At 59.8% G+C, this 57,671-nt stretch carries 41 protein-coding genes, 3 pseudogenes and 1 riboswitch (1 of these 45 running past the window's edge); of the genes and pseudogenes, 31 read left to right on the top strand and 13 right to left on the bottom strand.

The features are described from left to right. Positions 1 to 336: pseudogene (locus tag AO277_RS10635) on the top strand (transporter substrate-binding domain-containing protein); its annotated part reaches 177 nt to the left of the window's first position; the annotation flags it as partial. On the opposite strand, the gene yccS reads toward AO277_RS10635, so the two are convergent. From yccS to aceE, 5 genes are all read right to left on the bottom strand, one after another. Next, positions 299 to 2,497: a YccS family putative transporter gene (gene yccS, locus AO277_RS10630; RefSeq protein WP_099258964.1), complete on the bottom strand. Its 2,199-nt coding sequence runs from the start codon at positions 2,495 to 2,497 to the stop codon at positions 299 to 301. The pseudogene AO277_RS10635 and the gene yccS sit on opposite strands and share 38 nt — an antisense overlap. Positions 2,498 to 2,633: 136 nt before the next feature. Next, positions 2,634 to 3,812: a BaiN/RdsA family NAD(P)/FAD-dependent oxidoreductase gene (locus AO277_RS10625; protein ID WP_044318011.1), complete on the bottom strand. Its 1,179-nt coding sequence runs from the start codon at positions 3,810 to 3,812 to the stop codon at positions 2,634 to 2,636. A gap of 296 nt (positions 3,813 to 4,108) precedes the next feature. Next, a complete protein-coding gene (dbpA, locus tag AO277_RS10620) occupies positions 4,109 to 5,488 on the bottom strand; it encodes an ATP-dependent RNA helicase DbpA (RefSeq protein ID WP_080899182.1) in 1,380 nt (459 codons plus the stop codon). Positions 5,489 to 5,787: 299 nt separating this feature from the next. After that, on the bottom strand, positions 5,788 to 7,434 hold the full coding sequence (gene aceF, locus AO277_RS10615; RefSeq protein ID WP_044318010.1) for a dihydrolipoyllysine-residue acetyltransferase: 1,647 nt from the start codon (positions 7,432 to 7,434) through the stop codon (positions 5,788 to 5,790). Positions 7,435 to 7,576: 142 nt separating this feature from the next. Continuing rightward, positions 7,577 to 10,222 carry a pyruvate dehydrogenase (acetyl-transferring), homodimeric type gene (gene aceE, locus AO277_RS10610; protein ID WP_044318009.1) on the bottom strand — a complete coding sequence of 882 codons (2,646 nt, stop codon included), beginning with the start codon at positions 10,220 to 10,222 and terminating at the stop codon, positions 7,577 to 7,579. A 384-nt stretch (positions 10,223 to 10,606) separates the two neighbouring features. On the opposite strand from aceE, the gene glnE reads away from it, so the two are divergent. The 8 genes from glnE (at position 10,607) to AO277_RS10570 (ending at position 20,677) form a co-directional block, all read left to right on the top strand. Beyond that, entirely contained in the window at positions 10,607 to 13,564 is a 2,958-nt protein-coding gene (gene glnE / locus AO277_RS10605) for a bifunctional [glutamate--ammonia ligase]-adenylyl-L-tyrosine phosphorylase/[glutamate--ammonia-ligase] adenylyltransferase (RefSeq protein WP_044318008.1), read from the top strand. A 129-nt stretch (positions 13,565 to 13,693) separates the two neighbouring features. Beyond that, complete coding sequence (gene waaF / locus AO277_RS10600; RefSeq protein WP_044318007.1) at positions 13,694 to 14,728, top strand: lipopolysaccharide heptosyltransferase II; 1,035 nt, start codon at positions 13,694 to 13,696, stop codon at positions 14,726 to 14,728. Positions 14,729 to 14,730: 2 nt separating this feature from the next. Further along, positions 14,731 to 15,795 (top strand): lipopolysaccharide heptosyltransferase I, encoded by a 1,065-nt coding sequence (gene waaC, locus AO277_RS10595; RefSeq protein WP_044318006.1) that lies wholly within the window; start codon positions 14,731 to 14,733, stop codon positions 15,793 to 15,795. Continuing rightward, a complete protein-coding gene (locus tag AO277_RS10590; protein WP_002551770.1) occupies positions 15,795 to 16,916 on the top strand; it encodes a glycosyltransferase family 4 protein in 1,122 nt (373 codons plus the stop codon). Before waaC ends, AO277_RS10590 begins: the two co-directional genes overlap by 1 nt. Beyond that, a complete protein-coding gene (gene rfaP / locus AO277_RS10585) occupies positions 16,916 to 17,722 on the top strand; it encodes a lipopolysaccharide core heptose(I) kinase RfaP (protein ID WP_005731084.1) in 807 nt (268 codons plus the stop codon). Before AO277_RS10590 ends, rfaP begins: the two co-directional genes overlap by 1 nt. Further along, on the top strand, positions 17,722 to 18,456 hold the full coding sequence (locus AO277_RS10580; RefSeq protein ID WP_044318005.1) for a lipopolysaccharide kinase InaA family protein: 735 nt from the start codon (positions 17,722 to 17,724) through the stop codon (positions 18,454 to 18,456). Before rfaP ends, AO277_RS10580 begins: the two co-directional genes overlap by 1 nt. After that, on the top strand, positions 18,453 to 19,232 hold the full coding sequence (locus AO277_RS10575) for a lipopolysaccharide kinase InaA family protein (RefSeq protein ID WP_044318004.1): 780 nt from the start codon (positions 18,453 to 18,455) through the stop codon (positions 19,230 to 19,232). Before AO277_RS10580 ends, AO277_RS10575 begins: the two co-directional genes overlap by 4 nt. Then, entirely contained in the window at positions 19,232 to 20,677 is a 1,446-nt protein-coding gene (locus tag AO277_RS10570) for a lipopolysaccharide kinase InaA family protein (protein WP_044318003.1), read from the top strand. Before AO277_RS10575 ends, AO277_RS10570 begins: the two co-directional genes overlap by 1 nt. A 10-nt stretch (positions 20,678 to 20,687) precedes the next feature. Here AO277_RS10570 and AO277_RS10565 read toward each other — a convergent pair. Then, positions 20,688 to 22,566 (bottom strand): annotated as a pseudogene (locus tag AO277_RS10565) (membrane-targeted effector domain-containing toxin); the annotation flags it as partial. Between the two features lie 1,169 nt (positions 22,567 to 23,735). Between AO277_RS10565 and AO277_RS10560 the strand changes: the two are divergent. From AO277_RS10560 to AO277_RS10530, 7 genes are read left to right on the top strand one after another with little or no spacing between them, the layout of a single operon-like run. Beyond that, the gene (locus AO277_RS10560; RefSeq protein WP_002551776.1) at positions 23,736 to 25,493 is read left to right on the top strand and encodes a carbamoyltransferase family protein; all 1,758 of its coding nucleotides are present in this window, start codon (positions 23,736 to 23,738) and stop codon (positions 25,491 to 25,493) included. Continuing rightward, positions 25,477 to 26,607 (top strand): glycosyltransferase, encoded by a 1,131-nt coding sequence (locus AO277_RS10555; RefSeq protein WP_044318002.1) that lies wholly within the window; start codon positions 25,477 to 25,479, stop codon positions 26,605 to 26,607. Before AO277_RS10560 ends, AO277_RS10555 begins: the two co-directional genes overlap by 17 nt. Continuing rightward, positions 26,607 to 27,503 (top strand): antimicrobial resistance protein Mig-14, encoded by an 897-nt coding sequence (locus AO277_RS10550; RefSeq protein WP_044318001.1) that lies wholly within the window; start codon positions 26,607 to 26,609, stop codon positions 27,501 to 27,503. Before AO277_RS10555 ends, AO277_RS10550 begins: the two co-directional genes overlap by 1 nt. Beyond that, the gene (locus AO277_RS10545; RefSeq protein ID WP_044318000.1) at positions 27,500 to 28,909 is read left to right on the top strand and encodes a PIG-L family deacetylase; all 1,410 of its coding nucleotides are present in this window, start codon (positions 27,500 to 27,502) and stop codon (positions 28,907 to 28,909) included. Before AO277_RS10550 ends, AO277_RS10545 begins: the two co-directional genes overlap by 4 nt. Before the next feature lie 30 nt (positions 28,910 to 28,939). Then, positions 28,940 to 29,896 carry a glycosyltransferase family protein gene (locus tag AO277_RS10540; protein ID WP_099258962.1) on the top strand — a complete coding sequence of 319 codons (957 nt, stop codon included), beginning with the start codon at positions 28,940 to 28,942 and terminating at the stop codon, positions 29,894 to 29,896. Between the two features lie 31 nt (positions 29,897 to 29,927). Further along, positions 29,928 to 30,701 (top strand): glycosyltransferase family 2 protein, encoded by a 774-nt coding sequence (locus AO277_RS10535; protein WP_005743024.1) that lies wholly within the window; start codon positions 29,928 to 29,930, stop codon positions 30,699 to 30,701. Next, positions 30,691 to 31,860: an O-antigen ligase family protein gene (locus AO277_RS10530; protein WP_044317998.1), complete on the top strand. Its 1,170-nt coding sequence runs from the start codon at positions 30,691 to 30,693 to the stop codon at positions 31,858 to 31,860. The genes AO277_RS10535 and AO277_RS10530 overlap by 11 nt, the downstream gene beginning before the upstream one ends. A gap of 47 nt (positions 31,861 to 31,907) precedes the next feature. On the opposite strand, the gene AO277_RS10525 is transcribed toward AO277_RS10530, so the two are convergent. Then, positions 31,908 to 32,546, bottom strand: coding sequence for a BUD32 family EKC/KEOPS complex subunit (locus AO277_RS10525; protein ID WP_002551783.1), 639 nt, complete (start codon positions 32,544 to 32,546; stop codon positions 31,908 to 31,910). Positions 32,547 to 32,724: 178 nt separating this feature from the next. Between AO277_RS10525 and msbA the strand changes: the two genes are divergently transcribed. Further along, positions 32,725 to 34,527: a lipid A export permease/ATP-binding protein MsbA gene (gene msbA, locus AO277_RS10520; RefSeq protein ID WP_044317997.1), complete on the top strand. Its 1,803-nt coding sequence runs from the start codon at positions 32,725 to 32,727 to the stop codon at positions 34,525 to 34,527. Between the two features lie 127 nt (positions 34,528 to 34,654). Beyond that, positions 34,655 to 36,079 (top strand): bifunctional D-glycero-beta-D-manno-heptose-7-phosphate kinase/D-glycero-beta-D-manno-heptose 1-phosphate adenylyltransferase HldE, encoded by a 1,425-nt coding sequence (hldE, locus tag AO277_RS10515; RefSeq protein ID WP_044317996.1) that lies wholly within the window; start codon positions 34,655 to 34,657, stop codon positions 36,077 to 36,079. A 47-nt stretch (positions 36,080 to 36,126) separates the two neighbouring features. Here hldE and AO277_RS10510 read toward each other — a convergent pair whose 3' ends face one another. Genes AO277_RS10510 through AO277_RS10495 form a run of 4 tightly spaced genes read right to left on the bottom strand, consistent with a single transcriptional unit; the run spans position 36,127 to position 39,488 of the window. Further along, on the bottom strand, positions 36,127 to 37,083 hold the full coding sequence (locus tag AO277_RS10510; RefSeq protein WP_002551786.1) for a hypothetical protein: 957 nt from the start codon (positions 37,081 to 37,083) through the stop codon (positions 36,127 to 36,129). 36 nt (positions 37,084 to 37,119) lie between these two features. After that, entirely contained in the window at positions 37,120 to 37,935 is an 816-nt protein-coding gene (locus AO277_RS10505; protein WP_044317995.1) for an aldo/keto reductase, read from the bottom strand. Continuing rightward, positions 37,932 to 39,107 (bottom strand): NAD(P)/FAD-dependent oxidoreductase, encoded by a 1,176-nt coding sequence (locus AO277_RS10500; RefSeq protein WP_044317994.1) that lies wholly within the window; start codon positions 39,105 to 39,107, stop codon positions 37,932 to 37,934. Before AO277_RS10500 ends, AO277_RS10505 begins: the two co-directional genes overlap by 4 nt. 48 nt (positions 39,108 to 39,155) lie before the next feature. Then, complete coding sequence (locus tag AO277_RS10495; protein ID WP_002551789.1) at positions 39,156 to 39,488, bottom strand: SMR family transporter; 333 nt, start codon at positions 39,486 to 39,488, stop codon at positions 39,156 to 39,158. Between the two features lie 69 nt (positions 39,489 to 39,557). Between AO277_RS10495 and waaA the strand changes: the two genes are divergently transcribed. Then, positions 39,558 to 40,838, top strand: coding sequence for a lipid IV(A) 3-deoxy-D-manno-octulosonic acid transferase (gene waaA / locus AO277_RS10490; RefSeq protein WP_044317993.1), 1,281 nt, complete (start codon positions 39,558 to 39,560; stop codon positions 40,836 to 40,838). A 191-nt stretch (positions 40,839 to 41,029) separates the two neighbouring features. On the opposite strand, the gene AO277_RS10485 is transcribed toward waaA, so the two are convergent. After that, complete coding sequence (locus AO277_RS10485; RefSeq protein WP_044317992.1) at positions 41,030 to 42,469, bottom strand: TolC family outer membrane protein; 1,440 nt, start codon at positions 42,467 to 42,469, stop codon at positions 41,030 to 41,032. A 161-nt stretch (positions 42,470 to 42,630) separates the two neighbouring features. Continuing rightward, a riboswitch (TPP riboswitch) is annotated at positions 42,631 to 42,735 on the top strand. Positions 42,736 to 42,891: 156 nt separating this feature from the next. On the opposite strand from AO277_RS10485, the gene thiC reads away from it, so the two are divergent. Further along, the gene (thiC, locus tag AO277_RS10480) at positions 42,892 to 44,781 is read left to right on the top strand and encodes a phosphomethylpyrimidine synthase ThiC (protein WP_044317991.1); all 1,890 of its coding nucleotides are present in this window, start codon (positions 42,892 to 42,894) and stop codon (positions 44,779 to 44,781) included. Between the two features lie 295 nt (positions 44,782 to 45,076). Beyond that, the gene (gene cytX / locus AO277_RS10470; RefSeq protein WP_044317990.1) at positions 45,077 to 46,366 is read left to right on the top strand and encodes a putative hydroxymethylpyrimidine transporter CytX; all 1,290 of its coding nucleotides are present in this window, start codon (positions 45,077 to 45,079) and stop codon (positions 46,364 to 46,366) included. Here cytX and AO277_RS10465 read toward each other — a convergent pair. After that, positions 46,335 to 47,081: an RsiV family protein gene (locus AO277_RS10465; RefSeq protein ID WP_005731102.1), complete on the bottom strand. Its 747-nt coding sequence runs from the start codon at positions 47,079 to 47,081 to the stop codon at positions 46,335 to 46,337. The genes cytX and AO277_RS10465 overlap by 32 nt on opposite strands. Positions 47,082 to 47,288: 207 nt before the next feature. On the opposite strand from AO277_RS10465, the gene AO277_RS10460 reads away from it, so the two are divergent. The 10 genes and pseudogenes from AO277_RS10460 (at position 47,289) to AO277_RS10415 (ending at position 57,155) form a co-directional block, all read left to right on the top strand. After that, positions 47,289 to 47,906 carry an NUDIX domain-containing protein gene (locus AO277_RS10460; protein ID WP_044317989.1) on the top strand — a complete coding sequence of 206 codons (618 nt, stop codon included), beginning with the start codon at positions 47,289 to 47,291 and terminating at the stop codon, positions 47,904 to 47,906. After that, positions 47,897 to 48,349: a DUF1249 domain-containing protein gene (locus tag AO277_RS10455; RefSeq protein WP_002551796.1), complete on the top strand. Its 453-nt coding sequence runs from the start codon at positions 47,897 to 47,899 to the stop codon at positions 48,347 to 48,349. The genes AO277_RS10460 and AO277_RS10455 overlap by 10 nt, the downstream gene beginning before the upstream one ends. 197 nt (positions 48,350 to 48,546) lie before the next feature. Then, positions 48,547 to 48,925 (top strand): annotated as a pseudogene (locus AO277_RS10450) (hypothetical protein). A gap of 87 nt (positions 48,926 to 49,012) precedes the next feature. Beyond that, entirely contained in the window at positions 49,013 to 49,819 is an 807-nt protein-coding gene (gene cpdA, locus AO277_RS10445; protein ID WP_080899181.1) for a 3',5'-cyclic-AMP phosphodiesterase, read from the top strand. A gap of 88 nt (positions 49,820 to 49,907) precedes the next feature. After that, positions 49,908 to 50,525: a YqiA/YcfP family alpha/beta fold hydrolase gene (locus tag AO277_RS10440; RefSeq protein WP_044317987.1), complete on the top strand. Its 618-nt coding sequence runs from the start codon at positions 49,908 to 49,910 to the stop codon at positions 50,523 to 50,525. Between the two features lie 76 nt (positions 50,526 to 50,601). Continuing rightward, the gene (gene parE / locus AO277_RS10435; RefSeq protein ID WP_002551799.1) at positions 50,602 to 52,506 is read left to right on the top strand and encodes a DNA topoisomerase IV subunit B; all 1,905 of its coding nucleotides are present in this window, start codon (positions 50,602 to 50,604) and stop codon (positions 52,504 to 52,506) included. After that, positions 52,503 to 53,480, top strand: coding sequence for an esterase-like activity of phytase family protein (locus AO277_RS10430; protein ID WP_005731106.1), 978 nt, complete (start codon positions 52,503 to 52,505; stop codon positions 53,478 to 53,480). The genes parE and AO277_RS10430 overlap by 4 nt, the downstream gene beginning before the upstream one ends. Then, positions 53,477 to 54,010: a retropepsin-like aspartic protease family protein gene (locus AO277_RS10425; RefSeq protein WP_011167552.1), complete on the top strand. Its 534-nt coding sequence runs from the start codon at positions 53,477 to 53,479 to the stop codon at positions 54,008 to 54,010. The genes AO277_RS10430 and AO277_RS10425 overlap by 4 nt, the downstream gene beginning before the upstream one ends. 10 nt (positions 54,011 to 54,020) lie before the next feature. Beyond that, the gene (gene parC / locus AO277_RS10420) at positions 54,021 to 56,276 is read left to right on the top strand and encodes a DNA topoisomerase IV subunit A (RefSeq protein WP_044317986.1); all 2,256 of its coding nucleotides are present in this window, start codon (positions 54,021 to 54,023) and stop codon (positions 56,274 to 56,276) included. Positions 56,277 to 56,459: 183 nt separating this feature from the next. Next, positions 56,460 to 57,155, top strand: a complete 696-nt coding sequence (locus tag AO277_RS10415; protein WP_044317985.1) for a PqiC family protein — start codon at positions 56,460 to 56,462, stop codon at positions 57,153 to 57,155. Positions 57,156 to 57,671: the final 516 nt, after the last annotated feature.

Below are 57,671 nucleotides of genomic sequence, written 5' to 3'. Positions count from 1 at the left end.
GCGTTTGACAGCGACAGTCTGCTCAAGAAGGTTCCCGTACAAAACTTCTCCACAGCCGTACGCATGCTCGCTGCCGAACGTGTGGACCTGACACTGGAGGACGAATACGTCGCTCGCTATAACCTGGCGATGGAGCCCGACGAGGTTCGCGACCGTGTCGAGTTTCTACCCGGCTCGTTGAGCGAGAACAGTCTGCATATTCTGGTCAGCCTGAAAAACCCTCAGCACGCAAAAATCGTCGCCGATTTTGATCGTGAAATTGCCGCCATGAAGGCCGACGGCACCTACGACGAGCTGTTCAGACTGCATGGGCTGCAACAGCCTCCGGAGCTTTGATCAGGTGGGCGGCAAGGGTGCGTAGCGGTGCCAGCTGGCGGCAGATCAAGGCTAGCTGAGCCTGTACCAGACGCTGGCTTTCGTCCATCTCTTCCGGTAGCTGTTCCAGTTGCGCGGCCAGTGCTTCCTCTGCGTCACTCTGTACGGCGACAGGTTTCTTCTCGGCCAGCCCTGCGGCGATTTCGTCGATACTGGCTGCCAGCGTAGCGCCGACGTTATCGATCAGGTGTTCGCGGACATCGCCAGGCAACTGTGTATCACGGTGCGCGCCGAGGCCGGAAAGGTAGCTCAGCAGCGTATGTGACAGGACCAGAAAGCGGAAACCGACATCGGCCTCCTTGCGGAAGTGACCGGGCTCCATAAGCATGTTTGCCAATGTGGTCGACAGCGCAGCGTCGGCATTGTGTGCGTTGCGTCGCGCCAGTCGATAGGCAAGGTCGTCACTCTTGCCCTTGGCGTACTGCTGCATGATCTGCCGCAGGTAAATGCTGTTGCAGGTCAGGGTGTTGGCCAGCACCTTGTTCAGGCGTCGTCCTTGCCAGTCCGGCAGGAACAGGAACACCGCGAGCCCGGCGATCAAGCTGCCCAGCAGCGTATCGAACAGCCGTGGCAGGAACAGCCCGTAACCGTCGCCGACCTGATTGAAACAGAACAGCACCATGACTGTGATGGCGGCGGTCGACAGGGTGTAGCGCGTGGTGCGATTGACGAAGAACACCAAACCGGCCAACACCGCGCACATCGATTGCAGAATCGGACTGGTAACCAGATCGAACAGTACCCAGCCGACCGTCAGACCTATTGCCGTACCAATGATCCGCTGGCCGAGTTTGCGCCGGGTGGCGCCGTAGCTCGGCTGGCAGACAAACACCGTGGTCAGGATGATCCAGTAGCCCTGTGACGGGTGAATCAGGTGCACCATCGCATAACCGATGGTCAGCGCCAGCGGCAGGCGCAGGGCGTGGCGGAACAGCAGTGAGGTCGGGGTCATCTGCAGGCGCAGGCGGGTCCAGACATCCTTGAGGTTGCGCGGCGAGCGGTCCAGCAGGCTGCTGTCGGTGGCATCGGCCACGGCGTCCGGGTTGCTGGCGTCGCTGATCAGGCGATCCAGTGTGCCGAGGTTGGCAGCCAGCGCACGCAGCGAACGCAACAGGCCACGCCACGCAGGGTTGCTCTGGATGCGCAGGTGTTCCAGAGAGGCGTGCAGGTCTTCCATGGCTTCGGCGAAGCTGGGGTCATACACGAACGGCTGCCGCAGCTGGATGGATTCTGACAGCGCCTGGCAGGCAACGCCCTGTTGACGCAGCAGGCGCTGGCAGCGGAACAGCACATCGCTGTGGAAAAAGGCGTCGGCCAGTGAGTTGTAGGGGGAGTGCGACGAGCTGGCGCGCTCGTGGATGTCCTGGGCGATGAAATACAGCTTCAGGTAGCGGCTGACTTTCGAACCGGGGCGGCCGCTGCCAACGCGGTGCAGGATGATTTCCTTGGTGGAGTTCAGCGCGGCGACCACTTTGCCATTCTGCTGCGCCAGTTCCAGACGACGGGCCTCTACATTGAGTGTGCGGATCGGCTCAAACAGCGTCGACTTGAGTTTCAGGTACTGCCCCAGCTCACGGAACAGCCGGGCCAGCACCTGTTGCACCGGCTGGTTGGAAAACAGCATCTGCCACAGCACTGACAGCAGGCCATACCAGGCTGCACCCGCCACCAGCAGCATCGGCTCATGCCAGAAGTCCAGTACCTCACCGCCGCGCTGATCGACGCCGATCATGGTGTAGACCGAGAGGATCAGCGTGCCGTAGGCGATTGCGCCATACCGCTCACCCAGCGCGCCGAGCATGGTCAGGCAGAAGCTGGCCAGCGCCAGCGAGCAGACAAACAGGATGGGGTAGGGGAAGAGCAATTCGACGGCGAGGGCGGCGATGCTGAAACACACCAGTGTCACGGCCAGGGCATTGAGTCGGCCTTGCCAGCTATCGTCAGTCTCTGCCAGTGCGCAGGCAATAATCCCCAGAAACAGCGGGATCAGCAATGCCATCTCGTTTTGGTACCAGCACAGCGCCATGCTGCCGGTCAGTGCGATAAAGACTCGAACGCTATAGCTGAATTTATCCAGCGCCCACAATCGACGGAATGTATGACGGAGAGATTTCGATGCCATGGGTAAGCTTACGGCCCTGTTCGCAATTGATCAATTCTGCAGGAGGATATGTACAGACCAAACGACTGGCTGTACATCCGCTTGGCAAAATTTATACCGGTTTGCAGTGTCGTGATGTTACGCCACGCGCACTACGTCACACGTACTGCGCCGCTGCGTAGGCCGAGGCCCACGCCCACTGAAAGTTGAAGCCGCCCAGATGACCGCTCACGTCGAGTACTTCGCCGACGAAATAGAGGCCAGGGGATTTCAGCGACTCCATGGTCTTGGACGACACTTCACGGGTATCGATACCGCCCAGCGTCACTTCAGCGGTGCGATAACCCTCGGTGCCTGCCGGGACCACCTTCCAGCTCGCCAGTTTTTCGGCGATGTCGGACAGTTCGGCGTGGGTGTACTGCTTCATGGGCTTGGACACGAACCAGTGTTCGGCGATCAGGTTGGCCATCTTTTTGGTGAAAATCTCGCCCAGCAGGGTTTTCAACTCGCTGTTGGGACGCTCGGCCTGTTGCTGACTGAGCCAGGCGGGCACATCGTGATCGGGCAGCAAGTTGATTTCCACGGTGTCACCGGGCTGCCAGAACGAGGAGATCTGCAGGATCGCCGGGCCACTGAGGCCGCGATGCGTGAACAGGATGTTTTCGCGGAAGCTGGTGTCATTGCAACTGACCAGGCAATCCACCGATGTGCCCGAAAGCTCGGTGCATAGCTCCTTGAGCTGATCGGTGATGGTGAACGGCACCAGGCCTGCGCGGGTGGGCAGCAGCGTGTGGCCGAACTGCTTGCCGACCTGATAGCCAAAGCCGGTCGCGCCCAGCGTCGGGATCGACAGCCCGCCCGTGGCGATGACCAGCGCCTCGCAGCTCAACGTGCCCAGCGTGGTTTGCAGGCTGTAGCCGGATTCGGTTTTGCCGATCTGCTGCATGGAAGTGTCCATGTGCAGGCTGACACCGGCCTGACGGCATTCCTCCAGGAGCATTTCCAGAATGTCGCTGGACTTGTTGTCGCAGAACAGCTGGCCGAGTTTTTTCTCGTGATACGGCACGCCATGTTTGGCGACCATCGCAATGAAATCCCACTGGGTGTAGCGCGCCAGCGCCGATTTGCAGAAGTGTGGGTTCTGCGACAGGAAATTGGCCGGCTCGGTGTACATGTTGGTGAAGTTGCAGCGTCCGCCGCCGGACATGAGGATCTTCTTGCCAGGTTTATTGGCGTGATCGATCAATATCACTCTGCGCCCGCGAGCGGCAGCGGTGAACGCACACATCAGACCAGCGGCGCCAGCGCCAATGATTAAAACGTCAGTAACGGGCACAGCGTGGTTCCTCGATCTGTAGGTCACGATCGTTCCCATGCTCCGCGCTAAGCTATATACAAGCCTGTTTTTGATTCTGGCCGAAGGCCGTGGGAGCGGACCGGGCGACGCTTCGCTTGTTCGCGAAAGGGCCGGTATGTTCTCCGAAGATTTATCGTCTGAACTACCGTCTTCGCGAACAAGTTCGCTCCCACGCCCTACGGGCAGAGGCCTGAAAACCGCGTTTTCAGGACCTTCGGGGCCTGTATATGATGCTCGGCGCGGAGTGTAGGGACTATCAGGGTCAACTATAAACTTTACAAAATCCGCACGCGCAGCGACTTGCCTTTGATCTTGCCGTTGTTCAGACGCTCCAGAGCCTGTTTGGCCATGCTGCGCTCGACGGCGACGTACGCCTGGAAATCGAAGATCGCGATCTTGCCCACCTGAGTGCCTGCAATACCCGCTTCGCCAGTCAGCGCGCCAAGAATGTCGCCCGGACGCAGTTTGTCCTTGCGACCCGAGCCGATGCACAGCGTCGTCATGGTCGGTAGCAGTCTGCCGCCTTCCTTGACGCTTAGCTGATCGTACTGCTGCCAGTTCAACGGGGCTTTCTGCAATTCTTCGATAGCGCGGGCGCGCTGGCTTTCCGACGGTGCCACAAGGCTGACCGCGATGCCTTTTTCGCCTGCGCGACCGGTACGGCCTACGCGGTGAATGTGGATTTCCGAATCGCGCGCCAGCTCGACGTTGATCACCATGTCCAGTGCGTCGATGTCCAGACCGCGCGCGGCCACGTCGGTGGCGACCAGTACCGAGGTGCTGCGGTTGGCGAACATCGCCAGTACCTGATCGCGGTCGCGCTGTTCCAGATCACCATGCAGACCGACGGCAGACATGCCTTTGGCGGTCAGGTGGTCGACCACTTCCTGAACCTGCTGCTTGGTGAAGCAGAACGCCACACAGGACGCCGGACGGAAATGACCGAGTACCTTGACCACCGCTTCCAGACGCTGTTCCGGAGAGATTTCATAGAAAATCTGCTCGATCTGGCTGTCGGCGTGCAGCGCTTCGACTTTTACGGTCTGTGGGTCACGCATGAATTTCGACGACAGCTGCTTGATGCCGACCGGGTAGGTCGCGGAGAACAGCAGGGTCTGACGGCGCTGCGGGGTCTGCTCGATGATGTCGGCGATGGCGTCGTAGAAGCCCATGTCCAGCATGCGGTCGGCTTCATCGAGGATCAGCGTGTTCAGGCCGTCCAGCACCAGCGAACCCTTGCGCAAATGTTGCTGAATACGCCCCGGCGTACCGACGATGATGTGCGCGCCGTGCTCCAGCGAGCCGATCTGCGGGCCGAAAGACACGCCGCCGCAGAGGGTCAGCACCTTGATGTTGTCTTCCGAGCGCGCCAGACGGCGGATTTCCTTGACGACCTGATCCGCCAGTTCGCGGGTCGGGCACATGACCAGTGCCTGGCAACCGAAGAACCGCGGGTTGATCGGGTTGAGCAGGCCGATACCGAAGGCAGCGGTCTTGCCGCTGCCGGTCTTGGCTTGCGCGATCAGGTCCATGCCCTTGAGGATCACCGGCAGGCTCTGCGCCTGAATCGGTGTCATTTCGGCGTAACCAAGCGACTCCAGGTTAGCCAGCATGGCAGCGGACAGAGGCAGAGAATTGAAAGCGGTGTTAGTCACGACGGTGGACCTGCAAAACAAAAATGTCGCGTAGTGTATCACCCGCCAGTCAGACCTGGCACCGCGATAAAGGTCGTGGGAGCGAGCTTGCTCGCTAAGGGGTCCGTACAACCCCAGAAGATGGTCGTGAGCAATGCGGATCGCCGCCCCGGTCACTCCCACAGAATCCAGCAATGAGCGCGGAGCATGGGCGCGATAGCCAGGCAAAAAAATCCCCGCTGGAGGGCGGGGTTGAGGTTCGAGCGTGGCAGCTCGCAAAGGTGTACAGCAAGGCCCGTCCGGGAACGGGCCTGCAGGGCTTACAGCAGGATTGTACGAATGTCCGCCAGCAATTCGCTCAAGCGCTTGGTGAAGCGGGCAGCAGCTGCGCCGTTGATCACGCGGTGATCGTAGGACAGCGACAGCGGCAGCATCAGTTTCGGCTGGAAGGCTTTACCGTCCCAGACGGGCTGGATGGTTGCCTTGGAAACACCGAGGATCGCCACTTCCGGCGCGTTGACGATCGGCGTGAAGCCGGTGCCGCCAATGTGGCCGAGGCTGGAGATGGTGAAGCACGCGCCCTGCATGTCGTTTGCAGTCAGCTTTTTGTTACGTGCCTTTTCAGCCAGTGCTGCGGCTTCGGCGGCCAGCTGCAACAGGCTCTTCTGATCGACGTCGCGGATAACCGGTACCAACAGGCCATCCGGGGTGTCCACGGCAAAGCCGATGTGCACGTACTTCTTGCGAATCACGGCCTTGCCGCTAGGTGCCAGCGAAGCGTTGAAGTCCGGCAGCTCCTTGAGCAAGTGGGCGCAGGACTTGAGCAGCAGTGGCAGAACGGTCAGCTTGACGCCAGCCTTCTCTGCAGCACCTTTCTGCGCAACACGGAAAGCTTCCAGGTCGGTAATGTCGGCCTGGTCGAATTGCGTGACGTGCGGAATGTTCAGCCAGCTGCGGTGCAGACCCGAAGCGCCGAGTTGCATCAGGCGCGTCATCGGTACTTCTTCGATCTCGCCGAAACGGCTGAAATCGACTTCCGGGATCGGCGGAATGCCCGAGCCGCCGCTTGCGCCGCCAGCCGGAGCGTCCTTGGCCTTCTGCATCATGGTCTTGACGTAAACCTGAACGTCTTCTTTCAGCACGCGGCCGTGTGGGCCGGTGGCGCTGACCGCGCTCAGCTCGACGCCGAACTCGCGTGCCAGCTGACGAACAGCCGGGCCTGCGTGAACCTTGGCGCCGTCTTTGGCCGGTGCAGCCGGAGCAGGTGCTGCTTCGGCTTTCGGCGCTGGAGCAGCGGCCGGTGCAGCCGCTTCAGCCTTGGCAGGAGCGGCAGCCGGTGCGCTGGCAGCAGGTGCCGGAGCTGCGGCGGGCGCTGCGCCTTCGACTTTCAGTTTGAGGATCAGGTCGCCGGTACCGACTTCCTGGTCCAGCTTGACTTCGATGCTCTCGACAACGCCTGCTGCCGGAGATGGGATCTCCATGCTGGCCTTGTCGGATTCCAGGGCGATCAACGACTGATCAGCCTGAATGGAGTCACCGACCTTGACCATCAGCTCGATGATTTTGGCCTTGCCCGACGAGCCGATGTCCGGCACGTGGATGTCCTGAACGCTGGCGCTGGCTGCCGGAGCAGGCGCAGCCGCGGCAGGTGCCGGTGCAGCTTCAGCCGGTTTTTCGGCAGCAGCAGGTGCCGCGGCAGGTTCGGCTGCGGGGGCAGGTGCGGCAGCTGCTTCGCCTTCCACTTCCAGCTCGAACAGCTCGTCGCCTTCTTTCAGGCGGTCGCCCAGCTTGACCTTCATGGCCTTGATGACGCCAGCCTTGGGAGCAGGGATTTCCATGCTCGCCTTGTCTGATTCCAGCGTCAGAATGCTCTGGTCGGCTTCGATGCGATCACCGACCTTGACCATCAATTCAATGACTTCGCCTTCACCGTTGCCGATGTCGGGTACACGAATTAACTCACTCACTATGTCTCTCCTTAGGAGAACCTGTTCACTCACCAATACGCTGGTTCAGTTACAACGAAACAGCGTTGGATGCTCATTTACGGTAGGTAAATTCCGCATCCTCGGCTGTTTACGCTCTGATCAGCGCTCTTGAAGCAGACTCTTAGCAGTCCAGTGGATTGCGTTTTTCAGGATCGATGCCGAACTTGGCGATGGCTTCCGCCACCACTTTAGGTTCGATATCGCCACGATCCGCCAAAGCTTCCAGGGCTGCCAGCACAACGAAGTGACGATCGACTTCAAAGAAGTGACGCAGCTTCTTGCGGCTGTCGCTACGGCCGAAACCGTCGGTGCCCAGGACTTTATACTCCTTGGTTGGAACCCACTGACGAACCTGGTCAGCGAACAGCTTCATGTAATCCGTCGATGCAATGACCGGGCCTTTGCGACCGTTGAGGCACTGCTCAACATAGCTCAGTTCCGGCTTCTGGCCAGGGTGCAGGCGGTTGTTACGCTCTACAGCCAGACCGTCGCGACGCAGTTCGTTGAAGCTGGTAACGCTCCAGACGTCAGCGCCGATGTTGAACTCGTCACGGAGAATCTTCGCCGCTTCGCGAACTTCACGCAGGATGGTGCCCGAGCCCAGCAACTGGACGTGGTGCGCCGCTTCCCTGGTGTCTTCTTCGAGCAGGTACATGCCCTTGACGATGCCTTCTTCCGCACCGGCCGGCATGGCTGGCTGGGTGTAGGACTCGTTCATCACGGTCAGGTAGTAAAAAACGTCCTGCTGCTCTTCGAACATCCGGCGCATGCCGTCCTGGATGATCACTGCCAGTTCGTAACCGTAAGTCGGGTCGAAGGTGCGGCAGTTCGGGATGGTCGACGCCAGAATGTGGCTGTGACCGTCTTCGTGCTGCAGGCCTTCGCCGTTCAGCGTGGTGCGGCCGGCGGTGCCGCCGATCAGGAAACCACGGGTGCGGCTGTCGCCAGCAGCCCATGCCAGGTCGCCGATACGCTGGAAACCGAACATCGAGTAGAAGATGTAGAACGGAATCATCGGCTGGTTGTGGCTGGAATACGAAGTACCGGCAGCGATGAAGGAGGACATGGCGCCCGCTTCGTTGATGCCTTCCTCGAGGATCTGGCCTTTCTTGTCTTCGCGATAGAACATCACTTGTTCTTTATCGACTGGCTCGTAGAGCTGGCCGACCGACGAGTAGATGCCCAGCTGGCGGAACATGCCTTCCATACCGAAAGTACGGGCTTCGTCCGGGATGATCGGCACGATGCGCTGACCGACTTCCTTGTCCTTGACCAGCTGCGCCAGGATGCGCACGAAAGCCATGGTGGTGGAGATTTCACGTTCGCCCGAACCGTCAAGGATGGCCTTGAGGGTATCGAGTGGCGGCGTCGGCAGGCTGAAGCTCTGCGCGCGGCGCTGAGGTACGAAGCCACCCAGCGCAGCACGACGCTCGCTCAGGTAACGGGCTTCGGCGCTGCCTTCTTCCGGCTTGTAGAACGGCAGGGCTTCGAGTTCGGAGTCCTTTACCGGGATGTCGAAACGGTCACGGAAGTGACGCAGGCTGTCGACATCGACCTTCTTGGTGTTGTGTGCAGTGTTTTTCGCTTCGCCGGCGCCGGTGCCATAACCTTTGATGGTCTTGGCCAGAACCACGGTCGGTTGACCCTTGTGGTTGACGGCTTCTTGGTAGGCCGCATAAACCTTGTACGGGTCGTGGCCACCACGGTTGAGTTTCCAGATCTCGTCGTCGGACAGATCGGCAACCATTGCCTTGAGTTCAGGCGAGTTGAAGAAGTGCTCGCGGACGAACGCGCCGTCCTTGGCCTTGTAGTTCTGGTATTCGCCGTCGATGACTTCGTCCATACGACGTTGCAGGATACCGTCGACGTCCTTGGCCAGCAGTGGGTCCCAGAAACGGCCCCAGATGACTTTGGTGACGTTCCACTGAGCACCGCGGAACACGCCTTCCAGTTCCTGGATGATCTTGGCGTTGCCGCGAACCGGACCGTCGAGGCGCTGCAGGTTGCAGTTGACGACGAAGATCAGGTTGTCGAGCTTTTCGCGACCGGCCAGAGCGATGGCGCCCAGGGATTCCGGCTCGTCGGTCTCGCCGTCACCCAGGAAGCACCAGACTTTCTGCTTGCCTTCCGGGATATAACCGCGGTGTTCCAGGTACTTCATGAAGCGTGCCTGGTAAATTGCCTGGATCGGGCCAAGGCCCATCGATACAGTCGGGAACTGCCAGAAATCCTTCATCAGCCACGGGTGTGGGTAAGACGACAGGCCGTTGCCGTCGACTTCCTGACGGAAGTTGTTCATCTGGTCTTCGGTGATACGGCCTTCGAGGAACGCACGGGCATAGACGCCTGGCGATGCGTGACCCTGGAAGTAGATCAGGTCGCCGCCGTGTTCGTCGGTCGGGGCCTGAAAGAAGTAGTTGAAGCCGATGTCGTACAGCGTGGCGCTGGAGGCGAAGCTGGAGATGTGGCCGCCCAGATCCGGGTCGTTCAGGTTGGTTTTGACGACCATTGCCAATGCGTTCCAGCGCACCAGCGAGCGAATGCGGCGTTCCATGAACAGGTCGCCAGGCATGCGTGCTTCGTGGGTGACAGGAATCGTGTTGCGGTATGGCGTAGTGATGGCGTACGGCAGCTGCGAACCACTACGGGTGGCCAGCTCGCCCAAACGGGTCATCAGGTAGTGAGCGCGGTCTTCGCCTTCTTTGTCGAGAACCGATTCCAGGGCGTCCAGCCATTCCTGGGTTTCGACGGGATCGAGGTCTTGCATGGCTTGCTCCAGGGCGGAAAGGCTTCCAGAATCGGTTGCCTGAGTTTGCGACTGGCCTTGTGGGCAGACGACATAAATTCTTGGATTACCGGAGGGTGGGATCCTGCGGCGTGTAGTTTTACTACAAATCGACGACGATTTCAGCCCTCCGAGTATCGGACCCAGTAGTAAAACTACAGAGAAGCGACTCAATCGCTCCTGTTGTCTTGTAACTTAAGACGTTACTGTTGATTGCTATTGAATATCTTGCAGGGAAAAAGCGGATTTTTATGCTTCTAATTTGATTTTTCCAGCAATTTATAACCTTTGTTCGACAAGCGGTGCTGGCAGATGCGTCTTGCCGTCATGACAGACGGGCGTTTGCACGCCGATCAAGGATAGACCATGAGCCTACCTTTACTGGCTGAATTTCCGGCCATTCTGCTGCCATTGATTACCCGTGCCCGCCAGACGTTCCAGGCCGCGCTCACTGCTTTGTCAGAGGACGCGCTGGCGTCTTTCGAGGCCTGGCCCGAGGAGCGCCGCAAGGCGTTCGACAGGGTTGGCGCTGCCAGTGATTTTGTCACCGAGCAAATTTGCCGTGACCCGCAGATGCTCCTGCAACTGGCCGATTCGGGCGAGCTGGAGCGTAGCTTCTCTGCTGGCCAATTGCGCGGTCAGATTGCCGATGCCCTGTCGAGCGCCGCGAGTGATGACGAGCTGGGGCGTAATCTACGTCGGCAGCGCGCACGCCAGCAAGTGCGAATCATCTGGCGCGATCTGACCCGTCAGGCAGATTTGATCGAAACCTGCCGCGACCTGTCGGAAATGGCCGATGCCTCGATCGACCTGGCCTACCAATGGCTGTATCCACGGCACTGCGAGCAGTTCGGCACACCTACCGGTCGTCACTCGGGGCAGCCGCAGCACATGGTCATTCTTGGCATGGGCAAGCTGGGCGCGGTCGAGCTGAACCTTTCGTCGGACATTGACCTGATCTTTGCCTACCCGGAGGGCGGCGAGACGCAGGGCACCAAGCGTGCGCTGGACAATCAGGAGTTTTTCATTCGCCTGGGGCAACGGCTGATCAAGGCGCTGGACCCGGTGACTGTCGATGGTTTCGTGTTCCGGGTCGACATGCGCCTGCGGCCCTACGGTTCTTCCGGGGCGCTGGTGCTCAGCTTCAACGCGCTGGAGCAGTATTACCAGGATCAGGGCCGCGACTGGGAACGTTACGCGATGATCAAGGCGCGAGTGGTCGGCGGCGATCAGACGGCAGGTGCCGAGCTGCTGGATATGTTGCGCCCGTTTGTGTATCGCCGTTATCTGGACTTCTCGGCCATTGAAGCGCTGCGCACCATGAAGCAGCTGATTCAGCAGGAAGTGAAGCGCAAGGGCATGGCGGAAAACATCAAGCTCGGTGCCGGGGGTATTCGCGAAGTCGAGTTCATCGCCCAGGCGTTCCAGCTGATCCACGGTGGCCGCGACCTGAGCCTGCAACAGCGCCCGCTTTTCAAAGTGCTGAAAACCCTTGAAGGGCAGGGTTATCTGCCTTCGGCGGTGACTGAAGAGCTGCGCGAGGGTTACGAGTTTTTGCGTTATACCGAGCACGCGATTCAGGCGATTGCCGACCGTCAGACGCAAATGTTGCCGGACAACGATCAGGATCAGGCACGCATTGCCCTGATCATGGGCTTTGCCGACTGGGTCAGTTTTCACGAGCGCCTTATGTACTGGCGCAGTCGGGTGTCCTGGCATTTCCGTCAGGTCATCGCCGCCCCCGATTCTGATCCTGACGATGAGCAGCAGGACGACAGTGAGGTCGCGGTGGGTGGCGAGTGGCTGCCCCTGTGGGAAGAGTCCCAGGACGAGGAAGCCGCGGGTCGCCAGCTGTTGCAGGCCGGTTTCGTCGATGCGGAAAAGGCACTGAAAAATCTGGCCAGCCTGCGCAGCAGTCCCAATCTGCGTTCGATGCAGCGTCTGAGTCGTGAGCGGCTGGATGCGTTCATCCCTCGGTTGCTGGCTCAGGCGGTAGAGCATGAGAAGCCCGACCTGGTGCTGGAACGTGTGCTGCCGCTGGTAGAAGCGGTCGCCCGGCGCTCGGCGTATCTGGTGTTGCTGACCGAAAACCCCGATGCGTTGCGACAACTGCTGACCCTGTGCGCTGCCAGCCCATGGATTGCGGAGCAGATCGCACGCTTCCCGCTGCTGCTCGATGAGCTGCTCAATGAAGGTCGCCTGTTCAATCCGCCGTTGGCACCAGAGCTGGCGGCCGAGCTGCGTGAGCGGCTGATTCGTATCCCGGAGGACGATCTCGAGCAGCAGATGGAAGCCCTGCGGCATTTCAAGCTGGCCCACAGCCTGCGGGTTGCGGCGTCCGAGATATCTGGCAGTCTGCCATTGATGAAAGTCAGTGATTACCTGACCTGGCTGGCCGAGTCCATTCTGGACCAGGTGCTGGCGCTGGCGTGGCGCTACAGCGTGGCTCGCCACGGCACGCCCTCGCGCCCGGACGGCACGTTGTGCGACCCAGGTTTCGTGATTGTCGGCTACGGCAAGGTCGGCGGCATCGAGCTGGGGCACGGCTCCGATCTGGATCTGGTGTTCATTCATGATGGCGATCTGGAGGCCGAGACCGACGGTGCCAAACCGATCGACACCGCGCAGTTCTTCACTCGTCTGGGGCAGCGGGTGATCCATTTGCTGACCACGCAAACCAACTCCGGTCAGCTGTATGACGTCGACATGCGCCTGCGGCCGTCGGGTGCATCCGGGTTGCTGGTCAGTTCGCTGGGGGCCTTCGCCCGTTATCAGGCCAATGAAGCCTGGACCTGGGAGCATCAGGCGCTGGTGCGTGCGCGGGTGATGACCGGCAGTCGCGATGTTGGCGAGCAGTTCGAAAAAGTCCGTGCCGATGTGCTGGGGCGCGAGCGTGATCTGGACAAGCTGCGCGCCGAAGTCAGCGAGATGCGCGGCAAGATGCGCGACAACCTCGGCACCCGCGTGACAGCAGCCGGAAGGGCGGCCAATGCCTTCGAGGCGTCGGTGCCGTTCGACCTCAAGCAGGACGCCGGAGGTATCGTCGATATCGAATTTATGGTGCAATACGCCGCCTTGGCGTGGTCCAGAGAGCATCCAGCGCTGCTGCAATACACCGACAACATTCGGATTCTCGAAGGGCTTGAGGACGCCGGACTGTTGCCTGGCACGGACGCCGGCCTGTTGCGCGAAGCCTACAAGGCGTACCGCTCGGCAGCGCATCGTCAGGCTTTACAGAAGCAGGCGGGCGTGGTCAGCGGCGATCAGTTTCATGCCCAGCGGCGTGAGGTGATGCGGATCTGGACGCAGATGGGTTTGAGCTGAGCCGCGCGGCAACGCCATATTCCGCTGCAACACTATATAAAGCTATGACAGGGAGGCGACAGGTTGTGTGGGGATGTCACGCAGTCTGATCGGCCTCCCTGATCGTTTCTGGTCGTTTTTGGATAGAACATGAAAATTCTGATCGTTGGGCCTAGCTGGGTCGGTGACATGGCGATGGCACAAACGCTGTTCCAGTGTCTGAAACAGCGTCATCCCGAGTGCGAAATCGACGTGCTGGCCCCTGAATGGAGCCGTCCGATACTGGAACGCATGCCGCAGGTTCGTGCTGCGCTCAGTTTCCCGCTGGGTCACGGTGCCCTCGAGCTGGCGACCCGTCGCCGGATCGGCAAGTCCCTGGCTGGCCAATACGATCAGGCTATCCTGCTGCCCAACTCGCTGAAATCCGCTTTGGTGCCCTTTTTTGCCGGTATACCGAAGCGTACCGGCTGGCGCGGTGAATTCCGCTATGGCCTGCTCAATGACGTGCGCACCCTCGACAAACAGCGCTATCCGCTGATGATCGAGCGTTTCATGGCTTTGGCATTCGACAAGAGCACCGAATTGCCGCGTCCTTATCCCAAGCCCAGCCTGCGCATCGACACCGCGACTCGCGATGCGGCGTTGAGCAAGTTCGGGCTGACCCTCGATCGTCCGGTGCTGGCACTATGCCCAGGTGCAGAGTTCGGCGAGTCCAAGCGCTGGCCTGCCGAGCATTACGCACAAGTCGCCGACGCCAGCATTCGCGAAGGCTGGCAAGTCTGGCTGTTCGGCTCGAAAAAGGATCACCCGGTCGGCGAGAGTATTCGCCAGGAACTGATTCCCGGTCTGCGTGAGGAGTCGGTCAACCTCAGTGGTGAAACCTCGCTGGCCGAAGCCATCGACCTGCTCTCGTGTGCTGACGCGGTGGTGTCCAACGATTCCGGCCTGATGCATGTGGCCGCAGCGCTGAACCGCCCGCTGGTGGCCGTCTACGGTTCGACCTCGCCGGGCTTCACGCCACCGCTGGCCGACGCAGTGGAAGTGGTGCGCCTGGGTATAGAGTGCAGCCCGTGCTTTGAGCGCACCTGCCGTTTCGGCCATTACAACTGTATGCGTCTGCTTGAACCGGACGCCGTGATTCAGGCGCTGAGCCGCCTGAACAGCACGCCGGTGGAGGTCGCCTGATTTTGCGGGTACTGCTGATCAAGACTTCTTCGCTGGGCGATGTGATCCATGCCTTGCCCGCACTGACCGATGCGCAGCGAGCGCTGCCCGGCATCCGCTTTGACTGGGTAGTGGAAGAGGGTTTCGCCGAAATTCCCGCCTGGCACCCAGCGGTCGACAGGGTGATCCCGGTGGCGATCCGCCGCTGGCGCAAGCACCTCTGGCAGACCTTCAGGTCGGGGGAGTGGCGGCGCTTCAAACATCAGGTGCGCGAACAGCGCTACGATCTGGTGATTGACGCTCAGGGCTTGTTCAAAAGTGCCTGGCTGACACGTTATGTCGATGCGCCGGTGGCGGGGCTGGACCGCGACTCGGCACGCGAACCGGTCGCCAGTCGCTTTTATGACCGCGCTTTTGCAGTGCCGCGCGGGCAGCATGCGGTCGAACGACTGCGTCAGTTGTTCGCTCAGGCATTGGGTTATTCACAGCCGTCCGGTATGGGCGACTACGGCCTCAAGCCCCTGGCGACTCTGGATGACACGTTGCAGGCTCCGTTCGTGCTATTCCTGCATGGCACAACCTGGGACACCAAGCACTGGCCCGAGTTGTACTGGCGACAACTGGCCGAACTGATGGCGGCTCGCGGCCTGCAGGTGCAATTGCCATGGGGCAACCCGGCAGAAAAGGCACGCGCCGAGCGCATTGCCGACGGTCTGGACAGCGCACACGTGCTGCCGAAATTGAATCTGGCGGGTGTAGCGCGGGTATTGGCCAGCGCACAGGCCTGCGTTGCGGTGGATACCGGAATCGGACACCTGGCCGCCGCACTGGACGTGCCGACCATTTCCCTGTTCGGCCCGACCAACCCGGGCCTGACCGGAGCGTATGGCAAGTCGCAGGTGCATCTGGCCAGCGACTATCCGGGCTGCACACCTTGCCTGCAAAAGAAATGCACGTACCAACCGACCGCCGATGATCAGCGCCGGTTCGACCTTAAACGCGAGTGGCCGATGTGCTTCACTCGTTTGAATCCCGAGCGAGTAGCGAGCCAACTGGGCGCGCTGTTGCTGGCAAAGGAACTTGGCTGATGCAACTGGCTTTTGTACTCTACAAATACTTTCCGTTCGGCGGTCTGCAACGCGATTTCATGCGCATTGCTCTGGAGTGCCAGCAGCGCGGCCACCAGATCCGCGTCTACACCCTGATCTGGGAAGGCGATGTGCCGCCCGGTTTTGAAGTGCTGGTAGCGCCGGTCAAGGCTTTCTTCAATCATCGACGCAATGAAAAGCTCACGGCGTGGATGGAAGCAGACCTGGCCAGGCGCCCGGTGGACCGTCTGATCGGTTTCAACAAGATGCCCGGTCTGGATGTGTATTACGCCGCCGACGGCTGCTTCGAGGACAAGGCGCAGAACCTGCGCAGCCCGCTGTATCGCAAGTGGGGCCGTTATCGCCACTTTGCTGACTACGAGCGCGCGGTGTTCGCTAAAGATTCGAAAACTCAGGTGTTGATGATTTCCGAAGTACAGCAGCCGCTGTTCATCAAGCATTACGACACCCCGCCGTCGCGCTTTCATTTGCTGCCACCGGGCATTTCCCAGGATCGCCGCGCACCGCCGGACGCACCAGACATCCGTGCTGGCTTTCGCAAGGAATTCGGGCTTGCCGACGAAGACCTGTTATTGGTGCAGATCGGCTCCGGTTTCAAGACAAAGGGCGTCGATCGCAGCCTGAAGGCGCTAGCGGCGTTGCCTGCCGAGCTCAAAAAGCGTACCCGCCTGTTTGTAATCGGCCAGGACGACCCCAAAGTATTCCAGTTGCAAAGCGCGGCGCTGGGCCTGGGCGACCAGGTGACGTTCATGAAAGGGCGCAGCGATATTCCGCGTTTTCTGCTGGGCGCCGACCTGCTGATTCATCCGGCTTACAACGAGAATACTGGCACCGTATTGCTTGAAGCACTGGTCGCCGGTTTGCCGGTTCTGGTCAGTGCAGTCTGCGGGTACGCCCATTACATAGCCGAAGCTGACTGCGGGCGGGTGCTGGACGAGCCGTTCGATCAGGTACAACTCAATCGCTACCTGTCGGACATGCTTGAGGATGATGACGCGCGCAGCGCCTGGGGTCGCAATGGCCTGGCCTTTGCTGACACAGCGGACCTTTACAGCATGCCGCAACACGCTGCGGATGTGATTCTGGCGGAGCACTATTGATGAAGCTGTTCCTGGCTGAACCGTTCAAGAGCCTGTGGGCCGGACGCGATGCGTTCGTCGAGGTCGAGGGCCTGAGCGGCGAGGTCTACCGCGAGCTGGAAGGACGCCGCACGCTGCGCACCGAGGTCAACGGGCGTGGCTACTTCGTCAAGATCCACCGTGGCATCGGCTGGGGCGAAATCGCCAAGAACCTGGCTACTGCCAAGTTGCCGGTGCTGGGCGCGGGCAAGGAGTGGGACGCCATCGAGCGTCTGCATGAAGTCGGCGTGCCGACCATGACGGCCGTGGCCTATGGTGAACGTGGCAGCAACCCTGCCGCGCAGCATTCGTTTATTGTCACTGAAGAGCTGGCCCCGACTACCAGCCTGGAAGACGTAAGCCTCAACTGGCGCACCCAGCCGCCCGAGCCCCGTCTGAAAAGAGCGTTTATCGCCGAAGTTGCCCGCTTGGTCGGCATGATGCACCGCGCCGGCGTGAACCATCGCGACTGTTACATCTGTCATTTTCTGCTGCACACCGATACGCCGGTCACCGCTGACGATTTCAGATTGTCGGTCATCGACCTGCACCGTGCTCAGACCCGACGTGCGATCACGCCGCGCTGGCGCAACAAGGACCTGGCCGCGCTGTACTTTTCAGCGCTGGACATTGGCCTCACGCGACGCGACAAGCTGCGTTTTCTCAAGGGTTATTTCCAGAAACCGCTGCGCGAAATACTGCTCAAGGAAGCGCCGCTGCTGAGCTGGCTGGAGAAGAAGGCCGACAAGCTGTATCAGCGCAAAGTGCGCTACGGGGATGCGCTCTGATGGCGGGCTGGAAGCTTGAGCCCGAGTACGCTTTTCTGCAGCAGGATTTCGGCAGTCTGGATTCCGTGTTTGCCTTGCAAGGCCAGCAGTTGACCCGAGACCCGCTGTCCGACGTCATCCGCGTCGAGCGCGCCGGGGTTTACTACTACGTCAAACGCTACGTAGGTGCGGGCAAAGGCCTGCGCCGTTACATCGGCAAGCCCAGGGTCAAGTCCGAGTGGCAGAACCTCAAGCGTTTTGCCAAATGGGGCATTCCCACGGCAGAAGTGGTGGCCTGGGGGCTGGAGCGCAACGGCGCAGCGTATGATCGCGGCGCACTGATCACTCGCGGCTTGCCCAATACCGAAGACTTGTCTGCGCTGGCGCAACGCAAGGATCCGCGACTGGCCGACCGGCAATGGGTCGACGCTGTAAGTCACCAGCTGGCTGCCTGTACCCGGACCATGCACGACAACCATTTCACACATAATGATTTGAAATGGCGCAACCTGTTGGTTGATGACGAAGGCCGGCTGTTTTTCATCGATTGCCCTAATGGCGCATTCTGGTGGAGCTTCATGCTGCGCTATCGGATCACCAAGGATCTGGCGTGCCTGGACAAGGTCGCGAAGTATCACTTGTCGGCCACCCAGCGCCTGCGCTTCTACCTGCAGTACCGTCAGCGAACACGGTTGAACGCCTCCGACAAGAAACGTATCCGACATATCGTCAGCTTTTTCGAGGGCCGTGAATGAGCGTTTTTATTGCCAGTGCCGACCAGCCGTTACTGGCGCGTCACAACCTGGCTGATTTTGAATCGCTTTGGAACATCAGGCTCGATGCGGTCGACGAGCCCAATACCGGGCGCGGCGGCTGGAGCAGTGTGTTCCGTCTCGACCTGGACGGTCAGGGGTTTTACCTCAAGCGCCAGAGCAATTACCTGACCCACACGTTGCATCATCCGTTTGGCGAGCCGTCCTTCTCTCGTGAGTTTCGTAACATCAGTCGCTACCGCAAGCTGGGCATTCCAGCGCTGCAAGCGGTGTTTTATGGCGAGCGCAAGGTCGACGGGGAATACCGGGCGATCCTCATGACGCGTGCGCTGGACGGCTGGACCGATCTTGACGAACTGTTGCAGCAGTGGAACCAGATGGAGAGCGTCCAGCGTCTGGCGGTACTTCACGCCTGCGGCCAGTTGGCGCGCACGCTGCACGGCGCCGGACAGGTTCATGGCTGCTTTTATCCCAAGCATATTTTTCTGCAGGCGGTGGGAAAGGGCTACCAGGCGCAATTGATCGACCTGGAGAAAACCCGTCCGGTGATCTCCGGCAAGCGTGACCTTGCCCGGGACCTCGAACCGCTGCTGCGCCGCGCGCCGATGTGGAATGAGGCCGATCGCCGCGAACTGTTGGCGGCTTATCTGCAAGCCACTCCGGACAGCTTGCTGGTCGATGCCTGGAATGCGCGTTTGGGCAAGCGCAGCGCTCACAAACGAGACCTTCAACACCGCGATGATAAAGAGACCCGTTGATGCGCTTGTCTGAACTCAAGAATGCCGGACGTACCCCCGAGTTGCCGATGAGTCTGACGCTGGCCGATGCTGCCGGTTCGGCTGAACTGCAATTATTGACCCTGCTGCGGGTATTGCCGGGGCAGCGCTATGTGGGCGCAGGCGTTTGGCGAGGCCGAACGGTGCTGGCAAAACTGCTGGTGGGCGACAAAGCGGCCCGGCACTTTCAGCGTGAACTGGCCGGGGTGCGTCTGCTTGCCCAACAGGGGCTGACCACTCCGCTGCTGCTGGCCGACGGTTTGCAGGATGGCGAGGGTGGCTGGCTGCTGTTCGAGTTTCTGGAGCAGGCGTCAAGCCTGGGCGATGCCTGGAATGCTGTCCAGCACCTGCCACCGCTGGCGGATGAGCAGCAAGCCGTGCTCGGCGAGGCGCTGAGCGCCATCGCTCAACAGCACGCCAAAGGCTTGTGGCAGGAAGATCTGCATCTGGACAATCTGCTGCGCCACCAAGGCCGGCTGTACCTGATTGATGGTGCTGGCATTCGCGCCGAGCAGGCCGGCAAACCGTTGTCCCGGCAAAAGGTGCTGGAAAACCTCGGCGTGTTCTTCGCCCAGTTGCCCAGGTCTTTCGAGCCCTTCACTGAAGAGTTGCTGGTGCATTACCTGTTGAGCAACGCCGAACATGGTTTGCCGATGGAGGCGCTGCAAAAGCAGATCGACAAGGTTCGCAGCTGGCGGCTCAAGGACTTCATGAGCAAGACCGTGCGCGATTGCAGTCTGTTCAGCGTCGAGGACAGCGCTTCGGTGTTCCGTGCTGTTCGTCGCGAGGAAGAACCCGCGATGCTACCGGTGCTGGCTCAGGCTGATGCCCTGCTCGGCAAGGGGCATCTGTACAAGACCGGTGGCGCTGCGAGCGTCGGCCGTGTCGAAATCAGTGGTCGTACGCTGGTCATCAAGCGTTACAACATCAAGAATTTCAGTCACTGGCTCAAGCGCTTCTGGCGTCCCAGCCGGGCCTGGCATTCATGGCGCGAAGGTAACCGCCTGATATTTCTCGGCATCGCCACGCCAAAACCGCTGGCAGTTCAGGAAAAGCGTTTTCTCGGCTTGCGCAGCAAAGCCTGGCTGGTGACCGAGTTTATCGAGGGACCGGACATCATCGAGCGCTTCGCTCCCCATGTGGCAACCGGTGATGCACCAGAGGCCGAACTGCTGGCGCTGGACACGCTGTTCGCACAGCTTATCCAGGCGCGTATCAGTCATGGTGATTTCAAGGGGCATAACCTGTTCTGGCACACCGATCGCTGGGCGATGATCGACCTGGATGCCATGCAGCAGCACAGTTCTCAATCGTCCTTTGCAGCAGCCTACGCGCGTGACCGGGCGCGGTTTATGCGCAACTGGCCGGTGCAGAGTGCGCTGCACCAGATACTGGAGCAGCGCTTGCCGAAGATCACGCCAGACTGAGCCTGGCCTCTCAGGCAATGCGGGTGAGGTTCATCGCCTCGAGGGCCGTCACCAGCGCGTCCATGTCGTCGAAGGGTTTGAGGTGGATACGCGGCCAACGCACACGCTCCAGATACAGTTTGCCCTCGGCATTGCGCTGCACCGGTGTGCGATGAATCCATGTGTCACGAGCACGATGGACGATGGTCTGCAAATCGCCTTCGCCCTGTTGCACCAGAAACATTCCCGGCTTGAAGAGGCGTTGGTCAATGCTCAAGAGCCTGGCTGACTCTGGGCGCGACACTTCCATAGCCACTCGGTAATCGCCCTTGATGTAGACCTGTTCATTGGTTATGCCTCCCGTAACAAGCTCTCCCGGATCCGGTACTACGCCGGTCGATTTCCCTGGTGCCACATCGATAACCCGCAGACCGATCCCTCCTTGCAGTTCTGCAATACCGGGTACAACGCCCTGGTAGGTATTGGAATGGCTGTTGCCAACCAGCGCGATCCATTTGTGGGAACCCATCACGTCCTGATGCCTGCGGATTGTGCGCGACGCAAAGTAATTCATCATCTGCTGGCGGGTGATGGACTCTTCCCTGGCAATGCCTTTGAGGTGATAGCTGCTTGCGCAGTCGATAGCGCGGACCTCCAGGCCGTACTGCCGCGCCTTGATGATCAGTTGTTCGAAGTTATAGACCTTGTCCGGATCGGTGTGATGCCCACGGTCCAGGATTTTCAGGTCATGCAACAACGTTTTGCTCATCTGGCCGGTTTCGAAGAAACGATCCAGGTCCGCCTGATGCAGGTCGGTCAGCAGGTGCTCCATGTACAGCGTCTTGACGTTTTGCCGCGCCAGCAATGGCAGGTTGTCGATAATCAGTTTTTTGCTCGAAACAGAAAAATGCGACTCGCCGATAACGATGCCTTCCGTGTGACGGTACAGGGTTTCAAGCAGCCCCGCCGTGCTCGTCTGTGGCTCGATGGCTGGCAATGTCGGGCGAGGTGGCAGTTGGGCTGATCTGATCGTGGCGGCGTCCTTTTGCAGATTTTTGCGGCGCTGGGCGAACGTATTGCGAACAGTGTCGAGTTTTGTGTCTTCAAAAAAATACTCCATGTCGAGCCCTTTCCTTTCGAAGTTCGCCAATGTATGAAGCGTCGTTCTGGTATCAAGCGGCATCTCATAGGTCGCGTCGGCCAAGGATTGCTGGATCGCTGTCATCGGGCTGTCGGCAGTCCACTCTTCGGGTGGTACGCGTAGCCAGGTAGTGTTTTCGCCGTGGACAAACCCGTACTGGCCCGCCCAATGCTCGCCCTCGGCAACGGAGCCCCTCAGTTCTCGGATCAGCATGTCATCCACAGGGGTGGCGGGGGGGCAGCGGAATGCCCGGCAGCGCAGGGTCGGCAAACGCGATGGTGAAGTCACAGCGAGTCGGCGTGTTTTGATGCGGCCCGTCGGTACCTTCACTTATGCGGGTCGGGCGTCCTGCCGGTATGTCCTGAACATGCACACTGACGACCCCTTGCATCTCGGCAATGCCGGGCACCTGATCATGCGTCGTGGCAAGTTTCTGGTCGAGCAGTGCGACCCAGCGTTTGGAAGAGCCGGGTGCGATGTCCTGGCTGATGAGCCTGTGCCCGAAGAAGTTGCTCATTTTGCTGGCCGCTGCCGGATCATCAGCGGCGGCCAGCACCGAATGGCCGAAAAACGGGTAGCTTATCGACGAGCTGAACGGGCGCACTTCGATGCCGTGACGGTGGGCTTCCTTGATCAGGTGGTAGTAGTCGTATTCGCTGCTCGAGTTGTTCAAGGCGCCGCGATTGACGTCGTGCAGGTAGTACTTGAACTCATGAGAGCCAGAGCGACTCTTTTTGCCCAACTGGCGATATCTGGCCAGTTCGCGCAGTTCGAGCATGTAGGCAGGGCCAAGCAGGCCGCGCATGTCGATGGCTGCCTGAATCAGCGCCTGACGTGTTGCCCGGTCTTCAGTATCAGGTCGTTCGCACGCATGGCGAATGTCATTGCGCTGTTTGTTCAGCAGGCGATCCAGGGCATGCATGAAGGGGGTGGTGGTGACCGGCTGTAGTTGCAGGTCTTCAGCCTTGAATGGCTCAAGGTAAAGGTCGGCGTCCTGGATGATCTTGAAAAGCTGATCTTGATGACGCCTTTCCATCGTGTTCAGAAGAGCATCCTGCAACATCGCTGTGTTGAGCCAGCGCGCCAGGGTTGCGAGCATCAGTGCCTGCGTGGCAAAGCCCATGATACCGAGCCCGGGTAACATCAGCAGCGTGCGTCCCTGTTCCTCGGATATCGCCAGCGCGCCTGCCATTTTAACGTGTTCGTCATCGTGCAGTTGCACATGCAGCGAGGCGTAAGTGAGCGCCGGGCTTTGATCGGGCGAGTCCGGCAGGCAGACAAGATAGCCACTCTCCAGATCACGCTCGTGAATCCTGACGCTGGCTTCATCACGCAAGGCTCGCTGCAAGGCAGGTACAAGCCGGTCGCGGCGGCTTTCAGCGTTTTTGCCAGGGTCTGTCCAGTAGTCATCGGTCTGTTGCAGCAGGCTGAATATTTCCAGTTCCCTTTCAGAAACATCGGCACCGCCAAGCGCAGTCAACAGCGCTTCGCCCGGGCCAGGCTGGGCCTTCAGCTCGATGGCCAGAAGTGTGCGCAGTTCATCGAGCCTTTTCAGTGCGGCGGAGGCGGCAGGCCAGGTATCGGCAGGTTTCAGTGGTGTAGGCGTTATAGCCAAAGAGGACAGTGTTTGTGTCATGACAGGCGTTCCATTGCGCGCTTCAGGCGCTGAGGTTTGAGCGACGGCCTTAGGGCCGGCGACGATTGACCTCAATTAATCAGAAGCAACGGGCGTCAGGTCGTAGATAGTTATTGATGCTGAGAAAGAGATGTTTCCTACGCCGTCTGGCGGGCATCCCCGATGACATTTCAGCGCGTCGAGCCAATCCTTGGTCATTACGTTATAATCCCGCCCTTTAGCTGCCCTCAGCCCGCTGTGCGGGGGCACACCTTTTCTCGGGCGCAATGCGCCTGCATGCAGACTAAAGAGGCTAGACCCTAGTGGCATTGACGATCCTTGGCCTGTCCGGCGCCCTTAGCCATGATCCTTCCGCAGCGCTTTATATCGACGGCAAGCTGATAGCAGCGGCTGAAGAAGAGCGCTTCGTTCGTGACAAACACGCGAAGAACCGCATGCCCTACGAGTCGGCGAAGTTCTGTCTGGAACAGGCAGGCATCAAGCCTTCGGACGTCGACGTGGTTGCAATTCCGTTCGCCCCCATCAGCCTGTTCGGCAAGGCCCGCTGGCACTACGCCAAGCGCTACTGGTACGCGCCGGATCGCGCCCTTGATGCGTTGCTGATGGGCAACCGCCGCTATAAGCGCTACCGCAACAAGATCGTCTGGTGCCTCGAGCAACTGGGCTTCGATCCGAAAAAGATCAAGATCGAGCCGGTCGAGCATCACCTGGCCCACGCATCCAGCGCCTACCACTGCTCCGGTTTCACCGAGAAAACCGCGATCATGGGCATCGACGGCAAGGGTGAGTACGCCACGACCTTCTTCGGCTATGGCGAAAACGGCAAGATCCACAAGATCAAGGAATTCTTCGATCCGGACTCGCTGGGCGGCCTGTATGGCGCTATCACTGAATTCCTCGGTTTCGAGATGCTCGACGGCGAATTCAAGGTGATGGGCATGGCACCGTACGGCGATGCCAGCAAGTATGATTTTTCGCGTCTGGCCACGTTCGAGAACGGCGAGCTGATCATCAATACCGAGCTGGCCAATGTCATTGGCCTGCGTCGCTATAAAGAGAACGGCAAGGGCTTCTACTTCTCGCCGAAGCTGATCGAGTGGCTCGGCCCGAAACGCGTTGGCGACGTAGCCGACGAGCCCTACATTCACTATGCCGCGAGCATGCAGGCACTGTTCGAAAAGCTCGCGTTGCAGATGATGGATCACTACCTGGGTGACATCCTCAAGGAGACCGGCAAGATCGCTTTCGCCGGTGGCTGTGCGCTGAACGTCAAGCTCAACCAGCGCATCATTGCCCGTCCTGAAGTCAAGGAACTGTTCGTGCAGCCTGCGTCCGGCGATGCTGGTACGGCGGTCGGTGCCGCGGCTTATGTGTCCCACGCTCGCGGTGTGCCAGTCGAGAAGATGGAACACGTCTACCTTGGCCCGGCGTACAGCAACGAAGACGTGATCGCGGCCTGTGCCCGTCACCCGAGCAAGCCGGTCTGGCGTCAGATCGACAATACGCCACAGCGGATTGCCGAAATCATGGTCAAGGGCAACCCGGTCGCCTGGTTCCAGGGACGCATGGAGTTCGGTCCGCGTGCGCTGGGTGGTCGCTCGATCATCGGTTGCCCGAGCGTTACCGGGGTAGCCGACCGTATCAACCATCAGATCAAGTTCCGCGAGCGCTGGAGGCCTTTCTGCCCGTCGATGCTCGACACCGTCGCGCCGCAGATGATCAAGATCGATCACCCGGCACCGTTCATGACCTTCACTTTCGAAGTGGCGGAAGAGTGGAAAACCCGTGTTCCGGAAGTCGTCCATGAAGACGGCACTTCCCGTGCCCAGGTGCTCAAGCGCGAATACAACCCGCGCTACTACGACATGATGAAGGCGCTGGAAGAACTGACCGGCAATGGCGTTTCCCTGAACACCTCGCTCAACCGCCGTGGCGAACCGATGATCTGTTCGCCGACCGATGCGCTGAACATGTTCTTCGGCTCGGACCTCGAGTACCTGATCATGGAAGACATCCTGGTGGTAAAAGAGGGCGTCGAGGCTTATGACACGCTCGGCTGATCGTCACGTGCTGCAGTTCTGTCACGGCTATGACGGGCCGTTTCTGGACTGCGCGCGGCAATACGCCAGCCTGTTCGCCGACAAGGGCTATCGGGTGACGACGGTGTTTCTGACCGGCGCCGCCGACCCCGACGTGGTCGCCGACTGCGGCTCGGACGAAGTGCTGTTCATGGAATACAGCTCCAGCGCCATTCGTGGCCTGAAGCTGGGTGCCATCCGTGACCTGCGCAAAATTGCCGCGACGCGCTCGTTCAGCTTTTGCATCGCGCACCGCTTCAAGCCGGTGTACATCGCCCTGTTGGCGACGAAGTTGCCGGTGATCGGTGTGCATCATGCGTTCGGCGATTACCACCGGCGCAGTCGCAAGCTGTTCGCCAACCTGTTTCGCAAGCGCCTGAGCCTACTCGGTGTTTCCGATACGGTCCGCGACGACATGCGCAGCAGCCTGCCCAAGTGGCCGGCCGAGCGCATTCAGACGTTGTACAACCGGATCGACGTCGAGCAACTGCAGGGCAGTCAGTTTTCCGCTGAAGATTCCCGCGCAGAGCTGGGGCTGTCGGCATCGGCCTGGATTGTCGCCAATGTCGGTCGCCTGCATCCCGACAAGGATCAGGCCACGCTGTTGCGCGGTTTTGCCGAAGCGCTGCCCAATCTTCCCGAGAACAGCCAGCTGGTGATTCTCGGCAAGGGCCGCCTGGAAGAAAACCTCAAGGCGCTTGCGCTGGAGCTGGGCATTGGTCCGCAGGTGCTGTTTCTTGGGCAGGTGCCTGACGCCCGTCGCTACTTCAAGGCGTTCGATGTATTCGCTCTGAGCTCTGACCACGAGCCGTTCGGTATGGTCCTTCTAGAGGCGATGGTGGCCGGTGTGCCACTGGTTGCAACGTCCTGCGGCGGCGCGAAGGAAGTGGTCGAAGACGTGGGTCTGCTGTTCCCGCTGGGTGATGTTCACAGCCTGGCGCACGGCCTGGTACACATGGCCGGTCTTGACGCCGAGCAGCGTCAGGACTGCGCAGAGCGCATGTTGCTGCGTTTGCGCGAACGCTTTTCCGATCATGCTGTGCGCGATGTCTTCTGGCGGCTGCCGCAAGTCTCCAGCCTGACGGCGGGGGCCTGATGCTCAATCGATTCAAAGGCTGGCGCGAGCGTGGCTGGGTGCAGATCGACGCGGCTGCTTACGAGCAGGCATGGCAACGGTTGGGTGGCAGCGTAGCCACTCATCCGCTGGTCGTTGCGCGCCTGTCGGCGTTTTCCGGTATTGCTGTGCGTTATCTGGCCTGGGAGCAGGGCGGCGAAGTAAAGGCAGCGATTGCCACCTGGGGGCGTTCGCTGGCGCTGTCCAAGGACGAACTCAAGCGTCACGGCAAGAAAGGCCTGTTCGACCTGGGCAACGCCGAGCTGATTTTGCCGGTGGCCGATGACATTCAGGTCCCGGTCCGCCATCGTGCCCGCTATGTGTCTGCGCTCAACGAGAGCCGCATCAGCACCTTCAGGCCGCAGACCGAATCGCTGGCGATGGCGCGTACGCCTGAAGAACTGTCCAAGAAATTTCGTTACAACCAGCGTCGTGAACTTCGCTTGCTGGAGGAAGCTGGCGGCACGGTAAGGCCTGTCAGCGAGTTCAGCAGCGCCGAGCTGGCGAGTATGTATTGCGATCTGTTTCAGCGTCGCTGGGGCTTTGAGGCCACCGGTGCCCGGCACAAGGCCGAGGTCATCGAATTGCTGCGTGAACTGCTGATCGGTTCGGTGGTGTTTCTCAACGATGCGCCGATTGCCATTCAACTGGTGTATCGCGTCGAAGCGCCGCAGTGGGTCAGCATCGAGTACGTCAACGGCGGTGTCGATCCCGAAACCCGGGACTTCAGCCCCGGCAGCGTGCTGAGTTTCGTCAATACCCAGTCCGCCTGGGAGAACGCCCGCGCCTTGGGCAAATCACTGCGTTTTTCCTTTGGTCGTGCCGACCGCGAGTACAAGGACCGATGGTGCAACCCCGTTCCGGTGTTCCAGATTTGAGTCGCAAGCAACAGTTGCTCAAGCGCCATCGCCGTAACAAGCGGCTGGCGTTACTGGGTGGCCTGCTGCTGTTGATTGCCATCGGCGTGTTGACGTTCTGGTGGCTGGTGCCGCTCGTGGCTGTTTGCGCATGGGTCGCCCATGAGGCCTGGTTTGCCGATCATCTGTTTTATTCACCCGCCGACGACTATCAGTACAGTTTTCCGGCCGACAGCGAAGTACCAGGCGTCCGCCTGGACGGTGGCACGTTGCTGATCGACCCCGCCGTGCAACTGAACGGCGACGAAACATTGATACTGGCACTGACAGTAAAAAGCACTTGGCTGGGACGTTTTCTCGACCCGGTGGTGGAGTTGCAGGGGCAGGCCTTGAGTGACCGGCAGGCCTTCGAGCGTGGCGTTTGCGGCGTGCGTTATCTGAACCTGACCGGGCTTGGTGAGCCGCTGGCTGCGGGTGCCCTGCAACTGCGCGGACGTTTCTGTCGTCTTGCTGGTACGCCGCGCCTCTGGCTGTTTCGTCAGGCGGATGCGCGAAAGCAGCGTGTCATGGTCATCGCACCGCATGCCGACGATGCCGAGCTCGCCGCGTTCGGGCTTTACAGCCAGGCCGAGGAAGCCTGGATTGTCACGCTGACCGCCGGTGAGATCGAGGCTGAACATTATCGCCAGATGGGCATGCAGCGCGCCGAAGCTGCGCGCATGAAGGGCCGCTTGCGGGCCTGGGACAGTATCGCCGTGGCGCGCTGGGGCGGGGTGCCCGAGTCGCAGTGTGTGCAATTGGGCTATTTCTGCCTGCAATTGCCCGCCATGCAGGCTGCGCCGGATATGCCGATTGGCTCGCGTGAGGCGGATCTGAGCGATACCCGCCTGTTTCGCCAGTTCAATACGCTGCCATTGCCCGGCGATGACGGCCTGCCGACCTGGAATAACCTGCTCGCCGACCTGCGTGCACTGGTCCTCAAGGCCAGGCCGCAGGTTATTGTCATGCCGCACCCGGCCATCGATCCGCATCCCGACCATATCTGTGCCCAGGCAGCCGTGCGTGAAGCGCTGGCCGGTCTTGAATGGCAGCCAGACGTGGTGCTCGGTTACGCCAACCACTTGCACGACAACGACCGTTGGCCAATGGGCGATGCCTACAGTGGCATCAGCCTGCCGCCGGTATTCGATGCCAGTCTGCCGCTGGTACCGTACAGCCTGCACTTATCGGTTGCGGCCCAACGCGACAAGGCAATGGCGCTGGGTATGATGCATGACCTGTTGCCGCCGATGCCGTTCAAACGCCGTGTGCGCCGTACGTTGCAACGCGTTCTGGCCGGTCGCCACTGGCCGGCCGAAGGCGAAAACGAATTCTTCCGCAAAGCTGTGCGACGACACGAGTTGTTCTGGCGCCGCGGTGACATCTGATTCAGAAGGCGCAGTACTGCAAGGAAAACCATGAAAGTTCTACTTCTGGTCCAGAAAGAGCAGCGTGCGATTCTGGACCGTCTCTATGACGGCATCGCGGCACACTGCGAATGCGATGTGCGCTGGCTGAGTTCCGCGGAGCAACGCAACCTGCGTGGCTATTTCCGCCGCGAAGTGGACGTCAGCCGTTATGACCGGATCGTGTTTTTCCTGCGCTTCAAGCAGGAAGTGCGTCAGGTCGGGTTCATCCGCACGATTCCCAATCTGGTCATCCTTGAACACGATGCCTACCAGAACTACATTCCTTGCAAATACACCGGCAGGTTCAGTGCGCACTATCGCAAGCTGCCTTGGGCGCGGGGGATCTGCTCGGGGTTCATGGTCAGCGAGCGCCTGCGCCAGGAAGGCTTCGACGCGGTGATCGTGCCCAAGGGCTATGACCAGAGCCTGTTGCAATTGCAGGCGCGTGAGCGTGATATCGAACTGGCGTTCGTGGGCAGCACCAACAGTGTGGCCTACAGCGGCCGCAAGGCGTTGCTGGATGAGTTGGGGCAGGTCGAGAATCTGCTCGTCACGCGTACCAAGTCCGGGGAAGAGTATTGCGACACCCTTAACCGCATCCGCTTTTTCGTCAGTGCCGATGTCGGCATGGGCGAGTACATGATCAAGAATTTCGAGGCCATGGCCTGCGGTTGCGTGCTACTGGCCTTTGATCAGGGCGCTGAAGAAAACCGCGCGCTGGGCTTTGTCGACATGCACAACATCGTGCTCTATCGCGACATTCCCCAGCTTCGTGAAAAGCTGGCGAAGTTGCGCGAGAACACCGTGCTGGCCAGCGAAATATCCTGTAATGGGCAGACTTTGGTCGAAGAACGCTTTACATTCCATGCCCTTGGAAAAGCCATCGTGGACGCAATGCATTCGCCGCTGCGCAGCATGCCGGCGATGAGCTGGCTCGATCGCCTGCGGTCACGGTTGGGATGGTAAGGAATTATGAATATTCAATGATTGGGAACGAATGATGGTATTCAGCGAAAACAGCGACATTACGCTGGTCGTCACCAGTTGTGGTCGATTCGACTTGTTGAAGCGCACCCTGGAAACGTTCGACCGTTTCAATACCGCGCCCATACGCCATGTGCTGATTACCGAAGACTCGGGTGATGCTCAGGTCCAGGCCTGTATTCCAGAACACTGGCGCCCGCATACACGTTTCATCATCAACAGTCCCAAGCTGGGGCAGATGCGCTCTGTCGATGCGGCCTATTCGTTGGTCGAGACATCCTGGGTTTTCCATTGCGAGGATGACTGGGATTTCTACCGCCCGCACTTCATCGAAGAATCAATGACGCTGCTCAAGCACGATCCTCAGGCATTGCAGGTCTGGTTGCGCAGCTACAATCATGATCTGCGTATTCACAGCCCCTATGTTTATCTGAACGAGCGTGAAGTGGTCGAAGGTATCCCGTTTTACAAGCTGGGCTCGCACAAGCCGGAGTGGCAGGGTTTTTCCTTCAATCCCGGGCTGCGCCGCCTGGCTGATTACCAGCAGCATGCACCGTATGCCGAGCATGGTGGCGAGAAGAAACTTTCACAATTATTCGCGTCGCAAAACCGTTACGCTCTGATTCTGGAAAATGATGCCGTATTGCACACCGGGTTCGGTGAGCATGTGGTGGTGCCGCAGGAGCGGCTCGACAAACAGCGTCGCAAGCGTCGTGATCGCGTCAAGCTGATCATCGCTGTGCTTGCTGGTCTGGTAACAGGTTGGTTGCTCAATAATGTCAGTTGACCGAATCACAATCCCCAGCAACAAAGTACAGACGTATTTCACCGTAGCGATTGTTGTCTTCCTGCTGAGTTTCATTCTTAACCCGTCAGCCAAGATCACCAACAATCTGTTTTACGCATTCACCGCCTTGCCGGGCTTGTTCTTCTTGATCAAGTACCGCGGCGCCGGGGTGTTTGCAGAGCCGCTGGGCATAGCCTGGGCTGTATTCATGGCGTGTTTTCTGGTGCCGGCGCTGCAAGCGCAGGAGTTCCAGTATTACAAGCATATTGTCTACGTCAGCCTGTTTGTCTTTGTCGTGGCCGGTATTACGGAAAACGGTTTCTTCCGGGGCGGTTTGTTCGTGCGCGGCATGTTCTGGGCCATCTGCCTGTACATTCTGCTCAGCAGCATTTACAGCTGGGTAACCGGGAAATTCGAGTTCGGTCAGCGTGTGGCCATTCTTCCGGGGCGTATGGAGAATGTGATCTACACCAGCGCATGGCTGGTTTGCAGCCTTGCCCTGGCACTGCCGCTATGGGCCAGAGAGCGGCGCTGGATTGAAGCGGTGTCTGCAGTTCTCGTTACTCTGGTGTTAACGGCTTTCGTCGTCCAGACCCGCACCGCGCTGGTGGGCGCAGCCTTCCTGTTTGCCATCTGCGCAGCGTATTCGCTTTACCGCTTTCCGCTGCGCACAGCAGTGGCCTTGGTGGTGACAGGCGTTGTGGCTGCCATAGGCTTCTGGCTTGTGAAAGATGAGCAGTGGGTCGCTCTGCTGATGGTCAGAGGCGACTCCTATCGCGTCGAGCTGTTTGAAATCATGACCGGTGAATGGCGTCGCTGCGGCTGGGTGCTGGGTTGTGGTGTCGATTTTTATACCACCCAGACTCTAACGGGCGGTATGCCCATCCAGCATCCACACAACATTTTCGTGTCGCTGGGGCTGTACACCGGCGCGGCTTCGCTGGTGATGTTTCTGGTCGTGATGGCGATGACGCTGTGGAACACCTTGCGCAACGGTGATGCCTGGGGCCTTTACCTGGCCTGTGCGCTGTTGATGCTCAACTTTGACGGTGGCCAGCTGGTCGGTAACCCGGATGAGCTTTGGGTGCTGGTATTGTTACCGGCAACGATGGTGCTGGGCCGTATTGTGCAGGCGCATCGGCTCAGGCAGCAGCAGTAAGATAAAAAATGGCCGCTTCGAAAGCGGCCATTCTTTTAGTGAAAGCGTTACTGAATAGCCTGGACCAGTTCGCTCGTGTCGCACAGGCTCTGAGCGCTCATGTAGCCATCGAGGAAGGCCGGGTTGCCGTTGTCCAGCAGCCACTGGCGATCTTCCTGATAGCGCAACATGTGCTTGAAGTTGCGCAGGCGCAGGCTTTTACGCAATGCGCGGCGGTAGGTTTTCATGTCGGCAATGTCGATCAGGCCGAGGGTGCCTTCCGGTGTGAGGATAACGTTGCCCAGATGGGCCGAGCGAAAGTAGATGCCCTTTTCATGCAGGTGGGCAATGAAGCTTCCCAGTTGCCTGCGCAGCTTGTCGTCGGCCACCGCACTGCCCAATAGCTGGCGCAGGGTGAAGCCTGCCAGCGGATCATAATGCACGGCATCGCGCTCGATTTCGGCGATGCGGCTTACCGAGCGTATGCGCGGGCAGGGAATGCCGCGTTTGATCAGCGTTTCACAGTTGTCTGCGAAGCGTTGGGCATAGGGATACCAGGCTGCCGAGCTGACAAGGCGTTTGCGTCGAAACAATTTCAACATGGAGCCGTCACGCAGACGTAGTACTTTGTCGCCCGTGCCATCGGCTTCAAGCACTTCGGCACCTTGAACCAGATCAAGGTAATGGGCGTGGTCAAGCGCTTGCATCGATACTCCGGTTTTTACGCCCCAAGGGCTACTGGTCGTCATACAGAAGCCTGCTTTGCCGGTTTCAAGCAGCAATCAGAAACCTCAGGGAATGGACGAGCCGCCTATGTTACCGCAGCAGGCAGCCGCGAAAACCGCTGTGATACAATTCGGCCTCTTTTTAATACGACGGATTCTCATGACAACCTCCGAATCGTCCTCGACTTCCAGCGTGAAAATCTATTTCCGTCTGTTGTCTTATGTGCGTCCGTATGTGGGCATCTTCCTGCTCAGCATCATTGGTTTCGTGATCTTCGCCTCGACCCAGCCGATGCTTGCCGGCATCCTCAAATATTTTGTCGATGGCATGACCAACCCTGAAGCCGTGCTGTTCCCCAATGTGCCTTATCTGCGTGAGCTGCAACTGTTGCAGGCAGTGCCGTTGCTGATCGTTCTGATCGCCGCATGGCAGGGGCTTGGCTCTTTCCTGGGTAACTACTTCCTGGCCAAGGTGTCTCTCGGGTTGGTCCATGACCTGCGGGTGGAGCTGTTCAACAAGTTGCTGGTACTGCCCAATCGTTACTTCGATACGACCAACTCCGGCCACCTGATTTCGCGTATCACGTTCAACGTCACGATGGTCACCGGTGCCGCCACCGATGCCATCAAAGTGGTGATTCGTGAAGGGCTGACCGTGGTGTTCCTGTTCATCTACCTGTTGATGATGAACTGGAAGCTGACTCTGGTCATGCTCGCCATCCTGCCGCTGATTGCCGTCATGGTCGGCAGTGCAAGCAAGAAATTCCGCAAGCAGAGCAAGAAGATTCAGGTAGCGATGGGCGATGTTACGCACGTTGCCTCGGAAACCATTCAGGGCTATCGCGTGGTACGCAGCTTCGGTGGCGAGTCCTACGAACAGAACCGCTTCGCTCAGGCCAGTGACAGCAACACGCGCAAACAACTGCGCATGACCAAAACCGGTGCCATCTATACGCCGATGCTGCAACTGGTGATCTACAGCGCCATGGCGGTGCTGATGTTTCTGGTGCTGTTCCTGCGAGGCGATGCTACCGCGGGCGATCTGGTTGCCTATATCACTGCTGCCGGTCTGCTGCCCAAGCCGATTCGCCAGCTGTCGGAAGTCAGTTCGACGATCCAGAAAGGCGTCGCCGGTGCCGAGAGCATCTTCGAACAACTGGACGTGGAAGAAGAAGTCGACACCGGCACGATCGAGCGTGATCGCGTGGCCGGCCACCTGGAGGTGAAGAACCTCAGCTTCTTCTACCCGCAGACCGAGCGTCAGGTGTTAAACGACATCAGTTTCTCCGCAGCGCCTGGGCAGATGATTGCGCTGGTAGGCCGTTCCGGCAGCGGTAAATCGACCCTGGCCAACCTGATACCGCGTTTTTACGGGCACGAGATGGGCAACATCCTGCTCGATAGCGTCGAAATCAACGACTACCGTTTGCGCAACCTGCGCAGGCACATCGCCCAGGTCAACCAGAACGTCACGCTGTTCAACGACACGATCGCCAACAACATTGCCTATGGTGATCTGGCAGGTGCTCCACGTGCCGACATCGAAGCGGCCGCCGCCGATGCCTACGCCAAAGAGTTCATCGACCAGTTGCCGCAGGGGTTCGATACTCAGGTGGGCGAAAACGGCGTGCTGCTGTCCGGTGGTCAGCGGCAGCGTCTGGCCATTGCTCGCGCACTGCTTAAAAACGCACCGCTGCTGATCCTCGACGAAGCTACGTCGGCGCTCGACACCGAGTCCGAACGCCACATCCAGGCGGCCCTGGATCACGTCATGAAGGGCCGAACCACGCTAGTCATCGCTCACCGCCTTTCGACCATCGAAAAGGCCGACATGATTCTGGTCATGGACGCCGGGCAGATCGTCGAGCGCGGCACGCATACCGAGCTGTTGGCACAGAACGGCTATTACGCCCGTCTGCATGCCATGGGTCTGGACGAGCCGGCACCTGTCGGCGCAGTCTGACCTCGCTCTCACCGGGCGGGCCCCTGCGGCCTGCCTGCCTTCGGGCGGTGTGATTCAACAGCCTGTCGGTTATAAACCCCTGTGCTAAGATTCCGCCCCTGTCTATTTTTAAAGTACGGGTAGTTCCATGAAGTTATCCATGCCGCGCTTTGATCAGGCCCCTGTCCTGGTGGTTGGCGATGTGATGCTCGACAGATACTGGCATGGCGGCACCTCGCGTATTTCCCCTGAAGCGCCGGTGCCTGTGGTCAAGGTCGATCAAATCGAAGACCGTCCAGGCGGCGCTGCCAACGTGGCCTTGAACATCGCTGCACTGGGCGCACCGGCTTCGCTGGTCGGTGTGACGGGTAACGACGAGGCCGCAGAAAGTCTGGCCAACAGCCTGAAAGCAGCGGGTGTGCTGGCGCGTTTTCAGCGCATTGCCAATCAGCCCACTATCGTCAAGCTGCGCGTTATCAGTCGCCATCAGCAGCTACTGCGTATCGACTTCGAAGAGGCGTTCAATACTGACCCGCTGGCACTGAGTGCAGAGGTCTACAGCCTGCTGGATGGCATCAAGGTGCTGGTCCTGTCAGATTACGGCAAGGGCGCGCTGAGAAACCATCAGGCACTGATTCAGGCTGCCCGTAAACGCGGAATCCCGGTGTTGGCTGATCCCAAGGGCAAGGATTTCACGATTTATCGCGGTGCCAGCCTGATTACGCCGAACCTCAGCGAATTCGAAGCGATCGTAGGGCATTGTGTAGACGAGGCACAGCTGGTCACCAAAGGCGCGCAGCTGATGCAGGAGCTTGACCTGGGCGCTCTGCTGGTGACCCGTGGTGAACATGGCATGACCCTGCTGCGTCCTGATCAGCAGGCGCTGCATCTGCCAGCCCGCGCTCGCGAAGTGTTCGATGTGACCGGCGCCGGTGACACGGTAATTTCCACTCTCGCAGCAGCGATTGCTGCGGGCGAGGAACTGCCGCATGCGGTGGCGCTGGCCAATCTGGCAGCAGGCATTGTGGTCGGCAAGCTGGGTACAGCAGCCATCAGCGCCCCGGAACTGCGCCGCGCCATTCAGCGTGAAGAAGGTTCCGAGCGCGGCGTGCTGGGGCTGGAGCAACTATTGCTGGCGGTCGATGATGCGCGCGCGCACAAAGAGAAAATCGTCTTCACCAATGGCTGCTTCGACATCCTCCACGCGGGTCATGTGACCTACCTGGAGCAGGCGCGCGCGCAGGGTGATCGTCTGATCGTTGCCGTCAACGATGATGCGTCTGTCAGCCGCCTGAAAGGGCCGGGCCGTCCGATCAACAGTGTCGACCGGCGTATGGCCGTGCTGGCAGGGTTGGGTGCAGTGGACTGGGTGATCAGCTTCCCTGAAGGCACCCCTGAAAATCTGCTGAGTCACGTCAAACCGGACGTACTGGTAAAGGGTGGTGATTACGGCGTTGATCAGGTGGTCGGTGCCGATATCGTCCAGGCGTACGGTGGCGATGTGCGTGTGTTGGGGCTGGTGGAAAACAGCTCGACTACAGCAATTGTCGAGAAGATCCGCGGGCAGGGATAGTTTTTAGCTGCAAGCCGTAAGCCAAGGCAAATCAAAAGGCTTGAGGCTCATAGCTTGCCGCTCATGGCGTGCAGCAGCTCACGGGCTTTTCCGGTCAGGCGTTTCAGTCCTGACTTCTTCGCCGGTGGGGCCATGCCCTGCTGGCGTAGCCAGTCTTTCCAGCGAATTCGTTCCTCACGCACGATCCAGCCATCCTGCGCGGCGAAACTTTCGGCCAGGTACAGCCCTCGGGTGCCAGCCGGGATCAGTTTGTCGCGCTTGAGCGTGTACAGCTCGGGCAGCGGCACTCCATTTTCCAGCGGCATCAGGTACAGGTCGGGTTTGCTGCGGTTGAGGCGGGCGACCAGTTGATCGTTTTCAAGCACTTCATCAACATGGAAAAGGCTGACCGGGCGCGCTTCCTTGGGGATTTCCAGGCGCATGTCGTAAATCAGCTGCAAGGATGCGGTGGGTAAATGCACATAAGCCCGTGGGCGTTCCAGCAGTGTCAGGCTGCCGCTTCGCACCGGCCGCGCTGCGCCGGAGAGCGGGCTCAGACGAAAGGGCATGGCCTCGCGATAATGCAGCGCAGCGGCATATGGCGCAGGCAGCCAGGTCTCTTTGAACAGTCCACTCAGCCAGCCCTGAGGCGTTTCGATCATGCACTCTTCGGCCACTTCCTGAATGGCGGTATGCAGTGGCAGGGTCAGTTCGTGGGCCGGCACATAACCCGAGATCAGCTTGAGTACGACGTCGCCACGGTCCTGGCGACGCTGGCGAACCAGCACCCAGTAATCGCGATTCTGCCAGCTGACGGTAAGGCGAACGGACACCCCCAGATTGGCAAGCTCGGTGGAGAAACGTTCGGTGTCTGGCACGTCGATCTTGCGCCGCCGCTGCAAGGTCTGCGCGAAGTTCATCGGCATGCCGATGCTCTGGTAGCTCAGGCCTTCCGGCGTGGCCTCGACGAACAGCGGCAGGGTCTTGAAGTTGCTGGGGTTCTTGCGGATCAGTGTTCGCGGCATAACGGCTCCTTCTTGCGTTGGGGTCGGCCGCCTCAATCAGGCCTGACGGCAAATCACGGCAGCGGCAGTTGCAACGTTGTGCGCCAGGTGCAACGGATTGATGGTGCCGACAATAGCACTGGCTACCGCCGGATGTTTAAACAGTAGCTGAAAACTGGCCTGCACCGGGTCTGTGCCCGGCGTCAGACAGACATGACCGCTGGCCAGCGCTTTCTTCACCAGGATGCCTTTGCCGTGGGCGGCAGCGTAATCCAGCACCGGTTTCTCGCCTTGCTCGTTGAGGTTGTAGGTGACCATCGCACAATCCCCCTCGCGCAATGCCAACAGGCCGCCTTCGACCGTCTTGCCGGAAAAGCCGAAGCCGCGAATCTTGCCTTCGCGCTTGAGGTCGGAGAGGGTCTGATACACCTCGGCCTCGTTGAGGATCGCCAGGTCGTTGCCGTCCGAATGCACCAGCACCAGATCGAGAAAATCGGTTTCAAGTCGTTTCAGGCTGCGCTCGACCGATTTGCGGGTGTGCTCAGCGCTGAAGTCATGGCTCGACTGACCGTTGTCGAATTCTTCGCCGACCTTGCTGACAATCACCCAGTCCTGGCGCTGACCGCGCAGCAGCGGTCCCAGGCGCTCTTCGCTGGTGCCATAGGCGGGTGCAGTGTCGATCAGGTTGATGCCCATGTCGCGAGCCATGCGCAGCAGCATCTGCGCCTGCTGGTCATCGGGAATCTTGAAGCCGCTGGGGTATTTGACGCCTTGGTCGCGGCCCAGTTTGACGGTGCCCAAGCCAAGGGGCGATACGCTCAGGCCGCTATTGCCGAGCGGGCGATGCAGGTCGTGCAGGGTTTTCAGGCTCATGGCAGCAGCTCATCCCAGACAGGTATGGCCATCGGTGGCCTTGGTACATCAACCAGTGGTGACTGCGGTGTCGGATGGATGCCATCTCTCGAAAGCTGCGACAGAACCCGGTCAGCGAAGTCCGGAGCCAGTGCCAGTTTGGTCGGCCAGCCAACCATCAGGCGACGCTGGCTGTCGAGAAAGGCGTTGTCTGGCCGCACCAGCCCCGACTGGGCAGGCTCGGCGCGGTCCACGCGCAGGGTCGCCCATTGTGCCTGACTCAGGTCGACCCACGGCAGCAGGGCTTCAAGCTCCTTGCGAGCGACGGCGATCTGCGCGTCAGGCTCGCGCGCCACGCCCTCGGCCTCAGCCAGATCGCCACCCAGGTACCACACGCACTGGCCGTCAGCCGCAGGGTGGGTGGTAACCGTGATGCGCGGCTTGGGACCGCCACCCAGGCAGTGGGCGAACAGCGGTTTCAGGGTCGGCCCCTTGACCAGCACCATGTGCAACGGGCGGCGCTGCATCTGCGGTTGCGATACGCCAAGTGCATTGAGCAGGTCGGCGTTGCCACCGCCAGCACTGAGTACGATGCGCTGGGCATGAATATCGCGCCCATCGACGCGCAGCCCGACCAGCTCATCGCCCTCGTACAGCGGCTCAACATTCTGACCGGCCAGCAGGCTGTCACCGGCCAGCTCGGCGAGTCGCTCGATCAGGCTCGGCACATCGACCACCAGTTCCGCGAGACGATAGACCTTGCCCTTGAATTTGGGGTTTTGCAGTGCGGGCGGTAATTGCTCGCCCTTGACCTGATCCACACGGCCGCGCACCGCCTTGCTGGCGAAGAAGCTGGTGAGATTGCCGGCGATGGTGCCTGGCGACCACAAGTAGTGGGCCTCGGACAGCAGGCGTACACCGGACAGGTCCAGCTCGCCTTTGCCATCGAGAGCTTCACGCCAGCGGCGCGGCATATCGGCGATGGCCTCGGAGGCACCGGAAAGCGCGCCGTGCAGCGCGTACTTGGCACCGCCGTGGATGATCCCCTGAGACTTGAGGCTTTGCCCGCCACCCAGGCTGGCGCTTTCTACCAGCACTGTCGAGAACCCTTGACGACGCAACCGGGCGTTGAGCCATAGACCGGCTACGCCAGCCCCGACAATCAGCACGTCAGTGGAAATAACCGATGGCATGAGCACCTCAGTGAGCAAAAAGTACGAGCATTATAAAGGATCGGCTTTTCAATGCCCGGCGGTTTTCGAGAACAGCTGAATGACGGCTACGCCAGCCACAATCATGCCCATGCCCAACAACGCGGGCAGGTCGAGTTTCTGGCCGTAGATGAAGAACGCCGCAATGCTCACCATGACAATGCCCATGCCCGACCAGATGGCGTAGGTGATGCCGACCGGGATCGTGCGCATCACCAGAATCAGCATCCAGAATGCAATCGCATAACCAGTGATCAGCAGCAACAGCGGCAGGGGAGTGCTGAACCCTTTCACGGCTTTCATGGAAGTAGTGGCGATGACTTCTGCGCAGACGGCGATAGCCAGCAGATAATAAGCGTTCATGGTGCATTCCTTTTCGTCAGGCTGCGCATTCTAGCGACTTGTGATGGCGGGCTGATAAACTCCGCGCCCATGAATAGAACCCTTTATACCCTACTGTTTCATCTCGGCCTGCCACTGGTTGCCCTGCGCTTGTGGTTACGTGCGCGCAAGGCTCCGGCGTATCGCCAGCGCATCGGCGAGCGGTTCGCCAGCGGCCTGCCTGCCATGCAGCGCGGTGGTATCTGGGTGCATGCGGTGTCAGTGGGCGAAAGCATCGCGGCCGCGCCGATGATTCGCGCGCTGCTGCTGCAATACCCCCAACTGCCGATCACTGTGACTTGCATGACGCCCACAGGTTCGGAACGAATCAAGGCGCTGTTCGCCAGCGAACCGCGCATTCAGCATTGCTACCTGCCGTATGACTTGCCTTGGGCGGCAGGGCGTTTTCTCGATCATGTGCAGCCCCGGCTGGGCATCATCATGGAAACTGAGCTGTGGCCCAACCACATCCACCAATGCGCCCTGCGCGGGATCCCCGTGGTGCTCGCCAATGCGCGGCTTTCGGAGCGCTCGGCGAGGGGCTACGCACGTTTTGCCAAGCTTGCCCGGCCGATGCTGGCGCAAATGGCCTGGTTTGCGGTGCAGACAGAAGTCGAGGCGCAGCGCTTTCGTGATCTGGGCGCGCGTCCCGAGTGCGTTGCAGTGACCGGTTCGATCAAGTTCGACCTGAGTATCGACCCGCAATTGCTGGAACGTGCCGCGCACTTGCGTGAGCAATGGCAGGCGACGCAGCGTCCGGTATGGATCGCCGCCAGCACCCATGCAGGCGAGGATGAAAGCGTTCTTTCAGCTCATCGCACGTTATTGACGAGCCATCCTGATGCGCTGCTGATCCTGGTGCCGCGTCATCCCGAGCGTTTCGACAGCGTGCATGCACTGTGTCAGCAGCAGGGTTTTGCGACGGTTCGGCGCTCATCCGCACAGGCTGTCACGCCGGACGTCTCGGTGCTGATGGGCGATACCATGGGCGAATTGCTGTTTCTCTATGCGCTGGCAGATATCGCTTTTGTGGGCGGCAGCCTGGTGCCTAACGGCGGCCACAACCTGCTGGAGCCTGCTGCGCTGGCCAAACCGGTGCTCAGCGGCCCGCACCTGTTCAACTTCCTCGAGATTGCCGCCATGCTGCGCACTGCCGGTGCGTTGCAAGAGGTCAGCGATGCGACCACGCTGGCCGCCGCCGTGCAGGGACTTTTCGACCAGCCACAGCAGGCTCGCAGCATGGCCGATGCAGGGCTGGCTGTGATGAAGGCCAATCAGGGCGCGCTGCAACGCCTGCTCGACGGGATCGGGCGGTTGATGGGCAGGCGCTGAGTCGGAGGACGCGGAGCGTCCAGAACTGCATGCCGACGCAGAGCGTCGGCACGATAGTTGAGCTCGTCCAGACGCCTATCGTTCCTCACGCTCCAGAGTGGGAATGCCTTGGGTGACGCTCCGCGTCACAAATCTGCGTCGCGCTGCATGACTTGAAGTCGGGCGCAGAGCATCCAGATCGGTCAGCAATCTCAGCGCTTTGCAGGTCGCTCAAAGTTCTTCTGCGCGGCAGTCGCCAGGTCCGGCGGCAGGAAGTCTTTGTCCGGGTTGTAGTCAGCCTTCAGGTAGCGTGACAGATCCTGCAGGTCGCCCGGGCTCAGTGTGCCGGCTGCCTGCTTGAGGCGCAGGTTGTCGAGGATGTAGTCATAGCGCGTGTTGTTGTAGTCACGCACCGAGGCATACAACTGGCGCTGCGCATCCAGCACGTCGACGATGTTGCGGGTGCCCACCTGATAACCGATTTCGGTGGCTTCCAGCGCGCTCTGGTTGGAGATGATCGACTGTTTGCGGGCCTGGACCTGCTCGACATCGGTATTCACCGCCCGGTGCAGGTTACGCGTGTTTTCCACCACCTGACGACGCAGGCTTTCACGGCGTTGCTCGCTCTGGCTCAGGCGCGCATAGGCTTCGCGTACCTGTGAACTGGTCAGGCCACCGCTGTAGATCGGGATATTCAACTGCACACCAATACTGCGCTGCTCGACGTCGCCGCCATAATTGCGCCCGGTGTAGTTAGGGTTGCTGAAACCCAGTGCGTCGTTGTCGCCACGCTGATAAGTCGCCACGGCATCGAGTGTCGGGGCATGCCCGGCCTTGCGCTGACGCAGGGTCTCCTCGGCAGCGTTGACGGCGTAGTTACTGGCCAGCAGGTTGAGGTTCTGTTGTGCTGCGGTGTCGACCCAGGCCTTGGCATCGTTCGGCGTTGGCGCCAGCACAGGCAAGGTATGCACGATGCCTTCGATGGAGTTGTATTCCCGATTGGTCAGCGTCACCAGGGCTTGAAACGCATCATCCACCTGGCGCTTGGCGAGAATCCTGCTGGCACGCGAGGTGTCGTAGCTGGCCTGCGCCTGCAACACGTCGGTCTTGTCCGACAGGCCGACATCGAAACGCTCGTTGGCCTGATCGAGCTGGCGTTTGAACGCTGCCTCCTCGGCCTTGGTCGAGGCCAGATTGTCCTGGGCGCGCAGCACGCTGAAATAGCTTTGTGCCGCTTGCAGGATCAGGTTCTGCTCGGTAGCCGACAGCTCTAGTGCCGCCTGCTCGTTGCTCGCCTCGGCGGCCTGCAACTGGAACCAGCGGTCGGCACGGAAGATCGGCTGGCTCAGGGTGGCTTGATAGACGTTACCGCTACGGGTGGCCACGGCTCTGGGCTGGTCGATACTGGTGCGGGTATTGTTGCTTTGTGCGCTGCCGGAAATGTTCGGCAGCAAACCGGCGCGGGCCTGCGGTACGGCTTCCTTGCGGGCATCGTAATCGGCGCGGGATGCCGCAAGGTCGGCATTGTTGTCCACCGCCTGCTGATAGACATTCAGCAGACCTGTCTGGGTCGGCAGTGGCATATCGGCTGCCCACGTCAGGCCGCTGGACGCAAACGAAACGGCCACAACCAACGAAAGTTTGCGCAGCATGAGGCATTCCCTGTTCATGAAGAAAGTAATCACGGTTTAAGAGAAACCGGGTTAGCGAGTGTAGAGCCAGACTCTTTTAGCAACAATCGGCGATTTGCGCCATTTATCGAGCCCTGTGCAAATAGGCTGGCATTGCGACCGCGCCCCGGCATAGACTGATCGCGTTCTTGTCGGGGTGCCTTGCTATGAGGCTGAGATCGGTTAAACCGGATCCCGTTGAACCTGATCAGGTTAGCGCCTGCGTAGGGAACAAGATTTCTCGTCTCCCGGCGAGTCCTCTTGAGTATCGTCCGGGGTCGATTGTTCAAAAAATGAACAGCGTACGTCTCCTTTCGATACTCAGCACCAGCACTGGTGCACCCGTCCGTCACGTCAGGTCACTCCGACAATAAATACGCAACCGGATGTCTGGAGAGCCCGTGATGAGTACAACACTAAAAAACGCAGCCCATTTGAGCGAGTCGGCACAAGTCGATTCCGGATCGGTACAGCCGTTTACCCGTTCGCAGAAAATCTACGTTCAGGGCTCACGCCCGGACATCCGCGTGCCGATGCGCGAAATCACTCTGGACGTCACACCGACTGACTTCGGCGGTGAAATCAACGCGCCGGTTACGGTCTATGACACCTCCGGCCCGTACACCGACCCCAACGTGATCATCGACGTGCGTAAAGGCCTGGCGGATGTTCGCTCGCCGTGGATCGATTCGCGCAATGACACCGAGCGTCTGCCCGGCCTGAGTTCCAACTTCGGCCAGCAACGCCTGAGCGACGCCGAACTGACTGCGCTGCGCTTTGCTCATGTGCGCAACCCGCGCCGGGCCAAGGCGGGGGCCAACGTCAGCCAGATGCACTATGCGCGTCAGGGCATCATTACCGCCGAGATGGAATACGTTGCCATCCGCGAAAACATGAAGCTTCAGGAAGCCCGTGCCGCTGGCCTGCTGACCCAGCAGCATGCGGGGCACAGCTTCGGCGCGAGCATCCCGAAGGAAATCACTGCCGAGTTCGTGCGCGAAGAGATCGCCCGTGGTCGCGCGATCATCCCGGCCAACATCAACCACGTCGAACTGGAACCGATGATTATCGGCCGTAACTTTCTGGTGAAGATCAACGGCAACATCGGTAACAGCGCGCTGGGATCTTCCATCGAAGAAGAAGTCGCCAAGCTGACCTGGGGCATTCGCTGGGGTTCTGACACGGTCATGGACCTGTCTACCGGCAAGCATATTCATGAAACCCGTGAATGGATCATCCGCAACTCGCCGGTGCCGATCGGCACTGTGCCGATCTATCAGGCTCTGGAAAAAGTCGGCGGTGCGGCCGAGGACCTGACCTGGGAGCTGTTCCGCGACACACTGATCGAGCAGGCCGAGCAGGGCGTTGATTACTTCACCATCCACGCCGGTGTGTTGCTGCGTTATGTACCGCTGACCGCCAAACGTGTGACCGGGATTGTCAGCCGTGGTGGTTCAATCATCGCCAAGTGGTGCCTGGCGCATCATCAGGAAAACTTCCTGTACACCCATTTCGAAGACATTTGCGAAATCATGAAGGCTTATGACGTCAGCTTCTCGCTGGGCGATGGTTTGCGTCCTGGCTCGATTGCCGACGCCAACGATGCGGCGCAGTTCGGTGAGCTGGAAACCTTGGGTGAACTGACCAAGATCGCCTGGAAGCACGACGTGCAGACCATGATCGAAGGCCCCGGTCATGTGCCGATGCAGTTGATCAAGGAAAACATGGACAAGCAGCTGGAATGCTGCGACGAAGCGCCGTTTTACACTCTGGGCCCGCTGACCACCGATATTGCGCCGGGGTATGACCACATCACGTCGGGCATCGGTGCCGCGATGATTGGCTGGTTCGGTTGCGCCATGCTGTGCTACGTCACGCCCAAAGAGCACCTGGGGCTGCCGAATAAGGATGACGTGAAGACCGGGATCATCACCTACAAGATCGCTGCCCACGCAGCGGACCTTGCCAAAGGCCATCCAGGGGCGCAGATCCGTGATAACGCCTTGAGCAAGGCGCGTTTCGAGTTCCGCTGGGAAGACCAGTTCAACCTTGGCCTGGACCCGGACACCGCACGCTTTTACCACGACGAAACCCTGCCCAAGGACTCGGCCAAGGTCGCGCATTTCTGTTCCATGTGCGGGCCGAAATTCTGCTCGATGAAAATCACTCAGGAAGTACGCGAGTACGCCGCCAACCAGCGGATCGAAGCAGTCGACGTCGATGTCGCCAAAGGCCTGGCCGAGCAGGCCGAGCGCTTCAAGCAGGAAGGCAGCCAGTTGTACAAGAAGGTGTAGAAAGCGGTACGTGCACGACAGAACACCGCTAGCGGTTATCGCTACGCTCCAGCATTGGGCTTTACGACTCGGAGCGTCGCACGATAGTTGCGATTATCGTTCCGCACGCTCCCGCGTGGGAATGCAGGTCTCGACGCTCTGCGTCGTCAAGAGGACGCGGAGCGTCCAGAACGGCATGCGACGCAGAGCGCCGCACGATAATTGCGATGATCCCACGCTCTGCATGGTAGCGCTGTTCTGGAAGCTCCGCGTCCGATCCCGAATCACCGATCAACACCCCACACGAGACACAAACGTGAACACACCTGGCACCTATTCTCCCGACACCCCCATCCCTGCCAGCCAGCGGGTGTTCGGTGGGCGGGATCTGTTCTCCCTGTGGTTTTCCCTCGGCATCGGTTTGATGGTGCTGCAAACCGGGGCCTTGCTGGCACCGGGGCTGGGCATGTCCGGCTCGCTGCTGGCGATTTTCCTCGGCACGCTGGTGGGCGTTTTACTGCTCGCCAGTGTCGGCGTGATCGGCAGTGACACCGGTTTGTCTTCCATGGCAGCCCTCAAACTCAGCCTGGGCAGCAAAGGCGCGTCGCTGCCTGCAGTGTTGAACCTGCTGCAACTGATCGGTTGGGGTTCGTTCGAGATCATCGTCATGCGCGACGCCGCCAGTCTGTTGGGCGATCGGGCTTTTTCGCAGGGCAGTCTGTGGACCAGCCCGCTGCTCTGGACGCTGTTTTTTGGAGCGCTGGCCACTCTGCTGGCGGTCAGCGGACCATTGACCTTCGTGCGCCGATTCTTGCGCAAGTGGGGGATCTGGATACTGCTGGCCGCGTGTTCATGGCTGACCTGGAACCTGCTGACCAAGGCTGATCTGGCAGCGCTGTGGGCGACATCCGGGGACGGTTCACTGCCGTTTGCTTCGGGGTTCGACATCGCCATCGCTATGCCGCTGTCCTGGCTGCCGCTCATTGCCGACTACTCGCGCTTCGGCCAACGCGCGAAAAGCGTCTTTGGCGGCACGGCCGCAGGCTTTTTCATCGGTAACTTCTGGCTGATGGGGCTGGGCGTTGCCTATACGTTGGCGTTCGCCCCTGGCGGCGAGGTCAATGCCTTGCTGCTGGCACTGGCCGGCGCAGGTCTGGGTATCCCGCTGCTGCTGATTCTGCTGGATGAGACGGAAAATGCGTTCGCCGATATTCACTCGGCAGCGGTATCGAGTGCTTTGCTGTCACGTATCAAGGTCGAGCATTTGGCATTGATCATCGGCGTGATCTGCACGCTGATCGCCTGTCTGGCACCGCTGGCCCAATACCAGAACTTCCTGCTGCTGATCGGCTCGGTGTTTGCGCCGTTGTTCGGCGTGGTGCTGGTCGACCATTTCATCCTGCGTCGTCGCAGTGGTCAGGTAGCGGAGGGCGGTTTGCGCTGGATGAGTCTGCTGGCATGGCTGGGCGGGCTCAGCACCTATCATCTGCTGGCCGGTTTTTACCCGGATGTCGGTGCAACACTGCCAGCGCTCATCGTCGCTGGCGTGCTGCAGCTGTTGATCGGCGGTCCGATCAACCGCGACCGGGGAACAGTTCCGGCTTGAGGATGCCATTGAGCTGAGGGTAAGGAACCTTCAGCTCGATGTGACCCATCGAATACGGCGCGATGGTATCCACCGAGTACTTGAGGATCACCGCGCCGTACGTCAGCGCGATGTGTGGCGTGCGCTTGAACGGCCAGGTCTTCATGAACTCGCTGTCTTCATTCATCTTGGTCGAGACCAGCCAACCCTGGTGGGCCAGTTGGGCCTTCTGCCAGAACTCGCTTTCCTTGCCCGGAATGATCATGTCGGCCAGGGTCAGGACTTTCTGCTGCTGACGCGAATAGTTGATGAACGCCCGGCCGGGGTTGCCGTGGGCACCACCGGTATCCAGATAACTGGAAAGTTCGACAACCACGATACCGTCATGCTGCTCACGTACCTTGGCTTGCAGATAACTGCTGTTACGGCCCTGGGCCTGGCTCAGGAACTGCTCCTGATAGGCTTTGATGGACGCAGGCGGCGAGGCGCTGCTGTCGGCAACGGTCAGTTGCAGCAAGGTCTTCTGGACGATGGCGTCCAATCGCGGCTCATCGGGAAAATGCACGGTATCGATGTTCACCAGCGGGCAGTCCGCCGTGGTGCAGCCTGGCTTGATCAGCTCGGAGGCATCGCGCTGGACTTGCAGCGGTGTGCGCATGTTGGGCGTGAAGAGGCTTTGGCAGGCGCCGAGCAACAGGGCCAGGCAAGCCAGTGAAGTGATCCTCAATAACGACATGTTGATCCTTGGCAGTGTCAGTAAAGGCGGTTGCGTTGTGCGTATGCAGGCTGGTTGGACTGTAAACAACGTCTTCGGTTCGATCATGGCAGATTAGAATTGTTTTAAGTCCCGGCCGTCTACCCTGCATCTTCAAGGGGGCTGCATCTTAACGTCGATGCGCGTTAGGATGGCCCGATGTCAAAAACGGCGGCAAGCGAGAAACCCATGACCCAGACCACACGATCTGCACCAAGCGCTTTTGAAACCATACAGCGTGAAAACTGCTTCAAGGGCTTCTATAGGCTGGACAAGCTGCATGTGCGCCACGAACTGTTCGACGGTGGCATGAGCAAGGAAATCAGCCGCGAGCTTTTCGTTCGCCACGATGCGGTTTGCGTACTGCCTTACGATGCCAAGCGTGACGAAGTGGTGCTCATCGAGCAGTTTCGTGTGGGTGCCATGGAAAAGACCAGCAACCCGTGGCTGATCGAACTGGTCGCCGGGCTGATCGACAAGGATGAGCAGCCGGAAGAAGTTGCTCATCGCGAGGCAGAGGAGGAAGCTGGACTGGTGTTCCGCTCGCTTTGGCCCATCACCAAATACTTTCCTTCTCCAGGTGGCAGTAATGAGTTTGTTCACTTGTACCTGGGGCAGTGCAGCAGTGAGGGGGCAGGCGGAATTCACGGGCTTGAGTCCGAAGGCGAAGACATCCGGGTCACGGTCTGGTCATTCGATGACGCAATGCAGGCGATGAAAGACGGAACAATCAAAAACGCGTCGACGATCATCGCCTTGCAATGGCTGGCGCTGAATAGTGCGGAGATAAGGGGTTTATGGTCGTGAATCTATTGCGCGAGCGCTACCGTGTCGACCTTGCCGGACTGCAGGCTGCGTGTGAGGCCAACTACGCGCGCCTGATGCGCCTGCTGCCCGACATGCGCAACGAACAGCGCTCACGCCGCGTCGCCGTCACCCAGGGCGACCAGATGCTGGGCGTACTGGCCGTCGAAGTATTGCTCGACTGCCCGTACACCACCACCCTGCAAGTCCGCCAGGAGCACAGCCTGCCATGGCTGCCGGTGCCGGTGCTCGAGGTTCAGGTATACCACGACGCACGCATGGCCGAAGTCATCGGCGCCGAGCATGCGCGGCGCTTTCGCGGGATTTATCCCTATCCCAACGCCGACATGCATCAACCGGACGAAAAAGCCCAGCTCAATTTGTTTCTGGGCGAGTGGCTGAGTCATTGCCTGGCGTGTGGGCATGAGTTTGAGGCAGTGCGTTAACGCCTCTTCAATTGTTATCGCACTACTGCTCCTTGGCTTCGCCCTGTATTTATCCCACACCGGATTGACCGATAAGTGACGGCAGCTGACAGCGGGCAGGCTCCAGTCTTGTAGGTGGTTTCTGAAAATCCCCCGGCACCTTGGATTTGAAACCACATGCCTTACATTCGACCTGAATTTATTTGCAGGTATAACGAATGAGTGACTTGGGCACCCCACGATGTCTGTTAGCGTGCTTCTCGGGAATCACCCTCAGCCTTTTCAGCTATCTCGGGTTGATAACCCTGACAGGCAGCGCTCTGCGTTGGGAACACTTCCTATATACGGCCATTACCGGAGTGGTCATCGGTATTCTGTCTTTGAGGCTCATGCCGTGGATCGTTCATCTGGCTGGACTGGCTGGCAGGAATGATTCTTGGCGTTGTCCTGGAGCTTTTGTTGGCGGGATATCTCTGGCCTGGAATGCCTTATGAGCGGGTGCTGAGCTATCTCTTGGGTGCGGGACTGGCGGGCATGGTGTCTGCCGGACTTATTGCTTTAATTGTGCTCAAGCACCGAGCAAATCAGCAAATGTGACCAAATGCTCGTCTGCGCTCACATTCCCGGTTTACCCGCCCGCTGCCACGTCACATAATCGCGCTGAATCCTCTCTGGGAGACGGTCTTGCCAAGCGCAGCCCCTTCATCGTCAGTTTTGCTGGTGCAGATATCCGACAGCCACCTGTTCGCCGAGACGGACGGGGCGTTGTTGGGTATGAGTACCCGCGACAGTCTGGAAAAAGTCGTTGATCTGGTCCTCGCCGAGCAGCCGCAGGTTGATCTTGTGGTTGCAAGCGGGGATATCTCCCAGGATGGCAGTGTCGAGTCTTACGAAGCGTTTCGCCGGATAAGTACGCAGATCGCCGCGCCCGCGCGCTGGTTTGCCGGTAATCATGATGAATTGCCGCAGATGGAGCATGTCGCACAGGCTGAAGGGCTGCTTGAGCCGATCATCAACATCGGCCGGTGGCGGGTGACACTGCTGGATTCGGCAGTGCCCGGTTCGGTGCCAGGTTTTCTGGCCGCTGGGCAATTGCTGTTGCTGGAGCAGTCCCTGAGCGAAGCGCCTGACCGGCATCATCTGGTTTGCCTGCATCACCACCCGGTGGCCATCGGCTGTGAATGGATGGCACCCATCGGTCTGCGCAATGCTGACGCGTTGTTTGCGGTGCTGGATCGATTCCCGCAGGTTCGGGCCGTATTGTGGGGGCATGTACATCAGGAGTTCGACCAGATGCGTAACGGCGTGCGCCTGCTGGCGTCGCCCTCGACCTGCATTCAGTTCGCGCCGGGCAGTGCCGATTTCAAGGTGGACACCACGGCACCGGGCTATCGCTGGCTGCGACTGCATGACGACGGACGGCTGGAAACCGCTGTTTCCCGAGTGGTCGGCATGGAGTTCGAAGTCGATTACGGCGGCACCGGCTACTGAATGAGCGGGCGGACACGTTTCCAGTGAGGTGTTGTAGCGTAAGTCCCTGTAAACTACACGGCTTTGCCTTGCACTCGGGAGCGACAGCGTGACGAGCGACACACCTTCACTGCTATACATCCATGGCTTGAACAGCTCGGCCCTGTCGAGAAAGGCCTGTCAGTCGGCCGCGCTGATGAAGTCATTGGGTCTGGCTGATCGTCTGCAAGTCCCTGAACTGCATCACCATCCGCGTCAGGCTATGGGGCAGCTTGAAACCGCTATAAAGGAGCTGGGACGGCCATTACTGGTCGGCAGCTCGCTCGGCGGCTACTATGCGACTCATTTGGCGCAGCAGCATGGCCTCAAGGCGGTGCTGATCAACCCGGCAGTCAACCCGCATCAGCTGTTTGACGGGTTTCTCGGCGTGCAGCAGAACCTGTACACCGGCGAGCAGTGGCAGTTGACCGAAGACCATATTCAGGCACTGGCCGAGCTGGAGGTTCCTGCTCCCCAGGACCCGCAGCAGTTTCAGGTGTGGTTGCAGACCGGTGACGAGACCCTTGATTATCGTCGCGCCGAGAAGTTTTACCGGGCCTGTGCCTTGCGCATTCAGGCGGGCGGCGACCACAGTTTTCAGGGTTTTGCCGAGCAAATGCCAGCGTTGTTGAGCTTTGCCGGGTTTGCCCCCGATCTGTTGCAGAAGATCGACCTGTCGGCGCTATAGGCGATCGATGCCCGGCCTACTGAATGCAAGAACATTGAACCCCCGAAATTCCATGAAAGATTGATAACGAGAACCCATGGCCAATCCCAGCGCTAGCTCTTATAACGCAGACGCCATCGAAGTCCTCTCGGGCCTCGATCCGGTTCGCAAACGTCCGGGCATGTACACCGACACCTCGCGGCCCAACCACCTGGCTCAGGAAGTCATCGACAACAGTGTCGACGAAGCTCTGGCTGGTCACGCGCGCTCGGTACAGGTCATCCTTCATGCCGACAACTCGCTTGAGGTGTCCGACGACGGCCGCGGCATGCCGGTGGACATTCACCCGGAAGAAGGTGTGTCCGGCGTCGAGCTGATCCTCACCAAGCTGCATGCGGGTGGCAAGTTCTCCAACAAGAACTACCAGTTCTCCGGCGGCCTGCACGGCGTAGGGATTTCCGTGGTCAACGCGCTTTCCACTCAGGTTCGGGTGCGGGTCAAGCGCGATGGCAACGAATATGAAATGACCTTCGCCGACGGCTACAAGGCCACAGAGCTGGCGGTTATCGGCACTGTCGGCAAGCGCAACACCGGGACCAGCGTCTATTTCGCGCCCGATCCGAAGTATTTCGATACCCCGAAGTTCTCCGTCAGTCGTCTCAAGCACGTACTCAAGGCCAAGGCGGTTCTGTGCCCGGGCCTGCTGGTCAGCTTTGAAGACAAGTCCACTAACGAAAAAGTCGAGTGGCATTACGAAGACGGCTTGCGCTCGTATCTACAGGATTCGGTCAGCGACTTCCTGCGACTGCCGGACGAACCGTTCTGCGGCAGCTTCGCCGGTAACAAGGAAGCGGTCGACTGGGCGTTGCTCTGGCTGCCCGAAGGTGGCGACAGCGTTCAGGAAAGCTACGTCAACCTGATCCCTACCGCGCAGGGTGGCACCCATGTGAACGGCTTGCGCCAGGGCTTGCTGGATGCGATGCGCGAGTTCTGCGAGTTCCGCAACCTGTTGCCGCGTGGCGTCAAGCTGGCACCGGAAGATGTCTGGGAGCGAATTGCCTTCGTCCTGTCGATGAAAATGCAGGAGCCGCAGTTCTCCGGGCAGACCAAGGAACGTCTGTCGTCCCGTGAGGCGGCGGCGTTCGTTTCCGGCGTGGTCAAGGACGCGTTCAGTCTGTGGCTCAATACCCACTCGGAGCTGGGCCTGCAACTGGCTGACCTGGCGATCAACAACGCCGGTCGGCGCCTCAAGGCCAGCAAGAAGGTTGAACGCAAGCGCATTACCCAAGGCCCCGCGTTGCCGGGCAAGCTGGCTGACTGTGCCGGACAGGATCCGGCGCGCTCCGAGCTGTTTCTGGTCGAAGGTGATTCCGCCGGTGGTTCGGCCAAGCAGGCGCGGGACAAGGAATTCCAGGCCATCCTGCCCCTGCGCGGCAAGATTCTGAATACCTGGGAAGTGGACGGCGGCGAAGTGCTCGCCAGCCAGGAAGTGCACAACATCGCGGTTGCCATCGGGGTTGATCCGGGCGCGGCGGACATCAGCCAGTTGCGTTACGGCAAAATCTGTATTCTCGCCGACGCCGACTCGGATGGTTTGCACATCGCCACCTTGCTGTGTGCGTTGTTCGTCCAGCACTTCCGCCCGCTGGTCGACGCCGGGCATGTGTATGTGGCCATGCCGCCGCTGTACCGGATCGACCTTGGCAAGGAAATCTACTACGCGCTGGACGAAAGCGAGCGCGACGGAATTCTTGACCGTCTGGTGGCTGAAAAGAAACGGGGCAAACCACAGGTCACCCGATTCAAGGGCCTGGGTGAAATGAACCCGCCGCAATTGCGCGAAACCACCATGGACCCGAACACACGGCGTCTGGTGCAGCTCACGCTGGATGATTTCGCTGCTACGTCGGAAATGATGGACATGTTGCTGGCGAAGAAACGTGCAGGTGATCGCAAGTCCTGGCTTGAATCGAAGGGCAACCTCGCCGAGGTCCTGACTTGATACGAGCCTGGCTCGCCGCCCTGACCCTGGTTGCCGCGCCGGTTTTCGCCGCGCCGCTTGAGGTCCTGAAACTGCAATCCGAGCACCCGGTAGACGACATGGTCGGCGGCAATCTGTCGGGTCTGGCCATGTGCAATGGCCAGCTGTGGACCGTTTCCGACCGTGACGACAATGTGCTGTACAGCCTTGATGTGTCGCAAAATACCTGGAAGGCAGAAGCACACCGCATTGACGCACCTGCGCCGCACAGCTATCTGCCGCTCAAGCTGCGTTCGCTGGCAGGCCTTTCCGCGTTGGTGCGTGGTGGTGATCTGGATTTCGAAGGCGTGAGTTGTGATGCAGCCGGTAACCGTTATCTGGTCAGCGAGGCCTATGGCACGGTGCTCAAGGTTCCGGTCAGTGGTGCACCGTTCTGGCTGGACTTGCCGCAGGCACTGATAGAACAGGCGCGCGGCCAGGGCATGTTGCAACACTTCAATGCGATTTTCGAAGGGATTGCCGTGAACGCCTCTGGCGACCGCATCTGGCTGGCCGCCGAGCGCGAGAAGCGCGGGCTGCTGGTTGTGCAGCGCGACAAGGAACAATGGAGCTGCGGGCAAAGCTGCGTGCTGCTGTCCGAAGATGGTAAAGACCTGCTGCCCGCAGAACAGGGGCACAAGACCGTGTCTACGGACTTTTCCGATCTGTCGCTCTACAACGGCAAGCTGTTCACGCTCGAACGTGCGGCCTATCGCATCTGTCGGCGTGGGCTTGAGACCGGGCAGATCGAACGTTGCTGGTCGTTCGCCAAGGAAGCGATGGTGCCTTCGCGTCGCTATGATCAGCCCTACGGCCTGACCGAGGCGCTGGTCGTGGACGAGAAGGGCGCGTGGATCGGCATCGACAATAACTTCGGTGCGCGCGCCGATGGTGAAAAACGCCCGATTGTCTGGCGGTTCGCTGCGCCTGAAGCGGGCTGGAGCGCCGGTCAGTGAGCCAGCCCGCGAATCAACCGCAACCCGGCAAGCGCGCTGGCAAGATATTAATGATCGTGGCCTGGGCTGCTGGCCTGTTTCTGGCGACGCGCTTTTTCGGCAGTTGGGAAGACAAGCAGCAGAACCCTAATACGGTGGTTGCTTCGCAACACGGTGACGGATACATCGAAGTGCAACTGGCGGGTAATCGTCAGGGGCACTTTGTCAGTACCGGCCAGATAAACGGCCGGACGGTAGAGTTCATGATCGACACCGGGGCGACCGACGTGGCTGTACCCGGTGATATGGCTGACAGCCTGGGCCTGAAACGCGGCTTTGCGGTCACAGTCAGCACGGCCAATGGCAACAGCCAGGGTTTTCGGACCACGCTAGACCGCTTGCAACTGGGCGATATTGTCCTGACCAATGTGCGTGCTCTGGTGGCACCCGGTCTGGACGGTGAGCAGGTGCTGCTTGGCATGAGCGCCATGAAACAACTTGAATTCACACAGCGTGGCGGCAACTTGCTGCTGCGCCAGTCAACGAAATAATGAGGCCCGCATGAGCGACTCCCTTGACCTCAGCCTGGATGGTGTAGAACGCCGATCACTGGCTGACTTCACCGAACAGGCCTACCTCAACTACTCCATGTACGTGATCATGGACCGTGCCTTGCCGCATATCGGGGACGGCCTGAAGCCTGTTCAGCGGCGCATCATCTACGCGATGAGCGAACTGGGCCTTGGGGCTGACGCCAAGCACAAGAAATCGGCGCGTACCGTCGGCGACGTACTCGGCAAATTCCACCCGCACGGCGACTCGGCCTGCTACGAAGCGATGGTGCTGATGGCCCAGCCGTTCAGCTACCGCTACACGCTGGTGGACGGGCAGGGTAACTGGGGTGCGCCGGATGATCCCAAGTCCTTCGCGGCCATGCGTTACACCGAAGCGCGCCTATCGCGCTATTCCGAAGTCCTGCTCAGCGAACTGGGCCAGGGCACGGCTGACTGGGTGCCGAACTTTGACGGCACACTGGACGAACCGGCCGTGCTGCCGGCGCGTTTGCCGAACATCCTGCTCAATGGCACCACCGGCATTGCCGTCGGTATGGCCACCGACGTGCCGCCACATAACCTGCGCGAAGTCGCCAGCGCCTGCGTTCATCTGCTGGACGACCCCAAGGCCACGGTTCCGGAACTGTGCGAGCACATTCTGGGGCCGGACTATCCGACCGAAGCGGAAATCATCACGCCGCGTGCCGACCTGCTGAAAATCTACGAGACCGGGCGCGGTTCGGTGCGCATGCGGGCCGTGTACCGCATTGAAGATGGCGACATTGTCGTGACTTCACTGCCGCATCAGGTATCCGGTGCCAAGGTGCTGGAGCAGATCGCCGCGCAGATGCAGGCCAAGAAGCTGCCGATGGTTGCCGACCTGCGTGACGAGTCTGACCACGAAAACCCTTGTCGTATCGTGATCATTCCGCGCTCCAACCGGGTTGAGCTGGACGAGCTGATGCAGCATTTGTTCGCGACCACCGAACTGGAGTCCAGCTATCGGGTGAACATCAACATCATCGGTCTGGATGGCAAGCCGCAGCTCAAGAATCTCAAGACACTGCTCGGCGAATGGCTGACGTTCCGCATCGGTACTGTGCGTCGTCGTCTGCAGTTTCGTCTGGACAAGGTCGAGCATCGTCTGCACCTGTTGGACGGTCTGCTCACGGCTTACCTGAACCTGGATGAAGTGATCCACATCATCCGCACCGCCGAACATCCCAAGGCGGAACTGATTGCACGCTTTGGCCTGTCGGAAATCCAGGCGGACTACATCCTCGATACCCGTCTGCGTCAGTTGGCGCGTCTGGAAGAGATGAAGCTGCGCAGCGAGCAGGATGCCCTGCGCAAAGAGCAGGCCAAGCTTCTGGCGCTGCTGGGCAGTGAGTCCAAACTGCGCAAGCTGGTCCGTGCCGAACTGATCGCCGACGCTGAAACCTATGGTGACGACCGTCGTTCGCCGATTGTTGCCCGTGCCGAAGCCAAGGCGCTGTCTGAAAACGAATTGATGCCCACCGAGCCGGTAACTGTCGTGCTTTCGGAAAAAGGCTGGGTGCGTTGCGCCAAAGGCCACGATATTGATGCCACCGGGCTTTCCTACAAAGCAGGGGATGGTTTCAAGACGTCGTCCATCGGCCGCTCAAATCAGTTCGCCGTGTTCATCGACTCGACCGGGCGCAGCTATTCGGTGGCAGCACACACCCTGCCATCTGCACGAGGCCAGGGCGAGCCGTTGACCGGTAAACTGCAACCGCCACCGGGTGCGACGTTCGAGTGCGTATTGATGCCCGAAGATGACGCGCTGTATGTGATCGCTTCGGATGCCGGTTATGGGTTTATCGTCAAAGGCGAAGACCTGCAGGCCAAGAACAAGGCGGGCAAGGCGTTGCTGAGCTTGCCGAACTGGGCAAAAGTCATCTTGCCTCGGCCGGTGCCCGACCGTGAACAGAACTGGCTGGCAGCGGTGACCACCGAAGGCCGCCTGCTGGTGTTCAAGATCAGCGATTTGCCGCAGTTGGGCAAAGGCAAAGGCAACAAGATCATCGGTATTCCGGGTGAGCGGGTAGCCAGCCGAGAAGAATATGTGACCGATCTGGCGGTGATTGCGCAGGGCGCGACGCTGGTACTCCAGGCGGGCAAGCGAACGCTGTCGCTTAAACCTGAAGACCTTGAACATTACAAGGGGGAGCGGGGCCGACGTGGCAATAAATTGCCAAGAGGCTTCCAGCGCGTAGACGCGTTATTGGTGGAAAATAGCTAAAAACATTGATCTTGCACCAGCGTTCTTCGTTTTGCCATGAAGTACGATGCATAATCGCTGGAGTCATGATGCATATTCACGGATGATATGGGGTCTTGGGGTGCATGCGTGGCTCAGTGCCTGCATGGGTCTTGAAAGTACTTATACTGTGGCCTGCCTCGGGGCGGCCACCTGGATGGGATGATGAATTTTCTACGCCTTCCCCTGATCTTGCTGATGACTGGCGTTTTGGGTCTGGCTGGTTGCAGTGTGCGCCAGCCGACCGCGCTTTATCAGCTCGATAGCGGTGAGCCTGGTCAGCCGAAACAGAGTAGTGGTCTGGCAGTATTGCTGGGTCCTGTTTCGGTGGCCGACTATCTGCAACGCGAAACCCTGCTGCAACGCCAGCCTGACGGCACTTTGACCGCATCGCCAGACGGGCGCTGGGCGGGCAATCTGTCTTCGGATATCGACCAGTTGCTCTTGCGTCAGCTGGCCTGGAAGTTGGACAGCCAGCGTGTCGTCATGGCGCCTGCGGTTGCCAACTTCACACCGGACGTTCAGGTCGTACTGTCGATCACCCGTCTGGACTCCGGTGCCAAACAGCCTGCCGTTCTGGATGCGCAATGGCGTCTTCTGGACCGTAAAGGTCATGTTCGTGACAGCCGACTGGTGCACCTTGAACAGGTCCATGCCGGCAGCTCCGCCGACCAGGTCAAGGCCCAGGGCATGCTGTTGCAACGCCTGGCCGATCAGGTCAGTACTGCGATCAAGCCGATTTCCTGGCAGCCGATCGAAGAACCGAAAAAGCCCCCGGTCGCCAAGGCCAAAGAGCCTGACAAACCAAGAATTCCAATGGCCTCGCCCATACGTACCGATCTTGATGTGTTCCGCTTCTAGGGTTGGCCCAACAAAAAAGCCCGCAGCGATGCGGGCTTTTTGTTGGACGCGAATCTTCGCTTCTCACACCTCGACGTTCCTGACGCACAACGCAGTCAGGAGGACGCAGAGCGTCCAGAACGGCATGCCCACGCGGAGCATGGGCACGATGGTGATCTTGCGGACGCCTATCGTTCCAAATGCTCCAGTGAGGTCAGGATCGGACGCGGAGCGTCCAGAACGGCATGCCCACGCCGAGCATGGGCACGATGGTGATCTTGCGGACACCTATCGTTCCGCACGCTCCAGCGTGGGAATGCCTTGAGTGACGCTCTGCGTCACAGATCTGTGCCGCGCTGCACCGTCAGGATCGGACCCGGAGCGTTCAGAACGGCATGCCCACGCAGAGCATGGGCACGATAGTCTTTCGGGTCATTTCGTTCCCATGCTCTGGTATGCCCCCCGAAGGTTGGACAATTATCCACTTACGCTGCCTTGGCGGCCTGCATCCTGAATTCCACAGGACTCAGGCCGTTA

The organism is Pseudomonas amygdali (genome assembly GCF_002699855.1).
GTDB classification, from domain to species: domain Bacteria; phylum Pseudomonadota; class Gammaproteobacteria; order Pseudomonadales; family Pseudomonadaceae; genus Aquipseudomonas; species Aquipseudomonas amygdali.
Note: the sequence above shows the minus strand (reverse complement) of the source record. Positions and strands in the feature narration are given on the sequence as shown.

Bases quoted from the DNA above. Each gene is read 5' to 3' on its own strand.
- yccS (WP_099258964.1), bottom strand. From the start codon at position 2,497: ATGGCATCGAAATCTCTCCGTCATACATTCCGTCGATTGTGGGCGCTG.
- aceE (WP_044318009.1), bottom strand. From the start codon at position 10,222: ATGCAAGACCTCGATCCCGTCGAAACCCAGGAATGGCTGGACGCCCTG.
- glnE (WP_044318008.1), top strand. From the start codon at position 10,607: ATGAGCCTACCTTTACTGGCTGAATTTCCGGCCATTCTGCTGCCATTG.
- waaF (WP_044318007.1), top strand. From the start codon at position 13,694: ATGAAAATTCTGATCGTTGGGCCTAGCTGGGTCGGTGACATGGCGATG.
- AO277_RS10590 (WP_002551770.1), top strand. From the start codon at position 15,795: ATGCAACTGGCTTTTGTACTCTACAAATACTTTCCGTTCGGCGGTCTG.
- rfaP (WP_005731084.1), top strand. From the start codon at position 16,916: ATGAAGCTGTTCCTGGCTGAACCGTTCAAGAGCCTGTGGGCCGGACGC.
- AO277_RS10580 (WP_044318005.1), top strand. From the start codon at position 17,722: ATGGCGGGCTGGAAGCTTGAGCCCGAGTACGCTTTTCTGCAGCAGGAT.
- AO277_RS10575 (WP_044318004.1), top strand. From the start codon at position 18,453: ATGAGCGTTTTTATTGCCAGTGCCGACCAGCCGTTACTGGCGCGTCAC.
- AO277_RS10570 (WP_044318003.1), top strand. From the start codon at position 19,232: ATGCGCTTGTCTGAACTCAAGAATGCCGGACGTACCCCCGAGTTGCCG.
- AO277_RS10555 (WP_044318002.1), top strand. From the start codon at position 25,477: ATGACACGCTCGGCTGATCGTCACGTGCTGCAGTTCTGTCACGGCTAT.
- AO277_RS10550 (WP_044318001.1), top strand. From the start codon at position 26,607: ATGCTCAATCGATTCAAAGGCTGGCGCGAGCGTGGCTGGGTGCAGATC.
- AO277_RS10540 (WP_099258962.1), top strand. From the start codon at position 28,940: ATGAAAGTTCTACTTCTGGTCCAGAAAGAGCAGCGTGCGATTCTGGAC.
- AO277_RS10535 (WP_005743024.1), top strand. From the start codon at position 29,928: ATGATGGTATTCAGCGAAAACAGCGACATTACGCTGGTCGTCACCAGT.
- AO277_RS10530 (WP_044317998.1), top strand. From the start codon at position 30,691: ATGTCAGTTGACCGAATCACAATCCCCAGCAACAAAGTACAGACGTAT.
- AO277_RS10525 (WP_002551783.1), bottom strand. From the start codon at position 32,546: ATGCAAGCGCTTGACCACGCCCATTACCTTGATCTGGTTCAAGGTGCC.
- msbA (WP_044317997.1), top strand. From the start codon at position 32,725: ATGACAACCTCCGAATCGTCCTCGACTTCCAGCGTGAAAATCTATTTC.
- hldE (WP_044317996.1), top strand. From the start codon at position 34,655: ATGAAGTTATCCATGCCGCGCTTTGATCAGGCCCCTGTCCTGGTGGTT.
- AO277_RS10510 (WP_002551786.1), bottom strand. From the start codon at position 37,083: ATGCCGCGAACACTGATCCGCAAGAACCCCAGCAACTTCAAGACCCTG.
- AO277_RS10505 (WP_044317995.1), bottom strand. From the start codon at position 37,935: ATGAGCCTGAAAACCCTGCACGACCTGCATCGCCCGCTCGGCAATAGC.
- AO277_RS10500 (WP_044317994.1), bottom strand. From the start codon at position 39,107: ATGCCATCGGTTATTTCCACTGACGTGCTGATTGTCGGGGCTGGCGTA.
- AO277_RS10495 (WP_002551789.1), bottom strand. From the start codon at position 39,488: ATGAACGCTTATTATCTGCTGGCTATCGCCGTCTGCGCAGAAGTCATC.
- waaA (WP_044317993.1), top strand. From the start codon at position 39,558: ATGAATAGAACCCTTTATACCCTACTGTTTCATCTCGGCCTGCCACTG.
- AO277_RS10485 (WP_044317992.1), bottom strand. From the start codon at position 42,469: ATGCTGCGCAAACTTTCGTTGGTTGTGGCCGTTTCGTTTGCGTCCAGC.
- thiC (WP_044317991.1), top strand. From the start codon at position 42,892: ATGAGTACAACACTAAAAAACGCAGCCCATTTGAGCGAGTCGGCACAA.
- AO277_RS10465 (WP_005731102.1), bottom strand. From the start codon at position 47,081: ATGTCGTTATTGAGGATCACTTCACTGGCTTGCCTGGCCCTGTTGCTC.
- AO277_RS10460 (WP_044317989.1), top strand. From the start codon at position 47,289: ATGACCCAGACCACACGATCTGCACCAAGCGCTTTTGAAACCATACAG.
- AO277_RS10455 (WP_002551796.1), top strand. From the start codon at position 47,897: ATGGTCGTGAATCTATTGCGCGAGCGCTACCGTGTCGACCTTGCCGGA.
- parE (WP_002551799.1), top strand. From the start codon at position 50,602: ATGGCCAATCCCAGCGCTAGCTCTTATAACGCAGACGCCATCGAAGTC.
- parC (WP_044317986.1), top strand. From the start codon at position 54,021: ATGAGCGACTCCCTTGACCTCAGCCTGGATGGTGTAGAACGCCGATCA.
- AO277_RS10415 (WP_044317985.1), top strand. From the start codon at position 56,460: ATGAATTTTCTACGCCTTCCCCTGATCTTGCTGATGACTGGCGTTTTG.